Here is a 41,091-nt window from a genome sequence, read left to right on the forward strand (position 1 = left end):
CCATCTGGTTTCTTAGGCGTTACAATCGCATCTCCATTTGGTTTACGATCAATTTCAATCTTACCTGGTTTTTCAGTTACTGGTGTTTCTGGTGATGTTACTGTTACTTTTACAGGGACTTCTTCTTCTGATCCATCTGGGTATCTTACGAGAACTTTTCCTGTTACTTCTTCACCTGGAGTCTTATCTGCTGGAATGGTTACAGTGACTTTACCATCTTTATCTACTGTGATTCCTGGTGTGCCACTTGTGTAAGTTGTTCCATCTGGAATTTTCTTACCATTCGCTTCTTTTACTGGAATCTCTACTGATGTTCCTGGTTTGCCACTTCCATCGTCATACTTAGGTGTGTAATCATCTTTATTTGGACGTCCTACGACTACTGGAACATTTACTGTATCATGTGAACCATCTGGGTATGTAACTTTAACTACAGCATTTCCTACATTACCTGATGTTTTTGTTGACGGTTTGCTTTCTACCGTTAAAGTTCCTGGACCAAAGTTTTGTACTTTTGCCTTCACTTCATCATCTGTAATGTTATGGTTATACGGAACTGTTAATGTTTCGCCTGTTGGATTGTATTTGTCAGTTTGATCCTGAACAGTGATTCTTATTGTTTTTGTTGATGGCGTATTGTTCTTATCGTACGCTGTAATTTTTACAGTATAGAATCCTGTCTTAGCGTTCGTAGTTCCTGTAATTTGGCCATTTTCGTATTTTAATCCTTGTGGTAAATTGCTTACCTGAATTGGATTATTATCACGCATTCCAACACCACCTGTATTATCTACAGCTGTTACAGGGATTGGAGTAATTGGTTCGTTTTTAGTTACCGTTGCGCTTTCTGCTGTAATTGTTGGGCCTGTTACGTCTTTTACTGTAACTGGTACATTTACAGTATCACTTGATCCATCTGGATATGTAACTTTAACTACAGCATTACCTGCATCCCCTGCTGTTGCAGTTGAAGTTGGTTTGCTTTCTACTGTTAATGTTCCAGGGCCAAAGTTTTGTACTTTTGCTTTTACTGCTTCATCTGTAATTGCTTGACCTTGGTTTACTGTCAATGAATCGCCTGTTGGATTGTATTTGTCAGCTTGATCTTGAACAGTAATTCTGATTGATTTTTCTGAAGCATTATTATTTTTATCATATGCTTTGATTTTTACAGTATAGTAACCTGTCTTAGCGTTCGTAGTTCCTGTAATTTGACCCTTTTCATATTTCAATCCTTGTGGTAAATTGCTTACCTCTATTGGATTATTATCGCGCATTCCAACCCCACCTGTATTATCTACAGCTGTTACTGGAATTGGCGTGATTGGTTCGTTTTTAGTTACTGTCGCGCTTTCCGCTGCAATTGTTGGTGGAATCTTGTCACTCGGCGTTACTTCGAAAGTAAATGTTACATCATTAGCTTTATTGCCTGCATTATCAGTAGCTTTAAAAGTAATTGTATTAGTCTTACCAACATCTTCTGCTGTTGTTGTAATCGTAATAGTTCTTACTTTTTCGGTATCAGTATCTTTCACGTTAGTTGCACTAGCTTGTGAATTAACCAATCTACTACCATATTTTGTTGTGAAATCATCAGCATTAAGATTAACATGTTTATCATCTCTTGCTGTTACTGTGAATGTTACAGTTTGTCCTTCAACTACTGTTTGCTTAGCTGGTGAAATTTCTAATGTTGGAGCTTGTGTGTCTGGTGCTTCTGTTGGAGTAACTGGCTCACTTTTATCAGAAGTTACTGTTCCACCATTATTTACAACTGTTGCAGCTGTAATAGGTTTTCCTGGTAGAGCTCCTGTAACTGTAACTGTCGCAGTTTCTCCATTAGTTGTTCCAGTTCCGATAACTGTATCACCATCGTAAAGGTTAACTGTCGAACCGTTTGGCACTCCACTTCCAACATTAACCGTAATTTGTTGACCTGTTAAACCTTTTTTGTTAGCAACATCTGTTGTAATAGCTGGTTTTTTAGGTTTAACGATTAATGTAACTGTTCCATCTGAACCTGAATTAGCGTCAGTTGATTTAGAGCCGTCTTTATAAGTGGCAATAGAAGTATACTTGAATACTCCGGCTTGCGCTGTACTTGGTGAATTATCACCTGCCCAACTCCAGCTCATACCTGAAGGGAAAGTTCCGTCTTTTCCATGTTTAACATAACCTGAAGATACAGGATTTATTGGGTCTCCTGCGTAATCTCCTACTGTTTTTGTAACTGTTAAACCTTGAATTGGGTCTTTTGGTGCCTCTGGGTCTGCTTGTAAACTAGTGCCTGTTGCCCCCATAATATAGGACTGATTAGTAGTTCTTCCGTATGTCACTGAGGCTGCATAAACACGACCATATTGAGCTGCTTCTTCAGCAGTAACATCATCTCTTAGTCTAACCTTGGCATGCATGTGCATTGCATAATCGGAACTTTCTTGTCCAGTCTTAACTCCAAAATAATATGATGCCCCTGGATAGCCACCGTTTTTATTTTTTGTAAGAGTATTTAAGACAGGGTCTTTCTCGTTGTTTTTGAAGACAGACCATCTTTGGTTATCACGAGTTACCCCAGAAGATGGATCATAGATTGTTCGTTTATCACCATTAAAGATATTATAGTTCTGTTCCCATACTTTAGATGTAGGTATATAGGCTGTATTTCCATATGGAGTAAAGCCTTGGAACCCATCAGAAAGTCTTCTACCACCAGTATTTTGGTAACGTGTAAAACTCAAATCTTTCACCGTGTTAGACGAGTGCATGATATTAAAAGGAGCTTGGAAATAATATTCTTGCTGATATGAAGCCTTTGTCATCCTTTTTCCATCATTATTGAAGAAGACATCATAGACGATCCATTTACCTTCGCTATCTTGTACATAGGTTGCCTTAATATCAGTCTTATTTTTAGTGAATTCCGGATTATCATTTATTGTTTTTTGCCCACCGTTCTCTTTCGGATCGACAGAAGCAAAATACTTGATATTGGTTAAAGCACCTTGATTAATTTGACCATTTGCTCTAAAACCTGTTCCCTGTCCCATACTTTGACCATTACGTGGATCATGAGAACCTGAAGTCAAACGATTACGTGCAATCATAACAGAACTTTCGTTACGTTTGATGACACGATTCATATCCTCAACATCACGAAGGCTAACTTCTACACCACCAAATGCAGACTTGGCTACTGCAACTTGGGCGATAGCTTTTTCCAAGATTTCACGTGTCAAGTCATTCTCAGGTGTTTGGGCGATAGTCTGCTCCAAATGTTCAATAGATAATTTGAGACTAGCTTTAGCTTTTTCCAGTTGCTCAGCATTAGTATTTTCTGAAGTTTCCTCAGACTTAGCTGAAATTTCTGGAGTTGGCTTCGCTACTTCTGGCTTGATTTCCGGAGTTGCTTCCTGTGTACTTTCACCATTTTTATCTTCTTTGCCTTGAGATACTTCCACTGCTCGTAGCTGGTCCAAAACATTGGTCAAGCGAGCTACTAAAGCGTCCACTTCTTCTTGACTCACTTTTGAATCAGCGAGAGTCTGTTCAGCCTTAACAAGTTCTTCCTTGGCAGTAACCAAAAGATCTGCATTCGCAGTTTCCTTGACGTGAAGCTGGTCTTTGATCTGTGCCACAAGCTGACTTGCAGTAGCTGTATCCACTTTTACAGAACTAGCAAGCTCTTTCTTATCCTGCGATGCTAGCGGACTAGTATCTTGGGTTAAAGCCTCTACATGAGGCTGGTCGACAGGTGTTACGCTATCCGCACTAACGACACGCGCACCCAAAAACATCAGTGCTGCAACAGCAACTGAAGCCGCACCAAAGCTATATTTACGAATAGAAAAGCGTAAAACTTTTTCTCGTTTCTGGCGTTCGATACGACTCATGGATGATTTTTTATCCATTCTATTGTCTCCTTTTTTTGAATTTGCTCACCTAAAACACATATTGTTTATATTCACAGGCAAAGCTATCCAAGTATAATTTTATACTTTTTATTGGGAATATGCAAACTATTTATCGCTTAAATCAAACTTTTTTTAGTTTTTATGCATCTAAAACATTTATATAGTATTTATACTTGATTCACCCTCTAATTTTCTTCGGTTTTATTGAATCATCTTGATACTTTTCATTCTTCAACTCATTAAAAATAAATCATATTTAAAATATCACTCAAACGATTGGCATTATTATCGGCGCTTCATTTTTATTATTTTGTCTTTAAAGTTTGTTTTATTTTAAAAAAATTCGAAATAAATTGTATATAAGTTATTTACCTTTTATCCTTCTAAATAAAACTGGAGTTTTTCCTTTCTGTAGAATAAATCCGTTGTAGCTTATCGTATTAGTTGTTTCATAGTACAATACATTTCTCGAGGATAACGAATGGTAAGTGCTCAATACCACCCAAATAAAAGCGTTGAGTCAGTCAATTAAGCTCTAAAACTCATCTTAAAACAGCATCAAATTCTTTCCATCACGACAGTTAACGGAATTCAACAGCTTGTCTGATATGTTTTTTTATACAATAACTAAAAGGCTGCGACTAGAAAAGCGATATTTGACCTACCACTTTCTAATTCACAGCCTTTTCTCATTTATTTTTACGCTTGGATGGTGTTTGGATAGCGATCTTTACTTCAAAAATCGTACCATGTGGTTTGTTATCCTTAACACTGATGGTTCCTTTAAGAGCATCGACAATTTGTTTGGCTAAAGACAAACCTAACCCAAAGCCACCTTTTTGACGAGTACGAGCCTTGTCAACTCGATAAAAGCGATCAAAAATTTTCTTTTTATCTGCTGCAGAAATACCGATTCCATCGTCAGCCACTGACAAATAGAGAGTACGCTCTGTCGCAGCGATTACAAAATGAATTTCTCCATCTTCTTCAGTATACTTGACAGCATTGTCAAACAAGATAGTCATCAGTTGCTTAAGAAGAAGCTTGTCTGTTATGATGGTCCGATGAATTCGATTTTCAAAATGAAAAACGCGGTTATTTTCAGATGCAATCATTTCATAGTTGGTAAATGTTGTGTTGAAGAAATCTGGCTGCACTTCTCCTAATTCAGGCTTTATCCCATCATCACGACGGGCTAGATTGAGAAGATTGGTTGTTAACAATCTCATGTTCCGAACTTCTTCTAAACTAGAAGCAATACTCTCACTTGATTCCATAATGGTTGCCTCAGGTTTTCTGAAAAGAGTTTCCAAGCGATTTTGAAGAACAGCAAGTGGAGTTCGTAGCTCATGACTGGCATTTTCCACAAAGCTCTGTTGCTTTTGCATACTCTCAAGCAAGGGTTTGACACTAACACGAGCAAGATAAAGACTAGCTATGAGTGATAAAATCCAGAAGCTGGCCATAACGACTACGATTAATTGCTCATGGTTTTGACTGATTTGTTCCAGCTGACTGGTATTAATCAGAACAGCGGCATACTTAATATTGGTCGAGACTGATTCTATATTCATTTCAGTCAAGATTACTCGATAAATCTCATCCTGCCCGTAACTATTCTGAACATGAAGCTGGCGGATATGGTTTAAATCCTTTTTATTAAAAGTAATCCTGTCAAGCCCTAAAAATCGGTTTCCAGTCACTAATTGATTCAAATTTGCATCCAACAATATCACTTCTGTATTGGAACTGATCGTTGGTTTTTTATCCGTTGACGAAGGAACGGATTGACTATTGAGATCTTTGACTTCATCTGTTGCACGGTTGACAGCCAACTGGATGACATCTTGAGGATTGCCACTGAGAGATAGAAGCTTCTCATCCACCGAGGTGTAGAGACTGGAGTGCATAACCTGCAAGATAATCAAGGTCATAGCAGAAAAAATCAGCGTAAATACTCCAAAGTTACGGATAAAATAACTGAAATCCTCTGCATACCAATTCTTTTTGAATTTATTAAACATGTTTTAAAATATACCCAACACTACGCAAGGTTTGGAGGTTTTCAGCAAAGACTGAGCCCTTTAATTTCTTACGAACTTTTGACACATAGACTTCTACTACGGAGATGGTTGTGTCACTATCGAATCCCCACAAACGGTCAAAAATCTGGGTTTTGGGTAAGATTACATTTTGATTTTGGAGGAAATAAACCAAGAGATCAAATTCTTTACCTAATAGTTCAACAACAGTATCATTGACTTTAACCTCATTAGTAGATAGATTTACAGTCAAATCACCATAAGAAAGAGTATTTTCGTTGAACTTACCAGAACGTTTGAGCAGCGCCTGAATACGCATCTTGAGCTCTTCTAGATAAAATGGTTTTGTTAGATAATCATCTGCCCCAAGCTCAAATCCATGTCCCTTATCATCGAGACTTTCCTTGGCTGTCATGATCAGAACAGGAGTCGAAATGCCTTTTTCACGCAATTCTTTTAAAACTTGGAACCCATTTTTTTCAGGCAACATCAAGTCCAATAGAATCAAATCATAAACACCACTTTCAGCCTCATAAAGACCTTCTTCTCCATCAAAAACCTGCATGACATCTGCAAAATCATCCAAGAAATCAAATACTGAATTAGACAGGCCTAGGTCATCTTCCACTAATAGAATTTTGATCATCAAAAATTCCTCCTTATTATACCTATTATAGCAAAAATATCTTAAAAAAAACTCAACTTCCCTTGTTTTTCCTAGAGAAAGTTGAGTTTTTGTCATCTAGTTAGACTAGAATCTTTTAAGCTTTGCTAAATTGAACAACAGCTGCTTCAACTGCTGCTTTTTCACGTTTAATCAATTCAACGCGTGCTGCGATTTCCTTGATTCCCATACCGATGTTACGGCTAAGAGCTAGGTCAGAAAGTTGAGGCTCAAAGAAGGCCTTGTATTCTGCCAAGCGTTGTTCTGTCTTAAATACATGGGCAGGCAGAATAACAAAGCTATCAAAGCTCATATCTCCACCAAGAGCAGCCTTAATCCAATCCCAATTTTCACGCGCCCAAGCCCAAACTGGTTCCTGAGTTTCCTTATGACCTAAGAACTGATAATACCATGCAGACAAATCTTGAGGTTTGACCACAAATTTGTCCTTCCAAGAAGCAATCAAGATTTGGATATTATCCGCATCTGTACTGTAGGCAAGCGCAGCTGCTAATTGACGTTTGAAAACTGCATCTGTTGCGTGAGTATAAGTATCAAGATAAAGTGCTAACAAATCTTTAGTCTCATGATGTTTCATTTCATTGATGAGAACTTGTGAACGGATAGCTGCTGGAAGGCCTGCAAGATTTTCCTTGTGGGCTGCGAAGATTTGGCTAGCGACTTGACTAGCTTCTGCATCATTTGAACGAATCATCATCGAAACAGCCAACTGACGAACCAATTCATCCTCATCTGATTCTCCGTCTTTAGCTTCAAAACCAAGACGGTCATAGTTATGACGAGCCAATTTAGCAACCAATGCTTTGAAGGCTCTTTCAGCTTCTGTACCTTCATCGATAAAGCGCTCAAGGGCAGAAATCACTTGAGAAACGGCTGAAACGACGAGGTAAGATTCTTCTTTAGCAAGTTTATCAAGAACTGGGAGCAAGTCAGCATAAGAAATGTGTCCTGCTTCAGCAAGTAAACGACGTTCTTGAACGATTTGCAGTTTGCTTGTGTTATCAAGTTCAACCAATTCTGAAAGGATAGCATCCAGTAATTGACCTTGATAGTCAGTAATGTAGTGGGCAGTATTTTCAGTGTTGAGACGAAGAGCTGATTTGTTTTCAGCAAGAAGCGCAGCGTAACCTGGAATTTCGATGCTTTCAGTTTCGAGAGTATCTGGTAGGCCTTTCCAGTTGCTGTTAAGCGGCACTACCCAAAGACGGTTCTTGTCTTCATGCTCACCGATGAAGAATTGTTTTTGCGAAATCTTCAAAACATCATTTTCAACTGTGGCAGTGAGAACTGGGTAACCAGGTTGTTCCAACCAAGAATCCATAAATGCTGCAACATCACGACCTGATGCTTGACCAAGGGCATTCCAAAGGTCACGACCAATGGTGTTTCCGTACTGATGTTTTTCAAAATAAGCGTGCAAACCTTTAGCAAAATCAGCATCTCCTAGCCAACGACGAAGCATGTGCATAAGACGGCTTCCTTTGGCATAAACGATAGCACCGTCAAAGAGCGTATTGATTTCATCTGGGTGTTTGACTTCGACGTGAACAGATTGAACACCATCCGTCGCATCGCGTTCAAGAGCAAGAGATACTCCACCTGTTTGGAAGTCCTCAAAGATATTCCAACTTGGCTCGATAGCATCCACACAGACGTATTCCATCATGTTAGCGAAGCTTTCGTTGAGCCACAGGTCATCCCACCACTTCATAGTCACAAGGTTACCGAACCATTGGTGAGCAAGCTCATGGGCAATGACAAGAGCAACTTGTTGACGGCTGGCAAAAGTAGAATTCTCATCCACAACCAAGTATACTTCACGGTAGGTAACTAGACCCCAGTTTTCCATAGCACCTGCTGAGAAGTCAGGAAGGGCGATATGAAGAGATTGAGGAATTGGGTACTTGACTCCGTAGTAGTCTTCGTAAAACTCGATAGAACGAACGGCGATATCTAGTGAGAACTCAAGGTTTGAAAGTGGATGTGCCTTGGTTGAGTAAACACCTACCAAGGTACCATTTTTAGTTTTAGCCGTTACTCCTTGCAAATCACCAGCTACGAAAGCCAGCAAATAAGAAGACATGCGAGGTGTTGTCTCAAATTTCCAGATACCTGTTTCCTTACGGTTTTCAACATCAATCTCAGGCATGTTTGACAAGGCCAATTCGCCTTCTGCTTGGTCAAATCGAAGAGCAAGGTCAAAAGTTGCTTTAGCTTCTGGCTCATCCACACATGGGAAGGCTTCGCGGGCAAAGTGACTCTCAAACTGAGTAGACAAGACTTCCTTCTTAACACCATCAACTGTGTAGTAAGATGGGTAGATCCCTGTCATGTTGTCTGTGATTTTCCCTGAAAAAGCGATGACCAAATCAACTGAACCTGCTTCTGCAAGTTGGATATGAAGGGCTTCGTTTTCGTTATCAAGAGTGAATGGACGAGCTTGAGCTGCTACTTCTACAGAAGCGATTTCTAAGTCCTTTTGGTGAAGGGAAATACGGTCACTCTTAGCTTGACCAGTAATGGTTACTTTTCCTGAAAACGTCTTAGTCTCACGACTCAAGTCTAAAAATAAATCATAATGTTCAGGAACAAATGTTTCAATATAATGTTCTACTGCTTGCATCATATTCTCCTATTCTATAATTCTGAGCAAATGCTCTAGTTCAAACATACCTATTTTATCATATTTTAAGTCAGAAAAAAGCTTTGGACGGCGATTTCCAAAACTTTCTTCCTTCTAGTAGTCTACAAAGGGTATACCTTGCGAAATTCTTCCAAAACAACCTTGCTGTCAGGTGTAAAATCCAGACCTGCTTCTCCTAACCAGTCTTTGAAAAAGTCTTCATGAACCTGACGCCAATAGGCGAGGGATTTGTCACCTTCCCCTTCTTTGAAGGCATGATCAGCAGACACTTGATGGAAAGGCTGAACGGAAACCTTTGTAATTTCAATAATGCAGATAGCTTGATCCTTACTGTCTAAAATAACATCAAAGGTCCCTTCTTGGGGAAGGGGTTCGTCCTCTACTGCGTAAAGATCGTAAGCTGAGGCAGTTGCTGTTTTTTCGCCTTTTAAAACCAAATCTGCCAAGAGATCGGCCTCCACTCCAAAGGCCCAGGCATCTATCTCATCACCGATAGAGGGATTGATTTTCTTGTAGATATTCCACATTTCTTGCGGTGTCATGGGTTGCTCCTTTGTATTTTTTTACTTTCTTCTTTTATACGTTTGAGATGATCTGGATGGTCAATCTCTAAATTAAAAATCTCCGGAATAGAACTGTAGTGGATAATGCACTCAATCCCCATCTGATTCATTTTTTGTATGAAAGAAGCATTCAGATAACCTGCTACAGCAATGTCAATCTTTTTAGTCTTTGCTTTTTCCTTCATTTGTCGGAGTAAGTCTAACATAATTGGATTTTCCATATCATGCCATTGACTGTTCCTCACAGTCGCAAAAACAAAAGAAGTCAAATCATTCATTCCAACTACAATCTTTGAAATGCCCGTTTCCAGTATCCTGTCTAAGTCAAAATAAGCTGATGGTAATTCAATCATCGTGCCGATTTTACCAGTAAAACCATGCTGACGTAACACTGTAATAGCTCGTTTTAATTGGTCTGCATCATTAACAAAAGGAAAAATAACAGACAGATTGGGATTGGTTTGATAAACTTCTATAACGACATGTGCCTCAGCCTGAAATTCATCTGGACACGCCAATAAACGCCTAGTCCCTCTATATCCAAATAATGGGTGGCGTTCGTCAAAATACTCTTTAGTCCCGTCTAGACTATTTGCTTCTGCATTTGTTAACTCTGAAAAGCGATACCAGACTTCTTCATCTGAGTACAAATGACAAATAGTGTCTAGATAATCTTTTACAAATTTCTGACAACTTGGTAACAGAATGTTTTGGTTGAGCTCTCTTAGCAAGTATTCCCCACGAATCATACCGATATGGTGAAATAGTTGAGGATAAACTTTTTCAACAATTTGTTCTCCACTAAGAGCCAGTTGGTTTCTCATCTTTCACCTTCCAATTCATGTAAGAGGTCTTGTCCAATTCTGGAAATCCTCGTAACTCTGCCTTCACCTTCAATACTAAAGGTGAGGCATTGTCTGCAGTAATCTCTTCTAAATTCAACCAAATTGCATTTGCTGAATCATTGCTTCCATCAAGAAGCTTCTGAGGAAGGGATTGTTGAGAGCGTTTGAAATCGAGTACGATATCATAAAAGGCCATGATATGGTGTACTGCGAAATCTTGCCCTTCTTCCTGAACTATCACATCATAAATCCTGGGTTTTGAATAAGAGCTTATCGCATATCCCGTCTCTTCCAGAACTTCTCTCATGAGAGTTTCTGTCAATCCCTCACCGAGTTCCTGACTACCACCCGGTAAATCAAAACGATACTGATAAGGTCCTCTCGTTTTCTCAACGCAAAGTAATTTCCCATTCTCATAGCAAACGCCATAGACACCAAAGTGATTTTTGATTTCCATATTCCACTCTTTCTAAAAGTCAAAGATTTCTAGCTCACCTTATCCCTTAAAAGGAAAGAGGCTATAGATTTCATGTTCCTTGATATACTTCTTCAGTATCTCCATATTCTCTTCAATTTTTGCCTGAATATCTGTCTCTTCGCACGTTGACTCAGCAATAAAGAGGTGAATCTTCAATAAATCTGTCAAGTATAGCAGACGACGTTCCATTTCTGATTCAAGACTTGAAGCTTGCTCGATTTTTGCAAGCTTGTGCTCCAAGCTATCACCATTCAAAAATCTCTGATGAACTCTCCTTCTTATGTTTCGAGTGGATTCCTCCCCTTGTTCCAACGGAGATAAAAGCAGTTTTTTATAGGCAGATAGTTTATTTTCTGTTTCTCTTTCCATCCAGGCCAATAAAACCAGAGAGCTATCAACAAAGGTCCAAGTGTTATAATTTCCTTCAAATGGGACTTGTATGACACTCTCCAATAATTTCTTAGTCATTTCCTCTTGACCACCTAGATAAAGTAAATAGGCCAGATGATTCAGCGATTCGAGATAGCTAGCTTGGGTTTTCTTATTCTTTTTTTAAATTTTATCTAAATAGAGATGTAGTCTGGATGATTTTCCAGTTGTTCAACTACTTCTGGTAGCTTCATTTGAAATCCTTTCTATTCTTTTTTAAAATTTTAAATAGATTTTAGTCAACTAATCCAACTCTGCTCGACTGAACAAGTCTTTCATAGCTTCGATATCATCGCAAAATTCTTTAAATTCTAAAGTGAATTTAGCCAAGGCGTCCACCTTGGAAGAATAGGCGCAAAACATACTTCCTTCAGGATCAAAGTCGATATCATCGCTTAATTCAGGCATTTTTTCCTCCAAAAATACCAAAGCTAGCGATTCCCAATCGTAGCCATTTCCTTCGGCTCCTTCGTCTTCTCGAGTATCAAACACTTCCTGTCTATATTCTCCATCAGGGTAATAAATGAGCGACCCTCGAACATTTTTAGGATCCTCATCATATACAAGCAGGCTAAAAGGGGCAATTTTTTCATTTATGTTTTCGTAATCTATCATTTCTTAACTCCTTATTGTATTTGTTAATTATCAATGAAACTGCATAAATCTAGTATGCTTACTAGCTTTCAAAGGTCATAAAGCAATCATGCTGATTATAATAATTCAAAGCTTCGACCAAGTCTTGGTGACTTGCATTTGGTTTTTCCTCAAGTGCGACTGCAAGGACATCAATCAACTGCTCTCCATAGTAGACTAGCTGGAGATGTTGATCCGATGCATCAGCTGGGTAGACATCAGAGTCGTCCACTACATCCGGATAATCTGATACCCAATCAGATAAGTCTCATTACGCTCCTGGAGATCCTTCTTGGCATACAAACAGATGCCTGAATCTCCAATTTCATAGGGGTCAATCTCTTTCCAGTCCGTTAAAAACTGATAGTAGAGATTGGGCAAGACAAATCCAAACTCATCTCTCTTCATAGCTCACCTCCACATATTTATAGAATAGCAACTCTGCTACTTCAAGCTCCATCCACCATCAATCGTCAGGATTTGCCCTTGCATGGCAGATGCCTTTCCACTGGCCAAAAAGAGGCTGACTTCTGCCACTTCCTCTGGCTCAATCCAGCGTTTGATGGGTGTTTCACTGGCTACCCAGTCTGCCAGACCACCTGGCTCAAAGTCAGCTGCTGTCATACCAGTTTTAACAGCACCAGGAGCAATCCCAAAGATCTGGATCCCAGCTTCAGCATAGTCTAGAGCTAATTGTTTGGTAAAACCAGCCAAGGCATGTTTGGACGAGGTATAGGCGTGACCACCCCCGCCTGCCAGACTTGAAGCAATGGAGCACATATTGATGATGATCCCTCGCTTATTTTCCAACATGTTCATCAAATAATAACGAGTCAGCTCTACTGGAGTCACATAGTTGATTTCAAAAATCTCTTGGATTTCTTGGGCTGTTTGTTCTAGTAATGGCTTGTAATCATCCAAAACCCCAGCTGTGTTACACAAAATATCCACCTGAGAGCACCAGTCAAAAATTGGTTCCAAGTCAAGCGTTAAATCACGTTGTAAAAAGTGAAAGTCACCCTGTAAATCAGGATTTTCACCCTGATCCACTCCAAAAACCTGACAACCTTTTTCTAAAAAGAGTCGAGCTTGAGCCAGACCAATCCCTGAGCTAACGCCTGTAATCAATACACGTTTAGTCATGGACTTCCACCCAATCCGTTGCCAAGACATCACAAGGAGTTGGACTCCACATAGAAAAACCTTCTCCTTCACCAGATACGTTGATGAGGAAATAGGGTGTCACTTCAAGGGCGACGCCATTTTGCTCGATGGTATCAAAAAGCTGCACATAGTTTTCAGCCCCACCCCAGCCAGTACGCACGTATTTCTTCTTAGCCTTTAGTCCAGGTAAAATTTCTTCAAATGTCATGTTTTTCTCCTTTGTTATCTATAAATCTTAATTTCATTATAACAAAAAACCGTTTCCAACGGCTTTTTGACTGTGATTTCTTAAAATGCATTTTTTCCTACGGCAAATCATTCCCTGCTGCTAGGTAAATCTCATACCATTCTTTTCGAGTTAAGTTGACATTACTTGCTTGGCTTGCTTCTATCAAATGTTTAGGGTTAGTTGTTCCTACTACTGCCTGCATCTTAGCTGGATAGCGTAACACCCAAGCGATAGCAATAGCTGAAGGGCTCACACCGTATTTTAAGGCTAATCGATTTAGGACTTGGTTTAGTTGTTTGAACTTCCCATTGCCGACAAAATTCCCTTTGAAATATCCGAACTGCAAGACTGACCAGGCCTGAATAACCATGTCGTTTAATTTGCAGTATTCAAAGACGCTACCATCACGCACAGCTGCCTTGTCACCTTCCATATTGACATGGAAACCTGATTCAAATCCTGGCGTGAAAGCTGCACTTAGTTGTAATTGATTGATAGATAAAGGTTGTTTGACCTCTTTCTTCAGTAATTCCATCATCATTGGATTTTGATTGGAAACGCCGAAGTCTAGAACTTTACCTGATTTGTGTAGAATTTCAAAGGCTTGAGCCACTTGATCAGCTTCCATCAAAGCATCTGGACGATGGAGAAGCAAGCTATCTAGATAATCAACCTGCAATCTTTTTAGAATTCCATCAACTGATTCTAGAATATAATCTTTTGAAAAATCAAAATAAGTAAATTCTTCAATGCGAATACCACACTTGGACTGGATCCACATCTTTTCTCGCAGGTCAGGACGATTGTTTAACACTTGACCCAGTAATCCTTCACAACGACCTCCACCATAGATATCTGCCAAGTCAAAGGCGTTGATTCCCACAGATAGGGCTGTTTCTACCAGCTCTTCAACTTCTTTGACCGACTTGTCACTGATTCGCATCATTCCTAGAACGATTTCGGATAGTTCTCTTTTCTCTTGACCAAATGTAATGTATTTCATACAGCTACCTCCGTTTTCTTCATTATAAAGCAGAATGACACTTTTATCAACTGCTATCTCACAAAAGAAAAGAACCAGCTTAAACTGGTCCTTTTAAATCTTATCCAATCACACTTCCGTTTGGTACAGACGGATCAACTGTGAGAAGGGTTAATTTGCCATCATGTTCAGCTGAGAGGATCATCCCTTGGCTGACATATTTTTTCATCATTTTACGTGATTTGAGGTTGGCAACGATTTGGACTTTCTTGCCGACCAATTCTTGTTCGTTTGGATAGTATTTTGCAATACCTGAAAGGATTTGACGATCTTCACCATCTCCAGCATCCAAGCGGAATTGAAGTAACTTATCAGAACCTTCTACTTTGGACACTTCTTTGACTTCTGCGACACGTATTTCAACCTTGTCGAAGTCTTCAAACTTGATTTCTTCCTTGTTAAGCTTGAGTTCAACTTCATCTGGATTCCATTCTTTTTCGACAGCTGGCTTGTTGCCTTCCATTTGTTCCTTGATATAGGCGATTTCTTCTTCCATATCCAAACGTGGGAAGATTGGTGTTCCTTTAGCAACTACTGTTACACCTGCAGGAAAGTCTGCTAGATTTAAGTTTTCAAGGCTAGAAACTTCTGCTAGACCAAGTTGAGTCAAGACTGCACGACTAGTTTCCATCATAAATGGCTCAATCAAGTGAGCTACGACACGAAGGCTAGCTGCCAAGTGGCTCATCACACTTGCCAATTGGTCACGGTGCGCTTCGTCCTTAGCCAGTACCCATGGAGCTGTCTCATCGATGTATTTATTTGTACGTGAGATAAGAGTCCAGACTGCTTCAAGTGCACGTGGATAGTCAACTGCTTCCATGTAGGTATGGTAGTCAGCGATTGATTGTTCTGCAACGTCAGCAAGAGCATTGTCAAATTCTGTCACACCTTCTACATAGGCAGGAATTTGACCATCAAAGTACTTGTTAATCATTGAAACCGTACGGTTGAGGAGGTTTCCGAGGTCATTTGCTAATTCATAGTTGATACGCCCTACATAGTCCTCTGGAGTGAAGGTTCCGTCTGAACCAACTGGAAGGCTACGCATGAGGTAGTAACGAAGTGGATCGAGACCATAGCGCTCTACCAGCATTTCAGGATAAACGACATTCCCTTTAGACTTAGACATCTTACCGTCTTTCATGACAAACCAACCATGGGCAATCAAGCGGTCAGGTAATTTAACATCCAACATCATAAGAAGGATTGGCCAGTAGATGGAGTGGAAACGAAGGATGTCTTTCCCAACCATATGGAAGACTGTTCCATTCCAGAACTTATCAAAGTTACCATGTTCATCTTGACCATAACCAAGAGCTGTCGCATAGTTAAGAAGGGCATCGATCCAAACGTAGACAACGTGTTTTGGATTTGATAGGACTGGTACACCCCAGGTAAAGGTTGTACGAGATACTGCTAAGTCTTCCAAACCTGGCTCAATGAAGTTACGCAGCATTTCATTGAGACGACCATCAGGAGTGATGAAGTCAGGATGTGATTTGAAAAATTCGACCAAGCGGTCTTGGTATTTGCTGAGGCGAAGGAAGTAAGACTCTTCTGAAACCCATTCCACTTCGTGGCCTGATGGAGCGATACCACCAGTTACATTTCCAGCTTCATCACGGAAAACTTCCGCAAGTTGACTTTCTGTAAAGAATTCCTCATCTGAAACTGAATACCAACCAGAGTATTCACCCAAGTAAATATCATCTTGAGCAAGCAAGCGTTCAAAAACTTGCGCTACCACTTTTTCATGGTAATCGTCTGTGGTACGGATAAATTTATCATATGAGATATCCAGTAATTGCCAGAGTTCTTTAACTCCAACTACCATGCCATCAACATAGGCTTGAGGTGTGATACCAGCTTCTTCTGCCTTTTGCTGGATTTTTTGACCATGTTCATCAAGACCAGTCAAATAAAAGACATCGTAGCCCATCAGGCGTTTGTAACGTGCTAGGACATCACATGCGATGGTAGTGTAGGCAGAACCGATATGAAGTTTACCAGATGGATAGTAAATCGGTGTTGTAATATAAAAATTCTTTTCAGACATAATATTTCCTTTCCAGGCAAATGAAACCTGTTTTTCTAACACTTCATTATATCATATTTTGATGATTTTCGATAAGGAAATCCATACAAAAACAAGATAGACTAATGTCCATCTTGTTTTTCATCTTGATAATCTTATTCATAACGAAGTGCTTCAATCGGATCGAGCTTAGAAGCCTTATTGGCTGGTAGAACACCAAATATCATACCAATACCAGCTGAGACCGCTAAACTAAAGAGAGCGATTGGGATAGATACTCCAACTTCGATTCCTGCAATCATGTTTTGAAGAAGGACACCTGCAAGCATAGTCACCCCTGCAGCCAGCACAAGACCGATGACCCCTCCTAACAAGGTTAGAATCATGGATTCAATCAAAAACTGAACCAGAATATTAGCCCGTGTAGCTCCCAGTGCTTTTCGTAGACCAATCTCGCGGGTACGCTCTGTCACCGAAACAAGCATAATGTTCATAACACCAGTACCACCGACAAAAAGGGAAATCCCTGCAATAGCACTAATAATGGTAGTTATAAAGCCAAAGAGTTGTTGAACTTCGTGGAAGGCTGCAGACGCATCTGCAACTTGATATTCCCCTTGTTGAAGACCTGCAATCTCTGTCATTCTTCTTGCCAACTCTGGTCCCAAAGTCTGGGTTAAGCTAGTATCATTGACACGGAAGACAATATTTGAAATCTCATCTGTGTTAAAATTAGCTGCTAAGGAAATATTGGTCGTGATTGGTAGTCCTCCGACTCCAAAGGCTTTGACTGCCTTGGCTTCTTTACTTGCATAAACACCAATAACACGGTAACTGATTTCATTTACTTCAACAATTTGGTTGAGTGCTTCTTGTGCTGAACCAAAAAGGCTATTGGCTAGTTCTTCATCTAAAATGATCACGTTTGCAAAGTCCTTATAATCTTGTGCTCTAAGACTTCGACCTGCAATGATTTCATTTTCGACCGCATCCATATAGGTGACATTCCCACCCGTCATGTTAGCGTGTTCGACCTTTTTATCCTTATAAGTCAAGGTGACATTGGCTGAGTTGGTTACGTAATAACTATCTACTCCCTTAAGCTTTGCAGCTTCCTTAACCCAAGCTTCTTGAGGTTTTGGTGGTTCAACAAAATCTTCTTCTTGACCGCCAGACAAGGTCAGTGCAGATTGTCTTTGTGTAAAGGAACCGTCCTTACTCTTGGTAGGTGAGAAGAAGACATGGATGTCTTTTTGAGACTTGGTCATGTTTTTATTGACCTGTCGAGACATAGAGTCACCCAAGGCCATGATAACGACAACGGAGGAAACACCGATGATGATACCAATCATGGTCAGGAAGGAACGCATCTTGTGGGCCATGATAGATGAAAAGGCAAATTTCAGATTCTGCATCTTAGTTTTCCTCCTTTTCTACTTGGGCGCTATCAGATGAAATGACTCCATCGCGGATGACGATCTGACGCTTGGCGTAGGCGGCAATTTCAGGCTCATGCGTAACCATAATGATGGTTTTTCCTTCTTTGTTTAATTCAACCAAGAGCTGCATGATCTGGTTTCCTGTTTTAGTATCAAGGGCTCCAGTAGGCTCATCTGCCAAGATAATCGAAGGATTGTTAACAAGTGCACGCGCTATGGCAACTCTTTGCTTCTGACCACCTGACAACTCCGAAGGTAAGTGATGGCTACGCTCAGTCAACTCAACCTTTTCCAGATACTCTTCTGCTAATTTGCGACGTTTTGAAGCACCAACTCCTGCATAAATCAGAGGAAGTTCCACATTTTGGAGGGCATTCATTTTAGACAAGAGAAAGAATTGTTGAAAGACGAAGCCGATTTCTTGATTTCGAACCTTGGCTAATTGTTTTTCACCCAGACCAGCTACTTCTTTGCCATCTAGAAAATACTGACCACTTGTAGGAGTATCCAACATCCCAATGGTGTTCATGAGGGTTGACTTACCTGAACCGGATGGTCCCATGATAGCTACAAATTCTCCCTCTTGAACTTCTAGGTTAATGTTTTTAAGGACTTGAAGTTCTTGGTCACCATTTCGATAGCTACGGCAAATATTTTTAAGGCTAATTAGTTGCTTCATCAGTCTTCACCTCTTTTCCTTCTTGCAAGGAAGCTGTCGGATTACTGATGACTTTTGCTCCATCTGTCAGACCAGATGTGATTTCTTGATTTTCTGCATCTGCATTGCCCAATCCAACTTCAACTTTTTTGGCCTTTTGATTTTCATCAAGGATCCAAACATAGTTTTTCTCTTCTTCCATGACTACGCTGGTGATCGGAACAATCAATGCTTTGCTAGTGCTTTTCACTTCGACACTGACTGTAAAGCCCTGTTTCAAATCACCGATTTCACTAGTTACATCGACTGTATATGGATATTTAGACCCTGTGTTTGAACCAGCCAAGCTACTACTTGCTTCACTGTTATTTTTTGGATAATTTGAAATATAGCTAATCTTACCATTCCAAGTTTTATCTGGGTAAACCTTGGAAGTGAAAGTGACTTCTTGACCTACAGATAGATTGGCAAGGTTGTACTCAGAAAGCTCTCCCTTGACCTGCAAGTTATCGTTACTTACGATATGAACCAAAACTTGACTATTTCCTGTTGGAGATTTTGAAACGTTACGATTCACTTCAACAACTGTTCCCTCCACCGTACTCAATACCGTAGCAGCATTCAACTGGGCTTGAGCTTTTTCAAGTTGCGCTTCTGCATCTGCACGCACATCACGAGCATCGCTGATTTGAGAATCAATAGCAGCTGTGGCAGAACTTGATGACTGAGCTGCTGCTTGTCCAGTTGCTCCTTCTAGACCTGCTTGCGGAAGGCTAGGTGTTGCTGCAGCAGTATTTCGAGACTCATTCAGATCATTGATATGACGGTCAGCTTTAGCAACTGCACGACTGGCAGCATCATAGGCAGCCTGGGCTTCTGTGCTACTATACTTGACTAAGGCTTGGCCCTCGCTTACCTTATCACCAACTGAAACTAGAACCTCATCCAAATCTCCCTTGCTGCCATCAAAATAAACATATTGTTCTTTTTGAGCAGTTACTGTACCTGATAAAAGAACTGAAGATGCCACAGACCCCTCTTTGGCAAGGACTATCTTAGCAGTTTCATCTTTTGCTGCATCTTGATTTGGTTGTCTTAACAGAAGAACAGCTGCTGCTCCCACTACAAATACTGACGCCACTCCAATAGCAGTAAATAAAGGCCATTTCTTAGCTTTTGACTTTCTTTTCATAGCAATACCCCTTTTATAAATATATATGTTAAGATTATAGCACATATCCTAAAAATGAACAATTTATTTCTCATTATCCAAAAACATTTGCTAAATCTTTTATTGTTGTATTAGTTATACAATACACTTTCTTTTTTATTTTTGCAAGCATTTTCTTAAAAATTTTTAAGCGTAGCAGATTTTTGCATTGACCTCCAAAAAAAGATAGAATATGACTAGAAAACAACAAAGGAGCTTTCTATGAGAGAATACGATATTATCGCCATTGGAGGAGGTAGCGGGGGTATTGCTACCATGAATCGTGCTGGTGAACATGGTGCTAAAGCGGCAGTTATTGAGGAAAAGAAATTAGGTGGAACCTGTGTCAATATTGGCTGCGTTCCTAAGAAAATTATGTGGTACGGAGCTCAAATCGCAGAGAGCATCCACAAATATGGACCTGACTATGGTTTTACAAGTACTGGTATTGAATTTGATTATTCAAGGCTTCGTAAAAATCGTGAAGCCTATATTGATCGTGCTCGCTCTTCTTATGGTGGAAGCTTTAAGCGTAACGGAGTTGATTTGATTGAAGGACGCGCCGAGTTCGTTGATGCTCATACTGTTAGTGTCAATGGAGAGTTGATCCGAGCTAAGCACATCGTGATTGCGACTGGGGCACATCCTCATATTCCTGCCATTCCTGGTGCTGAACTAGGTGGTAGTTCTGATGATGTCTTTGCTTGGGAAGAGTTACCTGAATCTGTAGCCATTCTTGGGGCAGGTTACATTGCTGTCGAATTGGCTGGCGTGCTCCATACCCTTGGTGTGCAGACAGATTTATTCGTCCGTCGCGAGCGTCCGCTCCGTGGATTTGATAGTTATATTGTTGATAGTCTAGTTCAAGAAATGGAAAATACTGGATTAAACCTCCACACCCATAAGGTTCCTGCTAAACTTGAAAAAACTGAACAAGGCACTACCATTCATTTCGAAGATGGTAGTACTCATACTGCCAGTCAAGTTATCTGGGCAACTGGCCGCCGTCCAAACGTTGAAGGACTCCAGCTAGAAAAGGCAGGCGTTACCCTCAATGAACGCGGCTTTATCCAGGTTGATGAATACCAAAATACTGTCGTTGAAGGTATCTACGCTCTTGGAGATGTCACAGGCGAAAAGGAACTGACTCCTGTCGCTATCAAAGCTGGGCGTACACTCTCTGAAAGACTTTTCAATGGAAAAACCAATGCAAAAATGGACTACACGACTATTCCAACTGTTGTCTTCTCACACCCAGCTATCGGAACAGTCGGCCTGACTGAGGAAGAAGCCATCAAAGAGTATGGACAAGAAAACATTAAAGTTTATACTTCAAAATTTGCTTCTATGTATTCAGCAGTTACTAGTCACCGTCAAGAAGCACGCTTCAAGCTCGTTACAGCTGGTGCGGACGAAAAGGTCGTTGGCCTTCATGGTATCGGCTACGGCGTCGATGAAATGATTCAAGGCTTCGCAGTTGCTATCAAGATGGGCGCTACAAAAGCAGACTTTGATGCTACAGTCGCTATCCATCCTACAGGTTCAGAAGAATTTGTGACTATGCGTTAATACAAAAAGAGACCATCACGGTCACTCAGATTGAAGAAAAAGCCTATTTTGGACTATTTTCTTCAATCTTTTTCTTTTACTAGAGCAAATTATAAAACACTTAAAAATAGCATCCCATCAGGATTCCTAATAATTTTCACTATATGGTAGCCAAGCTCTATAAGGCTAGTCTTTTTATTACGGATAAGATTTACCTGTGTTTTGAAAACTCTCTTGGCCTCCGGTTCTCTCTAAATCGACCGCCACAAATTTGTAACCTTTGTTTTTAAAATAGGTTGACAATTGTGTTTCTTAAAGTATAATAGTTACTATAAATTACAAAAGAGGTTAACTATTATGAAAAAAGCACATATTTACGCTATTCCAGCTATCGGGGCTGCTCTGATTGCAGTATTAGCCCAAATCAGTATCCCAATTGGACCTGTACCATTTACTCTGCAAAACTTTGCTATCGGACTCATCGCTACTGTTTTTCGACCTAGGGAAGCTGTTCTCTCTGTTGGAATCTATCTCTTACTGGGTGCCATTGGTCTTCCTGTCTTTGCTGGTGGAGGAGCTGGTTTCCATGTTTTAGTAGGACCAAGTGCTGGTTATCTTTGGTTTGACCTAGTCTATGCAGGACTTGCATCTTATCTAACACACACAAATAGTGGTGTTGTACGTATTTTCCTAGCCAATCTCTTGGGTGATTCACTTGTTTTTGTCGGTGGTATCCTCAGCCTACACTTCCTCGCTGGTATGCCTTTTGATAAGGCACTGGCTGTCGGTGTCATTCCCTTTATAATTCCTGATCTTGCAAAAATTATTGCCATTAGTTTTATCGGACGACCACTCCTTCAACGTCTTAGTAATCAACCCTACTTTTCACATAAATAAAGAAAGGAGGTCGGGAATTTTCGCCCAACCTCCTTTCGTCTGTTTTTATATGATTGCTTATTGATTTTTAAAGGCATCGACCATCACTTGAAACTCTTCGTTTGAAAGGGTGATTCCTTTCCCCATCTTAGTGTGGTCTGGACTCCAAGCACGAATGTCAAACTTTGCTGGTGCTCCGTTAAAGCTGACACGATTGATTTCCTTAGTCCAACCTTTTTCATTCTCTGAGAGCGTAAGTAAGTGTTCCTCGATTTCAAATGTAAATTCTGCCATTGTATTCTCCTTTTGATTGTCTTCACTTGATTATTCGTAAAATCTTGTAGATTTTTTTAAAATTGTATATAATGGTAAAAAGAAGGGAGGCTCCGATGAAAGATTTATTTAACTACATTCAACAAAAATTCCAAGGCTTTCTCAACGGACGAGAAGAACCAGATCATTCCAAAGCTGACTCCCTGACAAGTGCCATTAAAGAGGCGCTTCTAAAAAAAACTGCTGTCCACATTATTTTTTCCGATACGAGTTTTACAGGGGATATCATCAAATATGATACAGACCGCCAGCAAATTATCGTTAAAAATTTTGCAAAAAATGTGACCCGCATTATTCGAATCCCAGATATTCAGAAAGTGAGTTTTGTTCCCTCAACCGTCCAAACTGCCCAAAAAAATCGATTTAAGAAAGAGTGAGATGAGTTTTCATCATCTCACTCTTTTCTATTAACGAATTTGTTCAAAATGAAGGTGAACAGCAATGTGTTCTCCGTAACCACTTCTCTCTAAATCACGTTGCAAACGGTAAGAGATATAGTGTTCAGCGATGGTAATGTAGCCTGCGCCAAGCAAGCGATGCTCAACCATTGATTGAATCATGCTGATAGTGGCACGCTCCACTTTTGCTTCTTCTAGATCCAAGACAACTTTTTTAGTTACCTGAGCTAGATTTTGACGTAAATCATCTGTCAAAACATAAACTGTTTGCGCAGCTTTGAGAATGGCTTGATAGATTTTATCTGGATCAAAATCGGCAACTTGTCCATCACGTTTAATGACTTGCATAAGCTTCTCCTTTTAATTTGTATTTTCTTTAATGTCTGCTAACATTTTAGCTTCTTCTGCTGTTAATTCGTAATGTTCCAACAAATCTGGTCTACGCTCATAAGTTTTTTTGAGACTTTCATAGAGACGCCATTGACGAATCTTCTCATGGTGCCCACTCATAAGCACTTCTGGAACCACCATCCCACGATAATCAAAAGGACGTGTGTACTGAGGATATTCGAGGAGCCCAGATGAGAAGCTATCATCTTGGTGACTGGTTTCCTTCCCAATCACTTCTGGTATCAAGCGAACCGTCGCATCAATCATGGTCATTGCTGCCAGTTCTCCACCAGTTAGAACATAATCACCAAGGGAAATCTCATCTGTTACCAAGGTCTTAATGCGTTCATCATAGCCCTCGTAGTGACCACAGATAAAGATGAGTTCCTCTTCTTTGGCTAAATCTTCAGCATAAGCCTGGTCAAACTGCTTACCTGCAGGATCCAAAAGAATCACGCGCGGATTCTTCTTTTCAATAGCATCAAAAGGCATCGAAAATGGGTTGGGCACGGAGCAACATGCCCTGACCGCCTCCGTAAGGCTCATCGTCGACATGGCGGGCCTTTTCAGCATATTCTCGAAAATTATGATACTGGATATCCAAGAGCCCTTTTTCACGAGCCTTTCCAACGATTGAGTGCTCCAGTGGAGAAAACATCTCTGGAAAAAGGGTTAAAATATCAATCTTCATCGTCTAACCCTTCTAAGATTTCCACATCGACCCGTTTATTTGGAATATCAACATTGAGAACCACTGGTGGGATATATGGTAAAAGCAGATCACGTTTTCCCTTACGCTTAACTACCCAAACATCATTGGCCCCTGGTTGAAGAATTTCCTTAATGGTTCCAATCAAGTTGTCACCCTCGTAGACCTCTAGTCCAATAATCTCGTGATAGTAAAATTCACCCTCATCTAGGTCATTAAGGTTTTCTTCCGCAACCTTCAAACTGTAGCCCTTGTATTTTTCGATATCATTGATGTGATACATATCCTTAAATTTGATGATATCAAAGTTTTTATGCTTACGGTGACTTGCGATAGTCACTGTTTTAACAAATTGATCCTTCTCATCAAACAAGGCCAGTTCTGCACCTTTTTTAAAGCGTTCTTCCGAAAAATCCGTCACAGATAAGACTCTCATCTCACCTTGCAAACCTTGTGTATTAACGATTTTTCCAACGTTAAAATAGTTCATTTGATCTCCTGTAATTTCCTTATCTCCATTTTCTTCTTACAATTTTTTAATAATATCTATAATTTTTTCTGATTCGGACCACTGTAAATAATGATGACTTCCACTTAGAATAAGTCTAGTCTTAGAAGTCCAATATTCTGATTCTCTGTACTCTTTTTCTCTATAAGCCTGACAAAAAATAAATACAGGGATACGATCTGTTATTGACACATCCTCAAAATCTTCCTTGGTGATCTCAACAGATACCTGAAAGCCCGGAACTTGAGATTCCAACTCTGAGCCTTTTTCTTGCATTAATTCCCATATCTTTTTATTAATTTCAGGGCTAAAGGTGGTTTGAGTTAAGTTCTTAAAATAAAGTTCAGGACCGAATTCTTCAATCAGTCTCATTTGCTTTTCCATTTCTGGATAAGGATTCTTTGAAAAATCAGCAAACATTACTTTTTTAGTTGTCGGTTCAATCGCCACTAAAGCTTGACAATTAAAATCTTTGTTCATCAATTTGCAAGCTAAGATTCCACTCAAGCTATGAACACAAAGTACATAATCAGAAATATTTAGTTTTTTAAGAATTTCATAAACTGCATCTACAAGATTGTCAAGATTTTTTCCAGCTAGGTTCTGAATCGAACTCCTACCTGTATTTGGAAAATCAATTGTCAAATAACCAATTGTGGGAGGAAGTTTTTCAAGTATAAGTGAAAAATTTTCATAACTTGGTATCAAACCTGCCCCATTTAGACAAACAAGCATTTTCTTTTGCTTTTGATAAGTAACAGAGAGACTACCGATTTCTGTAGATACTTCAAACCTCTTCATAAAGAAATCCACTCATTCTATATAATGAATTATTAAAAATCCTTATCCTTTATTTTATCACGTTCTAGGTATTTTCACAAGTTGGAGAAAAAAGCTAGTTCTGACCTTCCGCTTCTAAATATCCTTCCAAATCTCGTTCATGGTGATACTTGATGGCAGCTTTCTTATCTTTTTCAAAAATGGTCTTGGTTAGATCAATATCGTTGATAGCTGCGATTGAAACCGTATAATGAATAATATCAGCAAGTTCTTTAGCAAGTTCCTCATTTGAGTCCTGAACTCCCTTTTTTCGTCCAGAACGTCCATTTAAAACCTCGGCTACTTCACCAACTTCTTCAACTAGTTTTATAAAGAGCCCTTCTTCTGTTCTAGATTGCTGGTAATGTTCTAGCAAATAGGCTTGTAGTTGTCTAACTGTTAAATCCTTCATATCCTTCTCCTAGCAAAAAAGCGAGACATCCGTCCCGCTTTTTTATTTTTCGTCAATAACGATTCTTACTTTTTTGTCTTCAGTTGGGACAGAGTAGACAATCGTTCTTATCGCAGAGATAGTGCGACCCTTACGACCAATCACACGACCCACATCGCTTTGGTCAAGATCCAAATGATACTCCAAAAATTCTGGTGTATCTTCAATCTTGATAGTTAAGGCATCTGGTTGTGAAATCAAAGGTTTCACAATTGCAATAATGAGATTTTCAATCGTATCCATCTGTCAACCTACTTTAGAATTATTTAGAGAATTTAGAATCGTGGAATTTTTTCAATACGCCTTCTTTTGAAAGGATGTTGCGTACTGTATCTGAAGGTTGAGCTCCATCAGCCAACCATGCAAGAACGCGGTCTTCTTTCAAAGTTACTTGGTTTTCAGCAACAAGTGGGTTGTAAGTTCCAACTGTTTCGATGAAACGTCCATCACGTGGTGAACGTGAATCTGCTACGTTAATACGGTAGAAAGGTTTTTTCTTAGAACCCATACGAGTCAAACGGATTTTTACTGCCATTTTTAATATCTCTTTTCTTTTATTTTTTAGTTCGGTGAAATAGCTGAGCTATTTAGCACATGTTCTATTATAGCAGATTTCTAAGAGGTGTCAAGAAAAAAACTTGACAGACTATAAAATTTTTAAATTTTTTAGACTAATAGGGAAAAATAGAAGGAGAAACTTTATGAATACTACAATAGAGAACATTTACAAAGACCATCAAGTCAAACCTTACATCTCTCCAAATCGTGATGTCCAAGCTTGGCTACTAAATCCCAAGCCCGTTCCCAAATAACACATGGACTTATTAGCAGATGATTTACTAGCAGGAGATATCATTCTCCTATGGAGAATCCAGTTTGGCACTTTTACCACCGAAACCTGGTTTCCTAAATACTTCGAGTACACTTATGGCATTGATTAGAAACGATTGTTGAGAAAGGCTATGCTCTTGTCGAAACTGCTTTTGACTCACTTGACCATCTAAATAGCACCTTGAAAAAGAATATCCTGAAGAAGAAGGGAGTTACTGGACTTTCTAAAATGAAGGCTGCCGACCTGAATCAAGCCCTTCATGACCATTTTTCAAAAGAAGAATTAACTGGTCACTTCTCGATTCGCGGTTATAGACTAACTCCAAAAGGAGAGAACAGGTACTCAAAGACCATCAAGCAATCATTGACCGCCATCCAAAGAAGAATCTTTAATCAACCAAGTCAGGTTGATTTTTTTGAAAACAGTTTCTAAAAAAATCTAATCAATTCACTTACGAGAAAAATTTTTTATGATAAACTGATGTCTAATCAAAAAGAAATGGAGACTATAATGCCTAGAAATTTCAAAGAAGCTCTTTTATTTACAACACTAATGTGTTCCATGATGGTACTCGGTATGTCTATTTGGAATCTTTTTATTGTTGGTCAACTTTCACTACATCATTTAGCCCTTGGTTACATTCCTGGTTTTGTCACAGCCTTTTTATTGGATGTCATCCTTGTTGGACCAATCGTTAAGTCAATTGCCTTTCGTATCCTCAAGGATCATCATAAACGCTGGCAGAAAATCATTACAATTTCTGGAGGAATGGCAGTTCTCATGGTCACTTTCATGTCCTTCTATGGACTTTTCTACAATGGCATTGCTATCACACCCAAGACCTATCTAAGTGCCTGGATCGTAAACTTTATTGCAGCTCTTCCTCTAAACTTCCTAATTGTCGGACCAATTGCCCGTTTTATACTAAGTTCTTTTCAGAAACCATTTGCTGGGGAAGAAGAAGTTGAAGATTTTCAAGATGATGATGAAATCCCAACTATTATCTAAGCCAGTTCTGTAAACTACTAATATTTGAAATCCACTTTCAATTAGGGTACAATGGTAGAAATGATTTTTGAAAGGATTCCCATGAAAAAAATAGCAACACTTCTATTAATCTCAACTTTTGCCCTTGCTGGATGTAGCAGTATCCAACGTAGTCTGCGAGGCGATGACTATGTAGATTCTAGCTTGGCTGCCGAAGAAAGTTCCAAAGCAGCTGCCCAATCTGCCAAGGATCTTAAAGACGCCTTGACAAATGAAAATGCCAATTTTCCACAACTATCTAAAGAAGTTGCTGAAGACGAGGCTGAAGTCATTCTCCATACAAGTCAAGGAGATATCCGTATCAAACTCTTTCCAAAGCTAGCCCCTCTTGCGGTTGAAAATTTCCTAACTCACGCTAAGGAAGGCTACTACAATGGCGTTACCTTCCACCGAGTGATTGATGGCTTTATGGTTCAGACTGGTGATCCAAAAGGGGATGGTACAGGTGGCGAATCCATCTGGCACGATAAGGACAAGACTAAAGACCATGGAACTGGTTTCAAGAGCGAAATCTCTCCATATCTCTATAACATCCGTGGTTCTCTCTCCATGGCTAATACTGGCCAACCAAATTCCAATGGTAGCCAGTTCTTCATCAACCAAAATACAACAGACATTTCTGCCAAACTTCCTACAAGTAGCTATCCAAAGAAAATTATCGAAGCCTACAAAGAAGGTGGGAACCCTAGTCTAGACGGAAAACATCCTGTCTTTGGTCAAGTTATCGACGGTATGGATGTTGTTGACAAGATTGCCAAAGCTGAAAAAGACGAAAAAGACAAACCAACTACTGCTATCACTATCGATAGTATCGAAATAGTGAAAGACTACAATTTTAAATCTTAAAAACCAAAAAATACAGTATCCTCGTTAGGTACTGTATTTCTTTTACTCTCATTTTAAGTTAAGTTGTTAAAATCCCAGATTTGGTCCATCCATCCTTCGTAGAAGTCTGGTTCGTGGCAAACCATAAGGATAGAGCCCTTATACTCTTTTAGAGCTCGTTTGAGTTCATCCTTAGCATCCACATCCAAGTGATTGGTTGGCTCGTCAAGAACGAGGACATTATTCTCACGGTTCATCAAGAGACAGAAACGAACCTTGGCTTGTTCACCACCAGAGAGAACTTGAATTTGACTTTCGATATGCTTAGTCGTCAGACCACAGCGGGCAAGGGCAGCACGAACTTCGGCTTGATTGAGAGCCGGAAAGGCATTCCACACTGCTTCTAATGGTGTTTGGCGGTTACCGCCTTCCACTTCTTGTTCAAAGTATCCTAGTTCTAGATAATCACCGCGTTCAACTTCCCCAGCAATTGGCGGGATAATACCCAAAAGAGACTTCAAGAGGGTTGTTTTACCGATACCATTGGCACCGATAATGGCAACCTTCTGATTGCGTTCAAAGGTAAGATTTAATGGTTTTGTAAGTGGGCGGTCGTAACCAATCTGCAAGTCCTTGGCTTGGAAGATAAAGCGTCCAGGTGTACGAGCTGGTTTAAAATCAAAGGACGGCTTTGGTTTCTCACTTTGAAGCTCGATAATGTCCATCTTATCCAATTTCTTCTGGCGGGACATGGCCATGTTTCGTGTTGCAACACGCGCCTTGTTTCGCGCCACAAAATCCTTGAGGTCAGCAATTTCTTTCTGTTGACGCTCATAGGCTGCCTCTAGTTGCGATTTCTTCATGGCATAGACTTCTTGGAACTGGTAGTAATCCCCAGAGTAGCGAGTCAACTGTTGATTTTCTACATGATAGACGATATTGATCACATCGTTGAGGAAAGGAATATCGTGAGAGATAAGAACAAATGCATTTTCATAGTTTTGAAGATAACGCTTGAGCCAGTCAATATGCTCGGCATCCAAATAGTTGGTAGGCTCATCCAAAAGCAAGATATCTGGCTTTTCAAGAAGAAGTTTGGCTAAAAGTACCTTGGTTCTTTGTCCACCAGATAAGGCTGTTACGTCCGTATCCATACCATAATCCATGACACCAAGGGCACGCGCAACTTCGTCAATCTTAGCATCCAAGGTATAGAAGTCACGACTTTCCAAACGATCCTGAAGTTCGCCGACTTCTTCCATTAGGGCATCAATATCAGCGCCCTCTTCTGCCATTTCCATGTAGAGTTCATTGATACGTGCTTCTGCCTTAAATAACTCATCAAAAGCAGTACGAAGGACATCACGCACAGTTTGTCCTTCTTTGAGCACAGCGTGCTGGTCCAGATAACCAGCTGTCACATATTTAGACCATTCCACCTTACCTTCATCAGGTAACATTTTACCAGTTACGATGCTCATGAAGGTTGATTTTCCTTCACCATTGGCACCAACTAAGCCGATATGTTCACCTTTAAGGAGGCGGAAAGATACATCTTCAAAAATCGCACGGTCACCAAAACCGTGACTCAAATTTTTAACTTCTAAGATACTCATTTTAATTCCTTATCTTGTTTTTATGTAGTAGTTTATAGAGGAGCCAAGCTAGGTAGCCACCCAAGGTATTGGTCCACAAATCATCAATCTCAAAGACCCGATTAAAGTCCAAGAAAAAGTCTAAAACTAGTTGCGTGCATTCAATTCCCAAGCTCAATAAAAAGCTAAACAAAATCACTTTCTTAGTATTTCTTAGACTAGGAATGAGAAAGAGAAGTTGGAAAATCAGCGGGAAGAGCAAGAGGATATTTAGAGCGTTTTGCAAAAATATCCAGAATAGCTGCAGAAGGCTGGTTACTTCACCTAGTTTCCAAAGGGAGTTAAAAGGCGTCAAAAGAAAAACCAGGCGTCCAAAAGTTTGAATACCTGGAGTTTCCACTCCTGTAGGAAGTTGAGGCTGGGGAGTAAAACAAAAACAGAAGATACAAAGACTGTATAAAAGCACTCCCAAGCTTAGTAATGTTTTTCGACTCATCTTATGGATTTACTTCAGCTACTGCTTTTTGACGATCACGCTTCATGGTATTTGAACGCAACTGTCCACAAGCCGCATCGATATCTGTACCATGTTCCTGGCGAACGACACAGTTGACACCTTTTTTCTTGAGTGTATCATAGAAGGCCATGACACGCTCTTTAGGACTTCGGCTATACTGATCATGCTCACTAACTGGATTATAAGGAATCAAGTTGACATAAGACAATTTCTTAATGTTCTTAAGCAATTCTGCCAACTCAAGTGCTTGTTCTACTCCGTCGTTAACTTCATTAAGCATGATATACTCAAAAGTCACACGGCGGTTGGTTGTCTCTATGTAATACTCGATAGCTGCAAAGAGTTTTTCAATCGGAAAGGCACGGTTAATCTTCATAATGCTTGAACGAAGTTCATTGTTTGGCGCATGAAGTGAGACAGCAAGGTTGACCTGTACGCCTTCATTAGCAAAATCACGAATCTTGTGAGCCAAACCTGAAGTTGATACTGTGATATGGCGAGCACCGATAGCCATTCCCTTGTCATCATTGATGGTACGGATGAAGTTCAAGACATTATTGTAGTTATCAAATGGTTCTCCGATACCCATGACAACGATATGACTAACACGTTCGTCCTGTCCACGCTCGTCAAAATATTTTTGAACCAGCATAATCTGAGCGACGATTTCCCCGTTATTAAGGTCACGTTGCTTCTTGATCAAGCCTGATGCACAGAAGGTACAACCGATATTACATCCTACCTGAGTGGTTACACAGACTGACAAACCATAATGTTGACGCATAAGTACAGTCTCAATCAACATACCGTCTGGCAACTCAAAGAGGTACTTAACTGTCCCATCTGCTGACTCTTGAACGATGCGTTGTTTCAAGGGATTGACCACAAACTGGTCGTTGAGTTTGGCAATCAAATCCTTTGACAAGTTAGTCATTTCCTCAAAAGACTGAACACGTTTACGGTAGAGCCACTCCCAGATTTGATCTGCACGGAATTTCTTTTCTCCCTGTTCAAGTGCCCATTCTTGCATCCCTTGGCGGGTTAAACTATAAATCGACGGTTTCATCTTTTCTCCTTATTTTCTACTCACTTCTGACGAATGACGAAATGACGCTGCCCCTTGTCTTCTTTCTGGGATTTTTGTTCTTTTGAACGTCGTCTATTTCTTTTATCTGTATGATTTCTTTTCTTGTTTTGAGAAGGTTTCTTTCCTTTTCGAGAATCTTTTTCTTCCTCTTTTTTGCGCATTTTTTGGTCAAAGGACGCCCGCTTAGGCACTTGGTTTTCTAAGACAAAATAGGCACAACCATAGCTACAGTACTCTAGTAGATAATCCTGCAAGCGACTGATTTTTTCTAAAGACTCTTCAGCGCGTTCATTCTTATAAAAGCCTCGCAAGCGCAACTGTTCATTACTCCAGTCTCCTACGATATAGTCGAACTTAGTCAAAACTTCTGAAAAACGTTGAGTAAAAGCCGTTACATCAAAAGCATCCTTGCTATTTTCAACCAAGGTAAAAGCAAAACCTTCAGCCTCGACCCTAGATCCAGTCACACGAAACTCTGGACCAGGGAATTTATTGTAATTGTATAATTCAGGTGCAATCTCTTTACGCATAATTTTCCTTTTTCAACGATTTCTTAACACTCTATTTTACCATATTTTCGGGATATTTTCACTTTTAGTCTTAAAATAAAAAAAGTCTGACGATTTAAGAATCTAATCTAAAAAATTCGTTTGTCCTGAAAAAAGAAAAAACTGGGAAAATCCCAGTTTATAAATATTATAGGTAAAGGAATTTGAAGATTGCTACCGCTGCAATCGCTGCAAGAATCGGTGCAACTACTGGTACCCATGCATACCACCATTTTGAATCACCCTTGTGTTGACCAAGGATTGATTTTGGAAGGAAGGCGTGAAGAAGACGTGGTCCAAAGTCACGAGCTGGATTCAAACCAGGTCCTGAAGGTCCTCCAAGTGAAGTAACCAAAGCCATTACCAAGAAACCAAGTGCCATATGACCTACTGCAACACCTGCTGTTGTGTGTGGTGCTGTTTGAGCTTTAATTGCCAAGTCAGAGAAGTCAACATTTTGACCAGCTTGAGTTGCCATTTGTTTCATGTATTGGAGGACTTCAGCTCCAAAGAAGTTCTTTGTCAAACCAAGTGCTGCAAAGAAGAGAACGAATGAACCAACGAACTCGTTGATAAAACCGTTAACTGTTGCTGCGAAGCGTGATTCTTTTGTACCGTGGTCCAAACTTGAAATAGTTGAGAAAGATCCCAAGATATTGTTTGCTTTTTCAGTTTGCAAGTAGTATGGACGGTGAGTTGCAACAACCAAGGCTTGTCCGAAGATTGCTCCCAAGACTTGTGCAACGATGTATGGTGCTACTTGTGCCCAAGGGAAAAGTCCGCTAACTGCTAGACCAAGAGTGAAGGCTGGGTTGATGTGGTTACCAGAAACATTACCAAACATCAAGGCAGGGATCATAACCCCCATACCGTAACCAACAGCGATAACGAGCCAGCCACTTTGGTGACCTTTCGTACCTTTAAGTTCAACGTTGGCAACTGCACCATTTCCCAAGATGATCAAGATGGCTGTTCCCAAAAATTCAGTGGCATATTTGACTGCCCATGCGAAATCCATTGATAGATTCTCCTTAATATTTTTTAGACAATCCCTATTCTATCAATTTTTAAGCCTTTTAGCAACAGATTTTCTAAAAGAATACTGCGGGAAAACGCTTTTATTTTAGTTCTTAAAAAAAGACCTAACAAAGCTAGTTTGTTAAGTCAAAATTTTGATTATTCTTGACGCTGACCAAAGTCCTTAATCATCTGATCCATTTCTTCACGACTTGGTGTCGTTAGCATATAGAGAAAGTCTCCTTGCAATTCAGCAAAGGCTGCAGGCATGATTTTCTTGACCTTAAATTGCTGACCGTATTTGGCGAGCAAGTCTTCTTCTGAATAAACATAGTTGGCATTGGCGCGACGAGATGTTGCCAAGCAGTACAGGGGCTCGAATTGTGAAGCAGGGAATGGCTCACCCGCAACAATCGCTGCATAGCCTTTGTACAAATCAAAAGAATGGGCATAGTTATAGACATCAATGGTGAAGCCACCTGCTGGACGGTTATTGTACTCAATAGCAATATAATCATCACCATCACGGAAGAACTCGATATGGAAGAAACGTTCCTTCATGCCAAATTCCTTGACAATTGCCTCACCATACTTGCGCAATTTTGGATCCATCTCTTTGAGAACGTAATAAGAATTGTCCATCTTGTAAATCATAAGATCGAGAGGTGTGTGAGCATAGTCAAAGGTCGTAGAAAAGACGATATTCCCGTCTCTATCTACCAAACCATCGAAAGTACAGATTTCACTAGAAGTAACAAATTTTTCAAAGAAATAAACGGTTGAATGGTCCCACTCTGCCTTGAAATGATGGATATCTTCTTCTGTTTCAAGCTTGAAGGTTGCTGCCGCTCCCACTCCATTGTCAGGTTTGGCAATCATAGGCAGGCCAATTTCTTTCACAGCTTTGTCAACATCTACATCTGTTTCAATGACAGCACCTGGAACCACTGGAACTCCAGCTTTTTTGAAGAGTTTCTTCATTTCAGACTTGAACTTGGTCTTTTTGAGGTCGTCTGGTTTTGCACCAAAGACATGAAACTGTTCACGAAGAGCAGCATCCAGCTCTAGCCAGTATTCATTGTGAGATTCGATGCGTTCAATTGGACCATGCTTATAAAAGAGAAAGGCAACTGCGCGTTTAACTTCATCAATATTTTCAAGATTATCAACACGGAAATACTCAGTCAAGCTATTGCGCAGTGGCTCATCTAGTTGTTCATAGGGTTCTTGCCCAATCCCTAGAACGGTGATTCCTTTATTGGCTAGCTCAACACTAAACTGTTGGAAATTTTGTGGGTAATAGGGTGAAATTACAAGATAATTCATAAGCAACTCCTTTTATAGACTCATATGACCGAGGAAATAAGGCATTTGTTTGCGCCACCATTCCCAGTCATGGGCAACATCGTGCCCCCATTCTGCAAACCAGGCAGGAATTTGTTTTTGGTCAAAGGCTTCTTTTAACTTGTAGTAAGAAGGCAGGCCATCCTGTTCCCAAGCACCTAGTCCAGTACAAATCACAATCTCAGCCTGACGGTAACGGTCAATAAACCAACCATCATTTTGATTCCAGATATAGTCTACTGGTGAATTTTGATAGATAGCATCATCATTGTAGTAGTCACCTACAAAGAAACGCGCATCGTATACACCACTGAGGGCGATTACCTTGGTAAAGACGTCTGGATGCTGCAGAAAGAAATTCAAAGCGTGATAGGCTCCCATAGAGCATCCTGTTGTCATCATACCGTCAAACCAGCCTGTCTTGTGCTTGATAAAAGGAATGGCTTCTTCAATAACGTATCTCTCATAAGCACGGTGCATTTCAGCTTGGTCATGACCATTTTTCCATGTTGCTAGCCAACTCTCACTATCGACACTTGAAAGGGTAAAGAATTGCACTCGACCTTCCTCGATAAAGGATGCACATGCATCAATCATGCCAAAATCATTGTATTCATTGTGGCTACCACCTGAGGAAGCAAAGACAACCACTGGGATACCTGCGTGTCCGTAACGATTAACATACATTTCACGGTTTAGATGACCACTCCAGTGGCTAAGATGTTCAATATTCATATCCTGTCTCCTTTATACTATTTACCAATTTTCTGCAAAAAATCGTAGACAAGCTGGAAGATTTTCTGACCATGGCACTTCATGGTGAATGGCTCCAGCCTGAACCTTGAGTGAGAGATTTTCCAACTGCACTCCTCCCGCTATCAAATCATGATAATAGCGAAGGGAAGAGTCGATATAGGCCTGCTTAATATTGCCAGCCATGAGGGTCTTGTCTGTATCATCAGCTTCTTCCGTTCCAACATAGATAAAAATTCGTTGGTCAGGTAAGAGTTTTTTACGCTCGATATAGCGATCAAAGGCCTCTTGGTGGAGCCAGTTAGCTGATGAGAAAACTCCCAAGCACCCAATCTGATCTTGATACTCCAAGCCGATAAACTGGGTAATATTGCCACCAAGTGAAGATCCTATCATTGCAGTGTGTTTACGGTCTGATTTTGTCCGATAGTTTTCATCGATAAAAGGCTTAACCACTTCCATGACAAATTCAGCATACTCGACACCTTTACCACCAAATTGTTGACCAGGAATATTAGACTCTTGGAATTTCCAAGCTGCATACTCGTTCATTCGTCCTAGGCCATCATTGTCAATAGCCACGATAATCATGCGACTGATATCTGGATTTCGCTTGATAGCAGGAATAATCTTCCAGGAATGTCCAACGTAAGATTCCTTACTATAAAAGACGTTTTGTCCATCATGGAAATACACCACAGGATAACTTCTATCCGTATCTTTCTCATAGTTTTTCGGGAGGAGAACACGTACGCGGCGCTCCTTACCTGTGTAGGGAACCACTAATTTATGCTCTCGCATTTTTAAATAAAAATAAGATTGATTCATTGTCAGAAAACTCTCTATATTCAAAATTTTATCTAATTATATCATAAAAATAGAAAAAAAGTCAGTTTCCGTCCAAATTTAGGACAATAAACTAACTTTTTTTACTTATTTTATCTTTTCCTCTGGTTTTTCTGATTAAAGGAGGTCATCGATCAACTCATCAACAGCATCCTTCTCAGCTTGAGGTGTGATTTCAGTAATCATAATTCCTGCTACTGCACGTTCAACCAAACCTTCGACATCCATACGCGCTTCATACTGCTCAGCATTCTTAATCTTTGGATTTGTCTTCGGACGATCGGGTGCAAAAATCGTACAACAATCTTCAAACGGCTGGATAGAAATTTCAAAGGTATCAATTTCTTGCGCAATGTCAATGATTTCTAGCTTATCCATAGTCACAACTGGACGGATAATTGGTGTATTAGTCACCGCATTAATAGCCTGCATACTCTCCAGGGTTTGGCTTGCCACCTGACCAAGACTTTCACCATTGATGATGACCAAACCATTTCTCACTTCACGGATACGGTCGGTAATCCGCATCATAAAGCGGCGAGTCAGAGTCATGAGATAGGCTTCTGGAGCTTTAGCCTTGATTTCTTCTTGAATCTCAGTGAATGGCACTTCGATAAACTGGATATTACCACCGAATTTGGTCAATTTACGAGTCAAGTCTTGCGCTTTCTTGAGGGCACCTGGACTTGTATATGGTGGACTAGCAAAGTGAACAGCCTCGATATCCACTCCACGTTTTAGAGCTAGATATCCAGCAACAGGAGAGTCAATGCCACCTGATAACATGAGCATACCTTTACCAGAAGTTCCAACTGGTAAACCACCTGCACCACGAATGGTTTCATATGAAAGGTAGGCTGCTTCTTCACGAATCTCCACTTGCAGATTGATATCAGGATTTTTCATTTGGACTTGAACGTTTGGAATAGCTTCAAAAACTGCTCCACCAAGCGTTTGATTGAGTTCACAACTATCGAGTTCAAAGTTGTGGTCGCTGCGTCTACTAGAGATTTTAAAGGTCATCCCTTCCTTGTAGATGTCCTTCATAATCTCTTGAACAGCAGATTTCAGAACTTCTACAGATTTTTCAACCTTATATACTGGAGAAAAGTTTTGAATCCCGAAAACTTGCTTGAGAGATTCTGCCACTGGTTCATAATCTGCCCCATTCAGATAAGCGTGGGCACGATCGCGATCTGCTGTGACTTTGACTTGAGGATAGATGGACAAAACGTCTGAGATATTATTACGTAGTTTATTGATGAAACGCATACGGTTTTTACCCTTGGTTGACAACTCTCCGTAGCGAATCATAATTTCTGAATACTGCATGAATGCTCCTATCTTACTTTTTTAGTTTGATTGTAGATTAATTTTAATTTAGTCAAAAATTGTTCAACTTGACTCATGTCATTTTCTAGGTCTAGACTGAGACGAACTGCTGACTGGGCTTTATCTTTTTCAATGCCCATGGCAATCAGGGTACCAGCAGGTTTCCCAGCCTTGGACGAGCAAGCTGATGTTGTAGAAATGAAAATATCATAGTCTTCAAAGGCGTGCACAATGACTTCACCACGAACACCCTTAATCCCAAAGGTCAAAATATGAGGCGCAAAGTCTTCCTCACCTGAGAAGACAAAAATATCTGGATAGTCAAGAAGAGCCTGACGAATGACTTCCTTCATCTGACTTGTTTTGCTAGCAAATAAGTCCAGTCTTTCCATAGCTAGACGCAAAGCCTTGGCAGTCGCAGCAATCCCAGCAACATTCTCAGTTGTTGAACGATAGTCACGCTCTTGGCCACCACCAGTTAAAAGCGGTGTAATTTTCTTACCAGACTTGATATAGACAAAGCCAACACCACGAACTCCATGGAATTTATGACTGGAGAAGGTTGCGAAATCTACTCGATCAGTCAGATACTTTTCTGTCGGTATTTTTGCCAAGGCCTGAACAGCATCTACATGGAAAGAAATAGTTGGCTTATCTGCCAAAAGTTCTGAAATAGCTTCAATAGGCTGGATTGAGCCAATCTCATTGTTGACTGCCATGATGGAAACTAGTGTGGTATCAGGACGAAGTAAACCTGCTAAGGCCTCTACATCTACAAATCCTTTTTCATCAACTGGTGTAAAATCCACTTCAAAACCTTGAGTCTTGAGCCAGAGGGCTGACTCCTTGACTGCTGGATGCTCAATGTCAGACACAATGATATGTTTGCCAAATTGCGCTTTTTCAAATGCTACACCTTTGATAACCCAGTTATCCCCTTCAGTCCCACCAGATGTAAAGAAGATTTCATCACTCTTCTTGCCAATCAAATCTGCAATCTGCTGTCGAGAAGCTTCTAAAATTCTGGTAGATTGGTCTCCCAAACGATGGAGACTTGAAGGATTTCCAATAATTTTTGCAGACACTTGCATATAGGTTTCAAGTGCTTCTGGATAAGGCTTAGTCGTTGCCGAATTATCAAAGTAAATCATGGTTTCTCACGCTTTCTAAAATCACTCCTTCTATTGTATCACGAAACAGTTCAGGCGACAAGAAAGGCAATTCAGGTTCATTTAAGTTTTTTTTAAAGATTTTCGGTATAATGAATTTTAGTAAAGGAGAGATATTATGTCTAATTATCGTAGAACATCAAAACCCAAAACAGAACACATCAAAAAAGGATTTACTGTTTTTCAAAAAACGATTGCTACTATCGGTAGTATTCTGGGACTGATTACTGCAAGCATCACCATCATGAATGCTATGAATAACAACAACAATAATAACTCTAAAAAAGAAACTACGACAACCCAGACAACTGTCATAAAAGAGATTCAAAAGGAATCCCCTCAAGAGAACACTACTCCCAACAAGGATAATACTTCTACAAAGGACAACACACAAGAAGAAATGACAAGTCAATCTAGTAGCAGTGAAGAAAGCAAGAAAGAAGACACTAGCAGTAAACAAGAACAACCAACTGCTCCTTCATCTAGCACTCAAACAACAGATACAAAAACGTCTACTACTAATGGAGCTTCCTAAAAGAACGATCTAACAGCCAGTGATTGAATCACTGGTTTTTTTTATTGCTGTCTTCAGTATTTATCAGCAAAAGTTGATCTTTGCAACAAAAAAATGATCAGCCTTTAAACCAATCATTTTTTGGATATATTTTATACTAAGAGCAAATTAGGAAGCTAGGCGCAGGTTGCTCAAAACACTGTTTTGAGGTTGTGGATAGAACTGACGAAGTCAGTAACAAATATACGGAAAGGCGACGCTGACGTGGTTTGAAGAGATTTTCGAAGAGTATTAGCTAAAAACTAAAAATAGATAGTTTAAAATAGATACCAGTACCAGCAGTCCGTTATTTAACAAATGAACAGCTATAGAATCAAGAATGTTTCCTCTACGAGCATAGGCTAAGTAAAATATCACTCCCAGTAAAAAATAAGTTACAAACTCTATCGGATAAAACATATGCAGGTAGCCAAAAATAGCAGAACTTATTAACAATTTCAACCACTTTTGATCAGCTTTAAAAAAATAGTGGCTGAAGAATCCTCTAAATACTAATTCTTCCATGATTGGAGCAAATATACCAATTGCAAAATGAAAAGCGATGAAAAATAGAGGAAAAACTCGAGTGACCTGCTCACTTGTAGCCAGCAAGGCCGCATCGTTAGCGGATGTTGGATTTCCAGTAACCACTTGGATCAGAAGAGTACCTACAATCGCTACGACTCGAGTAGCCACATAAAATAAAAGGGCTATTCCAAAATCCTTCCAGGTAAATTTGAAAGTCTTCTGCTGGTCTGGAACTTTCTTTTTATACTGTCTCCAAACAGCAACTAGCAAGAAGGTAGCAAGTAGCAAATACCCAATACTAGTCGTCCACTTTAAGGATAGAGAACTAGAATCTTCGAGAGCCAGCATTCTCATGGGAAATGTATTTATATTTATAATCAGTAAGATCATTCCTACAAATTTTAAACTATTTTTCAACTTTTGCACATCAATACCTCTTCTTTCCTTAACTCCAGCATCTCTACTTACTAAGAAAGCTCAGCTATGTTTTCTTTCCTCTTTATAGATTTCTACTCCCTTAATCAGAGATAATAACAAAAGGATAACCCCAATATCTAAATTGATCAAACTACCTCCATTAGCGAATAAATACAAACCCAAGCAGGCTTGTGCCAAAGGAAAGATATATTTATTAAATTTCATAGATACTCCCCAAAGCTTTCTACAAATAAATGAATAGAATAACTCCTTAGTCTTGCTCACAAGAGAACATCAAATTTAAGATTTACTTTTTTCTACTAGCTACCTCTAAAGCTCAGCTAACAATGACTCTTCTGATTAACTTGTAAGATCAGCTCTGTTCTTTTAGGGTTGAACCAGACCACCGATCTACTAAATCATGTTTAGGAACAATTATAGTTTAGCATTTATTTCCAGGAAAAGATTGCTTATTCTTAAATTGTCATCAAAACATCCTAAATGGTAGAAATTGGCTTGCGACTTAACCCAATCGAAAGTTCTTCGTCCCAAGTTAAAAATATTCTGGTCAAAGAACTTCAGTGGCCATCAGCTTCCTCACTTTAAGAAAAAGCGAACAAGACCAGATTCTGTTCATCA

41 protein-coding genes and 4 pseudogenes are annotated in these 41,091 nt (G+C 39.9%); 7 read left to right on the forward strand and 38 right to left on the reverse strand.

Annotated features, from left to right (window positions below; genetic code table 11):
* From HMPREF2805_RS06820 to HMPREF2805_RS06900, 18 genes and pseudogenes are all read right to left on the reverse strand, one after another.
* Nucleotides 1-3,908: Rib/alpha-like domain-containing protein (locus tag HMPREF2805_RS06820; RefSeq protein WP_148131625.1), on the reverse strand; the 3,908-nt coding region annotated here is incomplete at its 3' end.
* 692 nt (nt 3,909-4,600) lie between these two features.
* Nucleotides 4,601-5,935 carry a sensor histidine kinase gene (locus tag HMPREF2805_RS06825; RefSeq protein ID WP_075231910.1) on the reverse strand — a complete coding sequence of 445 codons (1,335 nt, stop codon included), beginning with the start codon at nt 5,933-5,935 and terminating at the stop codon, nt 4,601-4,603.
* Entirely contained in the window at nt 5,928-6,599 is a 672-nt protein-coding gene (gene ciaR, locus HMPREF2805_RS06830) for a two-component system response regulator CiaR (RefSeq protein ID WP_075231911.1), read from the reverse strand. Before ciaR ends, HMPREF2805_RS06825 begins: the two co-directional genes overlap by 8 nt.
* A 115-nt stretch (nt 6,600-6,714) precedes the next feature.
* Complete coding sequence (locus HMPREF2805_RS06835; RefSeq protein WP_075231912.1) at nt 6,715-9,261, reverse strand: M1 family metallopeptidase; 2,547 nt, start codon at nt 9,259-9,261, stop codon at nt 6,715-6,717.
* Nucleotides 9,262-9,383: 122 nt separating this feature from the next.
* Entirely contained in the window at nt 9,384-9,824 is a 441-nt protein-coding gene (locus HMPREF2805_RS06840) for an ASCH domain-containing protein (RefSeq protein ID WP_075231913.1), read from the reverse strand.
* A complete protein-coding gene (locus tag HMPREF2805_RS06845; protein ID WP_075231914.1) occupies nt 9,821-10,669 on the reverse strand; it encodes a putative PEP-binding protein in 849 nt (282 codons plus the stop codon). The genes HMPREF2805_RS06840 and HMPREF2805_RS06845 overlap by 4 nt, the downstream gene beginning before the upstream one ends.
* Nucleotides 10,647-11,147 carry an NUDIX hydrolase gene (locus HMPREF2805_RS06850; RefSeq protein ID WP_075231915.1) on the reverse strand — a complete coding sequence of 167 codons (501 nt, stop codon included), beginning with the start codon at nt 11,145-11,147 and terminating at the stop codon, nt 10,647-10,649. Before HMPREF2805_RS06850 ends, HMPREF2805_RS06845 begins: the two co-directional genes overlap by 23 nt.
* 39 nt (nt 11,148-11,186) lie before the next feature.
* Nucleotides 11,187-11,791: pseudogene (locus HMPREF2805_RS06855) on the reverse strand (DUF6707 family protein).
* 49 nt (nt 11,792-11,840) lie between these two features.
* Complete coding sequence (locus HMPREF2805_RS06860; protein ID WP_075231916.1) at nt 11,841-12,212, reverse strand: Imm51 family immunity protein; 372 nt, start codon at nt 12,210-12,212, stop codon at nt 11,841-11,843.
* 61 nt (nt 12,213-12,273) lie between these two features.
* Nucleotides 12,274-12,486, reverse strand: a pseudogene (locus HMPREF2805_RS06865) (hypothetical protein); the annotation flags it as partial.
* On the reverse strand, nt 12,462-12,638 hold the full coding sequence (locus HMPREF2805_RS11680; RefSeq protein WP_186822562.1) for a hypothetical protein: 177 nt from the start codon (nt 12,636-12,638) through the stop codon (nt 12,462-12,464). The gene HMPREF2805_RS11680 and the pseudogene HMPREF2805_RS06865, both read right to left, overlap by 25 nt.
* Nucleotides 12,639-12,674: 36 nt before the next feature.
* On the reverse strand, nt 12,675-13,373 hold the full coding sequence (locus HMPREF2805_RS06870; protein WP_075231917.1) for a 3-oxoacyl-ACP reductase: 699 nt from the start codon (nt 13,371-13,373) through the stop codon (nt 12,675-12,677).
* Nucleotides 13,366-13,602, reverse strand: coding sequence for a DUF2829 domain-containing protein (locus HMPREF2805_RS06875; protein ID WP_000141913.1), 237 nt, complete (start codon nt 13,600-13,602; stop codon nt 13,366-13,368). Before HMPREF2805_RS06875 ends, HMPREF2805_RS06870 begins: the two co-directional genes overlap by 8 nt.
* A 97-nt stretch (nt 13,603-13,699) precedes the next feature.
* A complete protein-coding gene (locus HMPREF2805_RS06880) occupies nt 13,700-14,626 on the reverse strand; it encodes an aldo/keto reductase (RefSeq protein WP_075231918.1) in 927 nt (308 codons plus the stop codon).
* A 100-nt stretch (nt 14,627-14,726) separates the two neighbouring features.
* Nucleotides 14,727-16,724 (reverse strand): methionine--tRNA ligase, encoded by a 1,998-nt coding sequence (gene metG / locus HMPREF2805_RS06885; protein WP_075231919.1) that lies wholly within the window; start codon nt 16,722-16,724, stop codon nt 14,727-14,729.
* A gap of 134 nt (nt 16,725-16,858) precedes the next feature.
* On the reverse strand, nt 16,859-18,118 hold the full coding sequence (locus tag HMPREF2805_RS06890; RefSeq protein WP_075231920.1) for an ABC transporter permease: 1,260 nt from the start codon (nt 18,116-18,118) through the stop codon (nt 16,859-16,861).
* A 1-nt stretch (nt 18,119) separates the two neighbouring features.
* Complete coding sequence (locus HMPREF2805_RS06895; protein ID WP_075231921.1) at nt 18,120-18,821, reverse strand: ABC transporter ATP-binding protein; 702 nt, start codon at nt 18,819-18,821, stop codon at nt 18,120-18,122.
* Nucleotides 18,805-19,992: an efflux RND transporter periplasmic adaptor subunit gene (locus HMPREF2805_RS06900; protein WP_075231922.1), complete on the reverse strand. Its 1,188-nt coding sequence runs from the start codon at nt 19,990-19,992 to the stop codon at nt 18,805-18,807. The genes HMPREF2805_RS06895 and HMPREF2805_RS06900 overlap by 17 nt, the downstream gene beginning before the upstream one ends.
* A 240-nt stretch (nt 19,993-20,232) precedes the next feature.
* Between HMPREF2805_RS06900 and gor the strand changes: the two genes are divergently transcribed.
* Both gor and HMPREF2805_RS06910 read left to right on the forward strand, forming a co-directional pair.
* Nucleotides 20,233-21,579 (forward strand): glutathione-disulfide reductase, encoded by a 1,347-nt coding sequence (gene gor / locus HMPREF2805_RS06905; protein ID WP_075231923.1) that lies wholly within the window; start codon nt 20,233-20,235, stop codon nt 21,577-21,579.
* A gap of 336 nt (nt 21,580-21,915) precedes the next feature.
* On the forward strand, nt 21,916-22,455 hold the full coding sequence (locus tag HMPREF2805_RS06910) for a biotin transporter BioY (RefSeq protein ID WP_075231924.1): 540 nt from the start codon (nt 21,916-21,918) through the stop codon (nt 22,453-22,455).
* A 57-nt stretch (nt 22,456-22,512) separates the two neighbouring features.
* On the opposite strand, the gene HMPREF2805_RS06915 is transcribed toward HMPREF2805_RS06910, so the two are convergent.
* Nucleotides 22,513-22,728, reverse strand: coding sequence for a YdbC family protein (locus HMPREF2805_RS06915; protein WP_000807425.1), 216 nt, complete (start codon nt 22,726-22,728; stop codon nt 22,513-22,515).
* Between the two features lie 95 nt (nt 22,729-22,823).
* Between HMPREF2805_RS06915 and HMPREF2805_RS06920 the strand changes: the two genes are divergently transcribed.
* Nucleotides 22,824-23,144: a hypothetical protein gene (locus tag HMPREF2805_RS06920; protein WP_075231925.1), complete on the forward strand. Its 321-nt coding sequence runs from the start codon at nt 22,824-22,826 to the stop codon at nt 23,142-23,144.
* 30 nt (nt 23,145-23,174) lie between these two features.
* Here HMPREF2805_RS06920 and HMPREF2805_RS06925 read toward each other — a convergent pair whose 3' ends face one another.
* The 7 genes and pseudogenes from HMPREF2805_RS06925 to rpsP form a co-directional block, all read right to left on the reverse strand.
* On the reverse strand, nt 23,175-23,513 hold the full coding sequence (locus tag HMPREF2805_RS06925) for an ATP cone domain-containing protein (protein ID WP_001196044.1): 339 nt from the start codon (nt 23,511-23,513) through the stop codon (nt 23,175-23,177).
* A 12-nt stretch (nt 23,514-23,525) separates the two neighbouring features.
* A pseudogene (gene trmD / locus HMPREF2805_RS06930) lies at nt 23,526-24,246 on the reverse strand (tRNA (guanosine(37)-N1)-methyltransferase TrmD).
* Nucleotides 24,236-24,754: a ribosome maturation factor RimM gene (gene rimM / locus HMPREF2805_RS06935; protein WP_075231926.1), complete on the reverse strand. Its 519-nt coding sequence runs from the start codon at nt 24,752-24,754 to the stop codon at nt 24,236-24,238. Before rimM ends, trmD begins: the two are co-directional and overlap by 11 nt.
* A gap of 36 nt (nt 24,755-24,790) precedes the next feature.
* Entirely contained in the window at nt 24,791-25,573 is a 783-nt protein-coding gene (locus HMPREF2805_RS06940) for an alpha/beta fold hydrolase (RefSeq protein WP_049548819.1), read from the reverse strand.
* Nucleotides 25,574-25,667: 94 nt separating this feature from the next.
* Entirely contained in the window at nt 25,668-26,003 is a 336-nt protein-coding gene (locus HMPREF2805_RS06945; protein WP_049548818.1) for a MazG nucleotide pyrophosphohydrolase domain-containing protein, read from the reverse strand.
* 42 nt (nt 26,004-26,045) lie between these two features.
* Complete coding sequence (kphA, locus tag HMPREF2805_RS06950; protein ID WP_000379617.1) at nt 26,046-26,285, reverse strand: RNA-binding protein KphA; 240 nt, start codon at nt 26,283-26,285, stop codon at nt 26,046-26,048.
* Between the two features lie 19 nt (nt 26,286-26,304).
* The gene (gene rpsP / locus HMPREF2805_RS06955) at nt 26,305-26,577 is read right to left on the reverse strand and encodes a 30S ribosomal protein S16 (protein ID WP_000268760.1); all 273 of its coding nucleotides are present in this window, start codon (nt 26,575-26,577) and stop codon (nt 26,305-26,307) included.
* 166 nt (nt 26,578-26,743) lie between these two features.
* Between rpsP and HMPREF2805_RS11540 the strand changes: the two are divergent.
* The 3 genes and pseudogenes from HMPREF2805_RS11540 to HMPREF2805_RS06970 all read left to right on the forward strand — a co-directional run bounded on the left by HMPREF2805_RS11540 (nt 26,744) and on the right by HMPREF2805_RS06970 (nt 28,767).
* Nucleotides 26,744-27,266, forward strand: a pseudogene (locus tag HMPREF2805_RS11540) (hypothetical protein).
* 400 nt (nt 27,267-27,666) lie between these two features.
* Entirely contained in the window at nt 27,667-27,882 is a 216-nt protein-coding gene (locus HMPREF2805_RS10750) for a DUF2798 domain-containing protein (protein ID WP_060956389.1), read from the forward strand.
* A gap of 81 nt (nt 27,883-27,963) precedes the next feature.
* Complete coding sequence (locus tag HMPREF2805_RS06970; RefSeq protein ID WP_075231938.1) at nt 27,964-28,767, forward strand: peptidylprolyl isomerase; 804 nt, start codon at nt 27,964-27,966, stop codon at nt 28,765-28,767.
* A gap of 53 nt (nt 28,768-28,820) precedes the next feature.
* Here the strand turns inward: HMPREF2805_RS06970 and abc-f are convergent, their stop codons facing one another.
* From abc-f to HMPREF2805_RS07020, 10 genes are all read right to left on the reverse strand, one after another.
* Complete coding sequence (abc-f, locus tag HMPREF2805_RS06975) at nt 28,821-30,362, reverse strand: ribosomal protection-like ABC-F family protein (protein WP_049549120.1); 1,542 nt, start codon at nt 30,360-30,362, stop codon at nt 28,821-28,823.
* Between the two features lies 1 nt (nt 30,363).
* The gene (locus HMPREF2805_RS06980) at nt 30,364-30,837 is read right to left on the reverse strand and encodes a VanZ family protein (RefSeq protein ID WP_075231928.1); all 474 of its coding nucleotides are present in this window, start codon (nt 30,835-30,837) and stop codon (nt 30,364-30,366) included.
* 1 nt (nt 30,838) lies between these two features.
* Nucleotides 30,839-31,924 (reverse strand): dual-specificity RNA methyltransferase RlmN, encoded by a 1,086-nt coding sequence (rlmN, locus tag HMPREF2805_RS06985; RefSeq protein WP_075231929.1) that lies wholly within the window; start codon nt 31,922-31,924, stop codon nt 30,839-30,841.
* A gap of 20 nt (nt 31,925-31,944) precedes the next feature.
* Nucleotides 31,945-32,475 (reverse strand): YutD family protein, encoded by a 531-nt coding sequence (locus tag HMPREF2805_RS06990; protein ID WP_075231930.1) that lies wholly within the window; start codon nt 32,473-32,475, stop codon nt 31,945-31,947.
* A 166-nt stretch (nt 32,476-32,641) separates the two neighbouring features.
* Complete coding sequence (gene gla, locus HMPREF2805_RS06995) at nt 32,642-33,511, reverse strand: aquaglyceroporin Gla (protein ID WP_075231931.1); 870 nt, start codon at nt 33,509-33,511, stop codon at nt 32,642-32,644.
* 158 nt (nt 33,512-33,669) lie between these two features.
* Nucleotides 33,670-34,836, reverse strand: a complete 1,167-nt coding sequence (locus tag HMPREF2805_RS07000; RefSeq protein WP_075231932.1) for an ATP-grasp domain-containing protein — start codon at nt 34,834-34,836, stop codon at nt 33,670-33,672.
* Between the two features lie 12 nt (nt 34,837-34,848).
* A complete protein-coding gene (locus HMPREF2805_RS07005) occupies nt 34,849-35,589 on the reverse strand; it encodes an esterase family protein (RefSeq protein ID WP_075231933.1) in 741 nt (246 codons plus the stop codon).
* Nucleotides 35,590-35,610: 21 nt separating this feature from the next.
* A complete protein-coding gene (locus tag HMPREF2805_RS07010) occupies nt 35,611-36,435 on the reverse strand; it encodes an alpha/beta hydrolase (protein WP_001076728.1) in 825 nt (274 codons plus the stop codon).
* A gap of 135 nt (nt 36,436-36,570) precedes the next feature.
* On the reverse strand, nt 36,571-37,785 hold the full coding sequence (gene thiI, locus HMPREF2805_RS07015) for a tRNA uracil 4-sulfurtransferase ThiI (RefSeq protein ID WP_075231934.1): 1,215 nt from the start codon (nt 37,783-37,785) through the stop codon (nt 36,571-36,573).
* A gap of 8 nt (nt 37,786-37,793) precedes the next feature.
* Nucleotides 37,794-38,936: a cysteine desulfurase family protein gene (locus HMPREF2805_RS07020; protein ID WP_075231935.1), complete on the reverse strand. Its 1,143-nt coding sequence runs from the start codon at nt 38,934-38,936 to the stop codon at nt 37,794-37,796.
* A 136-nt stretch (nt 38,937-39,072) separates the two neighbouring features.
* Here HMPREF2805_RS07020 and HMPREF2805_RS07025 point away from each other — a divergent pair, with 136 nt between their 5' ends.
* Nucleotides 39,073-39,489, forward strand: coding sequence for a DUF6556 family protein (locus HMPREF2805_RS07025; protein ID WP_075231936.1), 417 nt, complete (start codon nt 39,073-39,075; stop codon nt 39,487-39,489).
* 270 nt (nt 39,490-39,759) lie between these two features.
* Here HMPREF2805_RS07025 and HMPREF2805_RS07030 read toward each other — a convergent pair whose 3' ends face one another.
* Nucleotides 39,760-40,461, reverse strand: coding sequence for a CPBP family intramembrane glutamic endopeptidase (locus HMPREF2805_RS07030; RefSeq protein WP_075231937.1), 702 nt, complete (start codon nt 40,459-40,461; stop codon nt 39,760-39,762).
* Nucleotides 40,462-40,512: 51 nt separating this feature from the next.
* Nucleotides 40,513-40,677 carry a hypothetical protein gene (locus tag HMPREF2805_RS11310; RefSeq protein WP_186822561.1) on the reverse strand — a complete coding sequence of 55 codons (165 nt, stop codon included), beginning with the start codon at nt 40,675-40,677 and terminating at the stop codon, nt 40,513-40,515.
* Nucleotides 40,678-41,091 lie beyond the last annotated feature (414 nt).

It is taken from the genome of Streptococcus sp. HMSC034E03 (assembly GCF_001811505.1).
GTDB lineage: Bacteria > Bacillota > Bacilli > Lactobacillales > Streptococcaceae > Streptococcus.

What these genes read in the sequence shown, in the direction of transcription:
- HMPREF2805_RS07000 (WP_075231932.1), bottom strand. Translation starts at nt 34,836, where the DNA reads ATGAATTATCTTGTAATTTCACCCTATTACCCACAAAATTTCCAACAG.
- HMPREF2805_RS06925 (WP_001196044.1), bottom strand. Translation starts at nt 23,513, where the DNA reads ATGCAAGTCATTAAACGTGATGGACAAGTTGCCGATTTTGATCCAGAT.
- rpsP (WP_000268760.1), bottom strand. Translation starts at nt 26,577, where the DNA reads ATGGCAGTAAAAATCCGTTTGACTCGTATGGGTTCTAAGAAAAAACCT.
- kphA (WP_000379617.1), bottom strand. Translation starts at nt 26,285, where the DNA reads ATGGATACGATTGAAAATCTCATTATTGCAATTGTGAAACCTTTGATT.
- HMPREF2805_RS07010 (WP_001076728.1), bottom strand. Translation starts at nt 36,435, where the DNA reads ATGAATCAATCTTATTTTTATTTAAAAATGCGAGAGCATAAATTAGTG.
- HMPREF2805_RS06990 (WP_075231930.1), bottom strand. Translation starts at nt 32,475, where the DNA reads ATGCGTAAAGAGATTGCACCTGAATTATACAATTACAATAAATTCCCT.
- HMPREF2805_RS06900 (WP_075231922.1), bottom strand. Translation starts at nt 19,992, where the DNA reads ATGAAAAGAAAGTCAAAAGCTAAGAAATGGCCTTTATTTACTGCTATT.
- HMPREF2805_RS06915 (WP_000807425.1), bottom strand. Translation starts at nt 22,728, where the DNA reads ATGGCAGAATTTACATTTGAAATCGAGGAACACTTACTTACGCTCTCA.
- HMPREF2805_RS06980 (WP_075231928.1), bottom strand. Translation starts at nt 30,837, where the DNA reads ATGAGTCGAAAAACATTACTAAGCTTGGGAGTGCTTTTATACAGTCTT.
- rimM (WP_075231926.1), bottom strand. Translation starts at nt 24,754, where the DNA reads ATGAACTATTTTAACGTTGGAAAAATCGTTAATACACAAGGTTTGCAA.
- gla (WP_075231931.1), bottom strand. Translation starts at nt 33,511, where the DNA reads ATGGATTTCGCATGGGCAGTCAAATATGCCACTGAATTTTTGGGAACA.
- HMPREF2805_RS06860 (WP_075231916.1), bottom strand. Translation starts at nt 12,212, where the DNA reads ATGATAGATTACGAAAACATAAATGAAAAAATTGCCCCTTTTAGCCTG.
- abc-f (WP_049549120.1), bottom strand. Translation starts at nt 30,362, where the DNA reads ATGAGTATCTTAGAAGTTAAAAATTTGAGTCACGGTTTTGGTGACCGT.
- HMPREF2805_RS06880 (WP_075231918.1), bottom strand. Translation starts at nt 14,626, where the DNA reads ATGAAATACATTACATTTGGTCAAGAGAAAAGAGAACTATCCGAAATC.
- HMPREF2805_RS06825 (WP_075231910.1), bottom strand. Translation starts at nt 5,935, where the DNA reads ATGTTTAATAAATTCAAAAAGAATTGGTATGCAGAGGATTTCAGTTAT.
- HMPREF2805_RS06910 (WP_075231924.1), top strand. Translation starts at nt 21,916, where the DNA reads ATGAAAAAAGCACATATTTACGCTATTCCAGCTATCGGGGCTGCTCTG.
- gor (WP_075231923.1), top strand. Translation starts at nt 20,233, where the DNA reads ATGAGAGAATACGATATTATCGCCATTGGAGGAGGTAGCGGGGGTATT.
- HMPREF2805_RS06890 (WP_075231920.1), bottom strand. Translation starts at nt 18,118, where the DNA reads ATGCAGAATCTGAAATTTGCCTTTTCATCTATCATGGCCCACAAGATG.
- ciaR (WP_075231911.1), bottom strand. Translation starts at nt 6,599, where the DNA reads ATGATCAAAATTCTATTAGTGGAAGATGACCTAGGCCTGTCTAATTCA.
- HMPREF2805_RS11310 (WP_186822561.1), bottom strand. Translation starts at nt 40,677, where the DNA reads ATGAAATTTAATAAATATATCTTTCCTTTGGCACAAGCCTGCTTGGGT.
- metG (WP_075231919.1), bottom strand. Translation starts at nt 16,724, where the DNA reads ATGTCTGAAAAGAATTTTTATATTACAACACCGATTTACTATCCATCT.
- HMPREF2805_RS06850 (WP_075231915.1), bottom strand. Translation starts at nt 11,147, where the DNA reads ATGGAAATCAAAAATCACTTTGGTGTCTATGGCGTTTGCTATGAGAAT.
- rlmN (WP_075231929.1), bottom strand. Translation starts at nt 31,924, where the DNA reads ATGAAACCGTCGATTTATAGTTTAACCCGCCAAGGGATGCAAGAATGG.
- HMPREF2805_RS06920 (WP_075231925.1), top strand. Translation starts at nt 22,824, where the DNA reads ATGAAAGATTTATTTAACTACATTCAACAAAAATTCCAAGGCTTTCTC.
- HMPREF2805_RS06895 (WP_075231921.1), bottom strand. Translation starts at nt 18,821, where the DNA reads ATGAAGCAACTAATTAGCCTTAAAAATATTTGCCGTAGCTATCGAAAT.
- HMPREF2805_RS06945 (WP_049548818.1), bottom strand. Translation starts at nt 26,003, where the DNA reads ATGAAGGATTTAACAGTTAGACAACTACAAGCCTATTTGCTAGAACAT.
- HMPREF2805_RS11680 (WP_186822562.1), bottom strand. Translation starts at nt 12,638, where the DNA reads ATGAAGAGAGATGAGTTTGGATTTGTCTTGCCCAATCTCTACTATCAG.
- HMPREF2805_RS07025 (WP_075231936.1), top strand. Translation starts at nt 39,073, where the DNA reads ATGTCTAATTATCGTAGAACATCAAAACCCAAAACAGAACACATCAAA.
- HMPREF2805_RS06870 (WP_075231917.1), bottom strand. Translation starts at nt 13,373, where the DNA reads ATGACTAAACGTGTATTGATTACAGGCGTTAGCTCAGGGATTGGTCTG.
- HMPREF2805_RS06845 (WP_075231914.1), bottom strand. Translation starts at nt 10,669, where the DNA reads ATGAGAAACCAACTGGCTCTTAGTGGAGAACAAATTGTTGAAAAAGTT.
- HMPREF2805_RS06840 (WP_075231913.1), bottom strand. Translation starts at nt 9,824, where the DNA reads ATGACACCGCAAGAAATGTGGAATATCTACAAGAAAATCAATCCCTCT.
- HMPREF2805_RS06940 (WP_049548819.1), bottom strand. Translation starts at nt 25,573, where the DNA reads ATGAAGAGGTTTGAAGTATCTACAGAAATCGGTAGTCTCTCTGTTACT.
- HMPREF2805_RS07005 (WP_075231933.1), bottom strand. Translation starts at nt 35,589, where the DNA reads ATGAATATTGAACATCTTAGCCACTGGAGTGGTCATCTAAACCGTGAA.
- HMPREF2805_RS07020 (WP_075231935.1), bottom strand. Translation starts at nt 38,936, where the DNA reads ATGATTTACTTTGATAATTCGGCAACGACTAAGCCTTATCCAGAAGCA.
- thiI (WP_075231934.1), bottom strand. Translation starts at nt 37,785, where the DNA reads ATGCAGTATTCAGAAATTATGATTCGCTACGGAGAGTTGTCAACCAAG.
- HMPREF2805_RS06875 (WP_000141913.1), bottom strand. Translation starts at nt 13,602, where the DNA reads ATGACATTTGAAGAAATTTTACCTGGACTAAAGGCTAAGAAGAAATAC.
- HMPREF2805_RS10750 (WP_060956389.1), top strand. Translation starts at nt 27,667, where the DNA reads ATGTCCTTCTATGGACTTTTCTACAATGGCATTGCTATCACACCCAAG.
- HMPREF2805_RS06835 (WP_075231912.1), bottom strand. Translation starts at nt 9,261, where the DNA reads ATGCAAGCAGTAGAACATTATATTGAAACATTTGTTCCTGAACATTAT.
- HMPREF2805_RS06970 (WP_075231938.1), top strand. Translation starts at nt 27,964, where the DNA reads ATGAAAAAAATAGCAACACTTCTATTAATCTCAACTTTTGCCCTTGCT.